Source organism: Lutimaribacter saemankumensis (assembly GCF_900100005.1).
Classification (GTDB): domain Bacteria; phylum Pseudomonadota; class Alphaproteobacteria; order Rhodobacterales; family Rhodobacteraceae; genus Lutimaribacter; species Lutimaribacter saemankumensis.
Genome location: NZ_FNEB01000008.1, coordinates 55,572 through 110,708, shown reverse-complemented (window position 1 = coordinate 110,708; position 55,137 = coordinate 55,572). Strand labels below are relative to the sequence as shown.

The 55,137-nt window shown below is 64.4% G+C and carries 59 protein-coding genes and 1 tRNA gene (2 of these 60 running past the window's edge); 30 read left to right on the top strand and 30 right to left on the bottom strand.

Annotated elements, in window-relative coordinates:
* The 4 genes from BLT50_RS14915 to BLT50_RS14900 all read left to right on the top strand — a co-directional run.
* A protein-coding gene (locus tag BLT50_RS14915; protein ID WP_090029503.1) for an SDR family NAD(P)-dependent oxidoreductase crosses the window boundary here: on the top strand, nt 1-162 show its 3' end. It extends 573 nt beyond the left edge of the window; only the last 162 of its 735 coding nucleotides appear in the window; its start codon lies off the left edge, out of view; its stop codon occupies nt 160-162.
* Between the two features lie 60 nt (nt 163-222).
* The gene (locus BLT50_RS14910) at nt 223-549 is read left to right on the top strand and encodes a DUF3775 domain-containing protein (protein WP_090029502.1); all 327 of its coding nucleotides are present in this window, start codon (nt 223-225) and stop codon (nt 547-549) included.
* Nucleotides 550-926: 377 nt separating this feature from the next.
* Entirely contained in the window at nt 927-1,232 is a 306-nt protein-coding gene (locus BLT50_RS14905) for a hypothetical protein (protein ID WP_139170536.1), read from the top strand.
* A gap of 70 nt (nt 1,233-1,302) precedes the next feature.
* Nucleotides 1,303-1,605: a hypothetical protein gene (locus BLT50_RS14900; RefSeq protein WP_090029500.1), complete on the top strand. Its 303-nt coding sequence runs from the start codon at nt 1,303-1,305 to the stop codon at nt 1,603-1,605.
* Nucleotides 1,606-1,681: 76 nt separating this feature from the next.
* Here BLT50_RS14900 and BLT50_RS14895 read toward each other — a convergent pair whose 3' ends face one another.
* Genes BLT50_RS14895 through BLT50_RS14885 form a run of 3 tightly spaced genes read right to left on the bottom strand, consistent with a single transcriptional unit; the run spans nt 1,682 to nt 4,609 of the window.
* A complete protein-coding gene (locus tag BLT50_RS14895) occupies nt 1,682-2,821 on the bottom strand; it encodes a saccharopine dehydrogenase family protein (protein ID WP_090029499.1) in 1,140 nt (379 codons plus the stop codon).
* 30 nt (nt 2,822-2,851) lie between these two features.
* Nucleotides 2,852-3,907 (bottom strand): saccharopine dehydrogenase, encoded by a 1,056-nt coding sequence (locus BLT50_RS14890; protein ID WP_090029498.1) that lies wholly within the window; start codon nt 3,905-3,907, stop codon nt 2,852-2,854.
* A gap of 48 nt (nt 3,908-3,955) precedes the next feature.
* Nucleotides 3,956-4,609 carry a histidine phosphatase family protein gene (locus BLT50_RS14885; protein WP_090029574.1) on the bottom strand — a complete coding sequence of 218 codons (654 nt, stop codon included), beginning with the start codon at nt 4,607-4,609 and terminating at the stop codon, nt 3,956-3,958.
* A 123-nt stretch (nt 4,610-4,732) separates the two neighbouring features.
* Here BLT50_RS14885 and BLT50_RS14880 point away from each other — a divergent pair, with 123 nt between their 5' ends.
* Nucleotides 4,733-5,929, top strand: a complete 1,197-nt coding sequence (locus BLT50_RS14880; protein WP_090029497.1) for a hydantoinase/carbamoylase family amidase — start codon at nt 4,733-4,735, stop codon at nt 5,927-5,929.
* A gap of 21 nt (nt 5,930-5,950) precedes the next feature.
* Here BLT50_RS14880 and BLT50_RS14875 read toward each other — a convergent pair whose 3' ends face one another.
* Complete coding sequence (locus BLT50_RS14875; RefSeq protein ID WP_090029496.1) at nt 5,951-7,741, bottom strand: ABC transporter transmembrane domain-containing protein; 1,791 nt, start codon at nt 7,739-7,741, stop codon at nt 5,951-5,953.
* Between the two features lie 140 nt (nt 7,742-7,881).
* Here BLT50_RS14875 and BLT50_RS14870 point away from each other — a divergent pair, with 140 nt between their 5' ends.
* Genes BLT50_RS14870 through BLT50_RS14860 form a run of 3 tightly spaced genes read left to right on the top strand, consistent with a single transcriptional unit; the run spans nt 7,882 to nt 10,492 of the window.
* Complete coding sequence (locus BLT50_RS14870; protein WP_090029495.1) at nt 7,882-8,895, top strand: ABC transporter substrate-binding protein; 1,014 nt, start codon at nt 7,882-7,884, stop codon at nt 8,893-8,895.
* Nucleotides 8,896-8,940: 45 nt separating this feature from the next.
* Nucleotides 8,941-9,708, top strand: coding sequence for an ABC transporter ATP-binding protein (locus BLT50_RS14865; RefSeq protein ID WP_090029494.1), 768 nt, complete (start codon nt 8,941-8,943; stop codon nt 9,706-9,708).
* On the top strand, nt 9,701-10,492 hold the full coding sequence (locus tag BLT50_RS14860; RefSeq protein WP_090029493.1) for an ABC transporter permease: 792 nt from the start codon (nt 9,701-9,703) through the stop codon (nt 10,490-10,492). Before BLT50_RS14865 ends, BLT50_RS14860 begins: the two co-directional genes overlap by 8 nt.
* Nucleotides 10,493-10,609: 117 nt before the next feature.
* Here the strand turns inward: BLT50_RS14860 and BLT50_RS14855 are convergent, their stop codons facing one another.
* The 7 genes from BLT50_RS14855 to BLT50_RS14830 all read right to left on the bottom strand — a co-directional run bounded on the left by BLT50_RS14855 (nt 10,610) and on the right by BLT50_RS14830 (nt 15,639).
* Nucleotides 10,610-11,512 carry a fumarylacetoacetate hydrolase family protein gene (locus BLT50_RS14855; RefSeq protein ID WP_090029492.1) on the bottom strand — a complete coding sequence of 301 codons (903 nt, stop codon included), beginning with the start codon at nt 11,510-11,512 and terminating at the stop codon, nt 10,610-10,612.
* Between the two features lie 4 nt (nt 11,513-11,516).
* The gene (locus BLT50_RS14850; RefSeq protein WP_090029491.1) at nt 11,517-12,293 is read right to left on the bottom strand and encodes a cyclase family protein; all 777 of its coding nucleotides are present in this window, start codon (nt 12,291-12,293) and stop codon (nt 11,517-11,519) included.
* Nucleotides 12,294-12,310: 17 nt separating this feature from the next.
* A complete protein-coding gene (locus BLT50_RS14845; RefSeq protein WP_090029490.1) occupies nt 12,311-13,624 on the bottom strand; it encodes a TRAP transporter large permease in 1,314 nt (437 codons plus the stop codon).
* On the bottom strand, nt 13,621-14,124 hold the full coding sequence (locus BLT50_RS14840) for a TRAP transporter small permease subunit (protein ID WP_090029489.1): 504 nt from the start codon (nt 14,122-14,124) through the stop codon (nt 13,621-13,623). Before BLT50_RS14840 ends, BLT50_RS14845 begins: the two co-directional genes overlap by 4 nt.
* Before the next feature lie 4 nt (nt 14,125-14,128).
* Complete coding sequence (locus BLT50_RS14835; RefSeq protein WP_090029488.1) at nt 14,129-15,184, bottom strand: C4-dicarboxylate TRAP transporter substrate-binding protein; 1,056 nt, start codon at nt 15,182-15,184, stop codon at nt 14,129-14,131.
* A gap of 153 nt (nt 15,185-15,337) precedes the next feature.
* Entirely contained in the window at nt 15,338-15,469 is a 132-nt protein-coding gene (locus BLT50_RS19705; protein WP_281241654.1) for a hypothetical protein, read from the bottom strand.
* A gap of 96 nt (nt 15,470-15,565) precedes the next feature.
* Nucleotides 15,566-15,639, bottom strand: a tRNA-Gly gene (locus BLT50_RS14830).
* A 121-nt stretch (nt 15,640-15,760) separates the two neighbouring features.
* Here BLT50_RS14830 and BLT50_RS14825 point away from each other — a divergent pair.
* Nucleotides 15,761-16,180, top strand: a complete 420-nt coding sequence (locus BLT50_RS14825) for a hypothetical protein (protein ID WP_090029487.1) — start codon at nt 15,761-15,763, stop codon at nt 16,178-16,180.
* Nucleotides 16,181-16,216: 36 nt separating this feature from the next.
* Here BLT50_RS14825 and BLT50_RS14820 read toward each other — a convergent pair whose 3' ends face one another.
* From BLT50_RS14820 to BLT50_RS14810, 3 genes are read right to left on the bottom strand one after another with little or no spacing between them, the layout of a single operon-like run.
* Complete coding sequence (locus tag BLT50_RS14820) at nt 16,217-17,746, bottom strand: malonate--CoA ligase (RefSeq protein ID WP_090029486.1); 1,530 nt, start codon at nt 17,744-17,746, stop codon at nt 16,217-16,219.
* A 13-nt stretch (nt 17,747-17,759) separates the two neighbouring features.
* Complete coding sequence (locus BLT50_RS14815; protein ID WP_090029485.1) at nt 17,760-19,022, bottom strand: malonyl-CoA decarboxylase; 1,263 nt, start codon at nt 19,020-19,022, stop codon at nt 17,760-17,762.
* Between the two features lie 2 nt (nt 19,023-19,024).
* The gene (locus BLT50_RS14810) at nt 19,025-20,488 is read right to left on the bottom strand and encodes an amidase (protein ID WP_090029484.1); all 1,464 of its coding nucleotides are present in this window, start codon (nt 20,486-20,488) and stop codon (nt 19,025-19,027) included.
* A gap of 136 nt (nt 20,489-20,624) precedes the next feature.
* Between BLT50_RS14810 and BLT50_RS14805 the strand changes: the two genes are divergently transcribed.
* A complete protein-coding gene (locus BLT50_RS14805) occupies nt 20,625-21,290 on the top strand; it encodes a GntR family transcriptional regulator (RefSeq protein ID WP_175491492.1) in 666 nt (221 codons plus the stop codon).
* Here the strand turns inward: BLT50_RS14805 and BLT50_RS14800 are convergent.
* A complete protein-coding gene (locus tag BLT50_RS14800) occupies nt 21,278-22,153 on the bottom strand; it encodes a LysR family transcriptional regulator (RefSeq protein WP_090029482.1) in 876 nt (291 codons plus the stop codon). The two genes, BLT50_RS14805 and BLT50_RS14800, sit on opposite strands and share 13 nt — an antisense overlap.
* Nucleotides 22,154-22,258: 105 nt before the next feature.
* Here BLT50_RS14800 and BLT50_RS14795 point away from each other — a divergent pair, with 105 nt between their 5' ends.
* Genes BLT50_RS14795 through BLT50_RS14780 form a run of 4 tightly spaced genes read left to right on the top strand, consistent with a single transcriptional unit; the run spans nt 22,259 to nt 29,720 of the window.
* Nucleotides 22,259-24,703: a GcvT family protein gene (locus BLT50_RS14795; protein WP_090029481.1), complete on the top strand. Its 2,445-nt coding sequence runs from the start codon at nt 22,259-22,261 to the stop codon at nt 24,701-24,703.
* Between the two features lie 3 nt (nt 24,704-24,706).
* A complete protein-coding gene (locus BLT50_RS14790; RefSeq protein WP_090029480.1) occupies nt 24,707-27,151 on the top strand; it encodes a GcvT family protein in 2,445 nt (814 codons plus the stop codon).
* The gene (locus BLT50_RS14785; protein WP_090029479.1) at nt 27,148-28,740 is read left to right on the top strand and encodes a trimethylamine methyltransferase family protein; all 1,593 of its coding nucleotides are present in this window, start codon (nt 27,148-27,150) and stop codon (nt 28,738-28,740) included. The genes BLT50_RS14790 and BLT50_RS14785 overlap by 4 nt, the downstream gene beginning before the upstream one ends.
* A gap of 32 nt (nt 28,741-28,772) precedes the next feature.
* A complete protein-coding gene (locus BLT50_RS14780) occupies nt 28,773-29,720 on the top strand; it encodes an NAD(P)-dependent oxidoreductase (RefSeq protein WP_090029478.1) in 948 nt (315 codons plus the stop codon).
* Between the two features lie 6 nt (nt 29,721-29,726).
* Here the strand turns inward: BLT50_RS14780 and BLT50_RS14775 are convergent, their stop codons facing one another.
* From BLT50_RS14775 to BLT50_RS14755, 5 genes are all read right to left on the bottom strand, one after another.
* Nucleotides 29,727-30,920 carry an alpha-D-ribose 1-methylphosphonate 5-triphosphate diphosphatase gene (locus BLT50_RS14775; RefSeq protein WP_090029477.1) on the bottom strand — a complete coding sequence of 398 codons (1,194 nt, stop codon included), beginning with the start codon at nt 30,918-30,920 and terminating at the stop codon, nt 29,727-29,729.
* Nucleotides 30,921-30,990: 70 nt separating this feature from the next.
* Complete coding sequence (gene phnN, locus BLT50_RS14770; RefSeq protein WP_090029476.1) at nt 30,991-31,536, bottom strand: phosphonate metabolism protein/1,5-bisphosphokinase (PRPP-forming) PhnN; 546 nt, start codon at nt 31,534-31,536, stop codon at nt 30,991-30,993.
* A complete protein-coding gene (phnL, locus tag BLT50_RS14765) occupies nt 31,533-32,216 on the bottom strand; it encodes a phosphonate C-P lyase system protein PhnL (protein ID WP_090029475.1) in 684 nt (227 codons plus the stop codon). The genes phnN and phnL overlap by 4 nt, the downstream gene beginning before the upstream one ends.
* Nucleotides 32,217-32,227: 11 nt before the next feature.
* Nucleotides 32,228-32,998: a phosphonate C-P lyase system protein PhnK gene (gene phnK / locus BLT50_RS14760; protein ID WP_090029474.1), complete on the bottom strand. Its 771-nt coding sequence runs from the start codon at nt 32,996-32,998 to the stop codon at nt 32,228-32,230.
* Complete coding sequence (locus BLT50_RS14755) at nt 32,995-33,852, bottom strand: alpha-D-ribose 1-methylphosphonate 5-phosphate C-P-lyase PhnJ (protein ID WP_090029473.1); 858 nt, start codon at nt 33,850-33,852, stop codon at nt 32,995-32,997. Before BLT50_RS14755 ends, phnK begins: the two co-directional genes overlap by 4 nt.
* Before the next feature lie 47 nt (nt 33,853-33,899).
* On the opposite strand from BLT50_RS14755, the gene BLT50_RS19325 reads away from it, so the two are divergent.
* Both BLT50_RS19325 and BLT50_RS19320 read left to right on the top strand, forming a co-directional pair.
* Nucleotides 33,900-34,076, top strand: a complete 177-nt coding sequence (locus tag BLT50_RS19325) for a hypothetical protein (protein WP_175491491.1) — start codon at nt 33,900-33,902, stop codon at nt 34,074-34,076.
* 9 nt (nt 34,077-34,085) lie between these two features.
* The gene (locus BLT50_RS19320; protein WP_175491490.1) at nt 34,086-34,241 is read left to right on the top strand and encodes a hypothetical protein; all 156 of its coding nucleotides are present in this window, start codon (nt 34,086-34,088) and stop codon (nt 34,239-34,241) included.
* Between the two features lie 23 nt (nt 34,242-34,264).
* Here BLT50_RS19320 and BLT50_RS14750 read toward each other — a convergent pair whose 3' ends face one another.
* From BLT50_RS14750 to phnG, 3 genes are read right to left on the bottom strand one after another with little or no spacing between them, the layout of a single operon-like run.
* Nucleotides 34,265-35,362, bottom strand: a complete 1,098-nt coding sequence (locus BLT50_RS14750; protein ID WP_090029472.1) for a carbon-phosphorus lyase complex subunit — start codon at nt 35,360-35,362, stop codon at nt 34,265-34,267.
* The gene (phnH, locus tag BLT50_RS14745; protein WP_090029471.1) at nt 35,362-35,952 is read right to left on the bottom strand and encodes a phosphonate C-P lyase system protein PhnH; all 591 of its coding nucleotides are present in this window, start codon (nt 35,950-35,952) and stop codon (nt 35,362-35,364) included. The genes BLT50_RS14750 and phnH overlap by 1 nt, the downstream gene beginning before the upstream one ends.
* A complete protein-coding gene (gene phnG, locus BLT50_RS14740; RefSeq protein WP_090029470.1) occupies nt 35,952-36,407 on the bottom strand; it encodes a phosphonate C-P lyase system protein PhnG in 456 nt (151 codons plus the stop codon). The genes phnH and phnG overlap by 1 nt, the downstream gene beginning before the upstream one ends.
* Before the next feature lie 81 nt (nt 36,408-36,488).
* Here phnG and phnF point away from each other — a divergent pair, with 81 nt between their 5' ends.
* The gene (gene phnF / locus BLT50_RS14735) at nt 36,489-37,220 is read left to right on the top strand and encodes a phosphonate metabolism transcriptional regulator PhnF (RefSeq protein ID WP_090029469.1); all 732 of its coding nucleotides are present in this window, start codon (nt 36,489-36,491) and stop codon (nt 37,218-37,220) included.
* Between the two features lie 9 nt (nt 37,221-37,229).
* Here the strand turns inward: phnF and BLT50_RS14730 are convergent, their stop codons facing one another.
* The 5 genes from BLT50_RS14730 to phnC all read right to left on the bottom strand — a co-directional run bounded on the left by BLT50_RS14730 (nt 37,230) and on the right by phnC (nt 41,883).
* Entirely contained in the window at nt 37,230-37,847 is a 618-nt protein-coding gene (locus tag BLT50_RS14730) for an LbetaH domain-containing protein (protein ID WP_090029468.1), read from the bottom strand.
* 1 nt (nt 37,848) lies between these two features.
* The gene (gene phnE, locus BLT50_RS14725) at nt 37,849-39,162 is read right to left on the bottom strand and encodes a phosphonate ABC transporter, permease protein PhnE (protein ID WP_090029467.1); all 1,314 of its coding nucleotides are present in this window, start codon (nt 39,160-39,162) and stop codon (nt 37,849-37,851) included.
* Nucleotides 39,159-40,040: a phosphonate ABC transporter, permease protein PhnE gene (phnE, locus tag BLT50_RS14720; protein WP_090029466.1), complete on the bottom strand. Its 882-nt coding sequence runs from the start codon at nt 40,038-40,040 to the stop codon at nt 39,159-39,161. The genes phnE (BLT50_RS14725) and phnE (BLT50_RS14720) overlap by 4 nt, the downstream gene beginning before the upstream one ends.
* 67 nt (nt 40,041-40,107) lie before the next feature.
* Complete coding sequence (gene phnD / locus BLT50_RS14715; protein ID WP_090029573.1) at nt 40,108-41,013, bottom strand: phosphonate ABC transporter substrate-binding protein; 906 nt, start codon at nt 41,011-41,013, stop codon at nt 40,108-40,110.
* Nucleotides 41,014-41,070: 57 nt separating this feature from the next.
* On the bottom strand, nt 41,071-41,883 hold the full coding sequence (gene phnC, locus BLT50_RS14710; protein WP_090029465.1) for a phosphonate ABC transporter ATP-binding protein: 813 nt from the start codon (nt 41,881-41,883) through the stop codon (nt 41,071-41,073).
* A 289-nt stretch (nt 41,884-42,172) separates the two neighbouring features.
* Between phnC and BLT50_RS14705 the strand changes: the two genes are divergently transcribed.
* Nucleotides 42,173-42,406 carry a hypothetical protein gene (locus BLT50_RS14705; protein WP_245723404.1) on the top strand — a complete coding sequence of 78 codons (234 nt, stop codon included), beginning with the start codon at nt 42,173-42,175 and terminating at the stop codon, nt 42,404-42,406.
* 114 nt (nt 42,407-42,520) lie between these two features.
* Nucleotides 42,521-42,928, top strand: a complete 408-nt coding sequence (locus BLT50_RS14700; protein WP_090029464.1) for a cupredoxin domain-containing protein — start codon at nt 42,521-42,523, stop codon at nt 42,926-42,928.
* Here the strand turns inward: BLT50_RS14700 and BLT50_RS14695 are convergent, their stop codons facing one another.
* Complete coding sequence (locus tag BLT50_RS14695) at nt 42,929-43,597, bottom strand: SOS response-associated peptidase (RefSeq protein WP_090029463.1); 669 nt, start codon at nt 43,595-43,597, stop codon at nt 42,929-42,931.
* 142 nt (nt 43,598-43,739) lie between these two features.
* Here BLT50_RS14695 and pobA point away from each other — a divergent pair, with 142 nt between their 5' ends.
* From pobA to BLT50_RS14650, 9 genes are all read left to right on the top strand, one after another.
* A complete protein-coding gene (gene pobA, locus BLT50_RS14690; protein WP_090029462.1) occupies nt 43,740-44,909 on the top strand; it encodes a 4-hydroxybenzoate 3-monooxygenase in 1,170 nt (389 codons plus the stop codon).
* Nucleotides 44,909-45,697: a 3-oxoadipate enol-lactonase gene (pcaD, locus tag BLT50_RS14685; RefSeq protein ID WP_090029461.1), complete on the top strand. Its 789-nt coding sequence runs from the start codon at nt 44,909-44,911 to the stop codon at nt 45,695-45,697. Before pobA ends, pcaD begins: the two co-directional genes overlap by 1 nt.
* Nucleotides 45,690-46,070 (top strand): 4-carboxymuconolactone decarboxylase, encoded by a 381-nt coding sequence (gene pcaC, locus BLT50_RS14680; protein ID WP_090029460.1) that lies wholly within the window; start codon nt 45,690-45,692, stop codon nt 46,068-46,070. The genes pcaD and pcaC overlap by 8 nt, the downstream gene beginning before the upstream one ends.
* Nucleotides 46,067-46,798 carry a protocatechuate 3,4-dioxygenase subunit beta gene (pcaH, locus tag BLT50_RS14675; RefSeq protein ID WP_090029459.1) on the top strand — a complete coding sequence of 244 codons (732 nt, stop codon included), beginning with the start codon at nt 46,067-46,069 and terminating at the stop codon, nt 46,796-46,798. The genes pcaC and pcaH overlap by 4 nt, the downstream gene beginning before the upstream one ends.
* A gap of 1 nt (nt 46,799) precedes the next feature.
* A complete protein-coding gene (gene pcaG / locus BLT50_RS14670; RefSeq protein WP_090029458.1) occupies nt 46,800-47,399 on the top strand; it encodes a protocatechuate 3,4-dioxygenase subunit alpha in 600 nt (199 codons plus the stop codon).
* Between the two features lie 49 nt (nt 47,400-47,448).
* Nucleotides 47,449-47,937, top strand: coding sequence for a HugZ family pyridoxamine 5'-phosphate oxidase (locus tag BLT50_RS14665; protein ID WP_090029457.1), 489 nt, complete (start codon nt 47,449-47,451; stop codon nt 47,935-47,937).
* 43 nt (nt 47,938-47,980) lie between these two features.
* Complete coding sequence (locus BLT50_RS14660) at nt 47,981-48,691, top strand: alpha/beta fold hydrolase (protein ID WP_090029456.1); 711 nt, start codon at nt 47,981-47,983, stop codon at nt 48,689-48,691.
* Nucleotides 48,692-48,694: 3 nt separating this feature from the next.
* Complete coding sequence (locus tag BLT50_RS14655; protein ID WP_090029455.1) at nt 48,695-50,026, top strand: lyase family protein; 1,332 nt, start codon at nt 48,695-48,697, stop codon at nt 50,024-50,026.
* Between the two features lie 247 nt (nt 50,027-50,273).
* Nucleotides 50,274-52,310 (top strand): NADH:flavin oxidoreductase, encoded by a 2,037-nt coding sequence (locus BLT50_RS14650; protein ID WP_090029571.1) that lies wholly within the window; start codon nt 50,274-50,276, stop codon nt 52,308-52,310.
* A 15-nt stretch (nt 52,311-52,325) separates the two neighbouring features.
* Here BLT50_RS14650 and BLT50_RS14645 read toward each other — a convergent pair whose 3' ends face one another.
* Nucleotides 52,326-53,033 (bottom strand): SGNH/GDSL hydrolase family protein, encoded by a 708-nt coding sequence (locus BLT50_RS14645; protein WP_090029454.1) that lies wholly within the window; start codon nt 53,031-53,033, stop codon nt 52,326-52,328.
* 155 nt (nt 53,034-53,188) lie between these two features.
* Here BLT50_RS14645 and BLT50_RS14640 point away from each other — a divergent pair, with 155 nt between their 5' ends.
* The gene (locus tag BLT50_RS14640; RefSeq protein WP_090029453.1) at nt 53,189-54,391 is read left to right on the top strand and encodes a TCR/Tet family MFS transporter; all 1,203 of its coding nucleotides are present in this window, start codon (nt 53,189-53,191) and stop codon (nt 54,389-54,391) included.
* A 91-nt stretch (nt 54,392-54,482) separates the two neighbouring features.
* A protein-coding gene (locus tag BLT50_RS14635) for a Zn-dependent alcohol dehydrogenase (protein WP_090029452.1) crosses the window boundary here: on the top strand, nt 54,483-55,137 show its 5' portion. It continues 431 nt past the right edge of the window; 655 of the gene's 1,086 nt are visible here — the first part of the coding sequence; its start codon is at nt 54,483-54,485; its stop codon lies off the right edge, out of view.

Sequence of the window (55,137 nt, the reverse complement as noted above, 5' to 3'; positions counted from 1 at the left end):
CGAATGCCTTTCCTGATGGAACCCGAAGACGCCGCGCGTGAAGTGTTCGAACTGATGTGCACCCCGGATCGGTTCAAGAAAAGCTTTCCACGGGTGTTCAGTTGGGTTTTTCGGCTGTCGCAGTTTCTGCCCGACTGGCTGTATTACCGACTATTTGCGTAAGATCAAAGACGCGGACTGTGCTATGAGGTGACTGTTCCAAAAGGAAACGCCGGAGGAGTCATGCTCGATATATCTGTACGTAAAGTCGCAAACGTCATTCTCATGGCGCGGGAAATCGGCCGCGCCGAAGGGGAACTGCGCGCTTTCATCGACCGCCTGAGCGAAGAGGAACAGATTTCGCTGGTTGCCCTGATGTGGATCGGGCGCGGAAGTTTCGACGCCGAAGAGCTGGACGAAGCCAAGGCCACCGCCGCCGCCGAAGCGACAACACCGACTGCGGACTACCTGCTCGGTTCGCCCCATCTGAGCGACCATCTCGAGAACGGACTGGATGCACTTGGCCTGTCTGCGACCGGCGACGAAGACGATTTGATGGGGCATCGCTAACGCGAAACACCTCCTTTGTGCGATGGCGCACGAACGACCTGCAGAAAGCGCAACACCGGGCCATTCTGGTCCGGTTTTCTTTTTGTGCCTTCGTTCACAAAACACGTTTTTTTCGATGCCGCCTGCGTGATTTGTGAGCGAACTACAAATCCAAGGCCGAAAAATTCCCTTTTAAGACGTTGTCTTTTATATATTTTTTTCCAGAAAACCAAAAGTGTGTGTTTGCGCACAAAACTGCTCTCAATCGAACACGGCAGGGTGAATTCTGGTGTTTTGAATTTTCGCACAGAAGGGGCCAAGTCTTGTCTCACAACGCAACGCAAGACGCGGAGCGACAGACAGAAAAGATGGAATACCCATCTGGAAGGAGAGTAACGATGAGACGCATGACTATGGCATTCGCCCTGATCGCAAGCGCAGCCGCAGCACCGGCTTTTGCAGAAAACGCCCTGACCGGCACGACCATTTCGACCATGGGTGACCAGGCAATCGTATCGCTGCACCCCAGCGAACGCGGCATCGGCATGGCAGGTATCGTCGAAGCCACCAAAGGCGACAGCGTGGCACTGCCCGCCGAACGCATCCTGACCCCGCGCGAAGAAGCACTGGCGAAAAACGGCACCGTGACGGGTAACTTGTTCCCGAGCAACGGTAACGCAGTCACCGTTTACGGCGCACGGTAACGAAACGGAGCAGGCGGGGAGCCCTCCCCGCCTACACCGAACAGCATTTGATGAAGAAAGGAGTTAAGCAATGAAACGCGCACTTACAGCAATTACCCTGATCGCGGCAACTGCAACGCCTGCCCTGGCCAATCCGGCACTGGACGGCACCGTGATTTCCACTCGCGGCGAGGACAACATCGTTGCGCTCCACCCCAAGGAAAGCGCAATCGGTGACAAGGGTCTGGTCGCGGCACAGGACGGCATGTCCATGCGCCTGTCCGCCGAGCGCATCCTGCAAGAGCGTGAACAGGCCCGCGTCGATGGGCAATATGTGACCGGCTACACCTTCCCGAGCGAGGAAACCGCCGTCACCCAATACGGCGCACGTTAACCTTTTCCTCCCCCGGACCGTATGGTCCGACACTCCCCGATGCCCCGTCCGGCCCTGCCGGACGGGGTTTTCTTCGTCAGGCGTGATCCACGATCTGCAGATGCTGCGCCAGCTTGCCGATTTCCCCCATGAAACGCTGCAGCAACTTGGGATCCGACGGCGCGGCGGTGACACCGGCGGGCACCTCGCGGTTCAGAACCGCTTCGACTGCCAGCGAAACCGGGATCGACACAAGGCGCGCCATGGCCGTCCCACGGGCATCGCCCCAGGCGTCCATGACATAGGTCTTGTGCCAGACCGGAACGCCGTCCTTTTCCGCCTTCAGGCCGACGCACAGAACCACGCGGTCGGGCTCTCCCTCGTCATAGGCATTGTCGCGCCAGAACTGGTCGGACATCTCTTTCAGGCGCGCCTCGCCGGCCTCGCCCTCAAGCGTTTCGATCTCGGCAAACACGCCGCTCCATGCGTCGGACCAGCCATTCAGGCGCAGCGTACCGCGCACGAACTCCTTCACCGGCCAGCTTTCCTCGAAATGGTACTGCGCCATGAACGGGATCGAGTCGCGGTTGGGATAAACCTCGAACGCCTCGGGCTGCGGCAGCGGGGCGGTGTAGCTGGAAATCGCGTCCCAGGGCCGGTTGACGCGCAGTTCGGTAAAGTCCCGGATCGAGCGCGACGGAGAGCGCAGCGCCTTGAGCACCCCCAGCGGCGACCAGCTGAACTTATAGCGGAACGCGTTGGGAATCTTGGGCACACCGCCGCAATAGGAAATGAAGGATACCGTGTTCTTCGGATCGTATGCTTTTGACGCCAGGTAATCGGCCACAAGCTGGTGCGCCATCAGGTGGTCGATGCCCGGATCGAGCCCGATTTCATTCACGAAACGCAGCCCCTTTTCGCGTGCCGCATCGTCCAGCGCGCGCATTTCCGGTGCGATGTAGGACGAGCTGACGAAATGAGCCCCTTTTTCAAGGCACAGCTCGGCCAGCGGAACGTGCCAGTCGCCGGGCAACATCGACACGACGACATCGCCGGATTGCAAGACGGCGGCCAGCGCATCGCGGTCGAAGGCACGGATGTCGTCCGTCAGATCGCCGACAGCTTCTTTTGCCTTGTCCACAGTGCGGTTCCAAACCGTCACTTCGTGTCCCTCCTGCAGCAGACGCCGCAGCCCGGGAATGGCCGACAGGCCGGTGCCGCACCAATGAATCGTCATCCTTCTCTCCCCTTTTTCTTGGGCGCGCATTCAGACACGCGCGATGTTTTCGTCGAACGTGGCCTTCGCCCGTCCCCACACTCCGCCGTCGAGATCGCCCAGCGTCAGCAAGGACGGCAGCAATTGCGCCGCATAGTCCTGAGAGCTTTCCTCCGGCAGCATCGACGGCAGGTTGTCGATCGCCATCACGTCCAATACCGGATCGTCATGCACGCGAAGGGCCGGCTTTTCCCAGGTCGTCGTGCGATCATAAACCTTGATCGGCGAGAAATCCGAGGTCGGATCGCAGGCGATATCCCCGATCGCGGTCAACCGGCGCGGCGCGGTTTTCGCGTCCGCCGGAACGAAGACCGGACAGCCCGGCTGCGCCAGGATGCAATTCAGGAAAACCTCATGCTCCAGAACTTCGGGGAACGGGCCGCCATGCGCGGTTTCGGCCATGTCCCACCGCGTGACAGTCACCCCCACCGCCTCGCACAGATCCGATGCCCCGGTGCCCACACGGCCCAGTGCCCCGATCACGATGGCGCGTGGCCGCGCGGCGCCGGTCGCGTCCATTTCCTGCGCCAGCGACGACACCAGAGCATCGCGCCCCGCATAAACGCCCACCGGCCCGCAGATACCGCCGCGCTGTTGTGCGGCCCAGGTCATCAGCGTGACGGCCGCGCCGGCGAAACCTGCCCAATAGCCGAATGCGGCAACGCGGCGACCCTCTTCGGTGACGAGGTATTCCAGGTCATAAAGCGCGCCGCCCCCCGCCCTGAACCGGCGCAGCAGGTCTTGCCCGGCGGGCTGCCCCTTGTAGGCATGGCCGAACATGATGTGGCGATGGTGCAGCGGCGTGCCATCTTCGGGCAGTTCCTTGAGGCCGAAGATGATCGCGTCCTCGGGCGCTTGCGGCCAGCTGTTTTCCGGCGCGATCTCGGCCCCCGCGTCGCGGTAACCATCTATGGGAATGGCGCGCACGCTGCTTTGCTCGACAGTAACGCGGATACCGGCCGCGATCAGTGCGGCGCAGCCTTCGGGCGTCAGACCGACCCGCTCTTCGTTCTCGCGCTGCTCGGCGCGCACCCACAGATGTGTCATGTGTCCCTCATGTGATTTGGCCGCAGCCTAGCGCCGCCTTCGCGCGGCTTAAAGATGGGTCTGGGCAAATTGCCTCTCGGGCCGGTCCAGATGCGGCACGGCGTTGAATTGCGTCAGAGCCAGTGCATCGCCAATCGGGTGCAGGCGATGGACGGAGGTGTTCATGATCGCGATCGCCGTCTGCGCATAGGCCGCAATGCCCAGCCCCATGACCTGCCGCACCGCCATGCCGATCAACCCGCCCGAGGTGACGATCAGCGCAGGCCCGTGCCCGCCCGCGATCTCGGCCAGCGCATCGCTGATCCGCTTTTCGAAACTGGCGAAACTCTCCGGCGCGCCTTCGATGCGGCCATCGGCCCAGGCCTGCATTAGGCGCGGCATGTAGCCCACGAAATCCTCGCGCGTGGCGGGAAGCGGCACACCATGTTCGGCCTGCAGCGCATGCGCCAGGGTAAAGAATTCCAACTCGTTCAGACGCGCATCCACCGCAGCATCTGCGTCGAACCCCATCGAGGCCGCCGTTTCGCGGTGCCGCGTCAAGCTACCGGTATAGACACGGCTGTAATGCTCGCGCGTGTGGCGCAGGTGATCGCCCAGCCATTCGGCCTGCCTGTGTCCAAGCGCACTGAGCCGGTCGTAATCGGCCTCGTCCCGCGCCGTCGTATTGGCCTGCCCGTGGCGCACAAGCGTGATGGTGGACATCTCGACCCCCTGTTTCACCTTCGGCACCGGATTAGGAGGCCAGGCACGGGGATGCAATGGCCAGCTTGCGCATGCGGCGCACATGGTGTTGGCTCCGTTGCGTCACCGAAAAGGAGCGCCGCCATGCAGATCAACCCCGACCGATTTCTGAACGACCTTCACACATTGCGCGGCTTTGGCGCATCCGGGGTCGGAAAGGGTGTCGTGCGTCCGGCCTTTTCACCGCCCGACATCGCCGCGCGTGACTGGCTGGCCGGACAGATGCAAGACGCCGGCCTGACGCCGCATTACGACCCGGTGGGCAGCCTGTTCGGCCTGTCGGACGCGGAAAAATCGCTGCTGGTCGGCTCTCATTCCGACAGCCAGCCCGAAGGCGGCTGGCTCGATGGGGCGCTTGGCGTGATCTGCGGCCTGGAACTGGCCCGCGCATCGGCCGAAGCGGGCGGCCCGCCCATATCGATCGCAAATTTCCAGGACGAAGAGGGGCGCTTCGGCGTGACCACGGGATCGACCATCTGGTCGGGCGCCCTGTCGCTGGACGCCGCCGACCGTCTTACCGACCGCGACGGCATCACCTTCGCCGAGGCGCGCAGCGCGATGTCCCACCTTGCCAGCGATTTCGTCGATCCCGGCCGGTTTTCGGGCTTTGTCGAGGTGCATATCGAACAGGGCCCGTGGCTCTACGAAGCCGGCGAGGCCGCGGGCGTCGTCACCGATATCGTCGGCATCCGCGACATGCGCATCACCTTTGACGGCGAACAGAACCATGCCGGCACGACGCCGATGCACCGCCGCAAGGACGCGGTGCAGGCGATGGTCGCCTTCATCACCGCGATCAACGAAAGGTTCCGCAACGTGGTGACGCCGCAAACCGTCTGGACCAATGGCCATATCGAGGTGCATCCCAACGCACATTCCATCGTTCCGGGGCGCTGCACCTTTTCGATGCAGTGGCGCGACGGCGATGGCGACCGCCTGCGCCGGATGGAAACGATCATCCGCGATACCGCCGCCGAGATTGCGGCCGACAGCGGGCTGGCGGTCGAATTCGGCACGATGCTGGGGCTGGAGCCGGTGGATATGGCGGCACCCTTGCAGAACGCGCTGGCCGACGCGGCCGAAACGGTTTGCCCCGGCCGGTGGCGGCGCATGCAATCGGGCGCGCTGCATGACGCGGCGAATGTCGCGAAACTCATGCCGGCGGCGATGCTGTTCGTGCCGTCGATCAACGGGATCAGCCACGATTTCGCCGAAGACACCGACGAGGCCGATCTTGTGACCGGGATGCAGATCCTGGCCCGCGCCGTCGCCAGCCTCTAGGACCATCACGGCCCACCCCCGTCAGGCGGCCCGACCGTCCGTGAACTGCAGCCGCGCGAGGCGTGCATAAAGGCCGCCCTGCGCCACCAGCTCGTCATGGGTGCCCTGGGCCACGACCCGGCCCGCCTCCATCACGATGATACGGTCGGCCTTTTTGACCGTGGCCAAACGGTGCGCGACGATGATCGTGGTCCGGCCCTCGGCCAGCATGTCGACGGCGCTTTGAACGGCGCGTTCGCTTTCGGCATCCAGCGCGCTTGTCGCCTCGTCCAGCAACAGTACCGGCGCATCCCGCAGAATCGCGCGGGCGATGGCGATGCGCTGTTTCTGCCCGCCCGACAGCATCACGCCGCGTTCGCCGACCTGGCTGTCATAGCCATCCGGCAGCGCCATGATGAAATCATGCGCCGCAGCGGCACGCGCGGCGGCCTCGACCTCGGCATCGCTGGCCTCGGGGCGGCCGAACCGGATGTTTTCGCGCGCGGTGGTGGCAAAGATCACGGGGTCCTGCGGAACGAGCGCAAGGTGGCGGCGGAAATCGTCGCGCGCCATGTCCGTCAGCGCGACACCATCCAGCGTTATCTTACCCTTTTGCGGATCGTAGAACCGCTGGATCAGCTGGATCACGGTCGTCTTGCCTGCACCCGAAGGTCCGACAAGGGCGACCGTTTCGCCCGGCTGGATCACAAGGTCCACGTCGTCCAGCGCGGGAATGTCGGGCCGTGCTGGGTACTGGAACGACACATGGTCGAACGCGATCTCGCCCCGCACCGGCGCCGACAGCGACACGGGCTTGGACGGGTCGTTCACCGCGTCTTCGGTTTCAAGCAATTCGACCAGCCGTTCGGTCGCACCTGCCGCACGCTGCAACTCGCCCCAGATCTCGGACAACGCGCCGACACCGCCCGCCACCATGACCGAATAGATCACGAACTGCACCAGCGCCCCCGGCGTCATGGTTCCGGCGCGCACGTCATTGGCGCCTATCCAAAGCACCCCGACGATGCCGGAAAACACCAGGAAGATCACGATCACCGTCATCACCGCACGGGTGGTAATGCGCCGCCGCGCTGCATCAAAGCTTTTCTCGGTCACGTCCGAAAAACTGCGCCGCGTATGGATTTCATGGGTAAAGGCCTGCACCGTCTGCACGCTCGACAGCGCCTCGGACGCGCTGCCGGAACTCTCCGCGATCCAGTCCTGGTTTTCACGGCTGAGCTTGCGCAGCTTGCGGCCCAGCGTCAGGATCGGGACGATCACGATGGGCACCAGCAACAGCACCAGCCCCGTCAGCTTGGCCGAGGTCAGCAGCATCAAGGTCAGCCCGCCGATGAAGATCAGGATGTTGCGCAGCGCGATCGAGATCGAAGACCCGATCACCGACAGGATCAGCGTCGTGTCGGTGGTGATCCGGCTGAGAACCTCACCCGTCATGATGCGCTCGTAAAAGGCGGGACTCATGGCCAGAACGCGGTCGAACACCGCCTTGCGGATATCGGCCACGACACGCTCGCCCAACCGGGTGACCAGCGCGTAACGCAGCCCCGTCCCGATCGCCAGCAATCCGGCCAGACCCATCGCAGCCGCGAAATAGCGGTCCAGCAGGGCGCCGTCCTCGGCGCCGAAATTGTCCACGACGCGCCGCACTGCCATCGGCAGGATCAACGACACGCATGCCGTCAGCACAAGCGCCATGACGGCCGCGGCCATCAGCTTGCGATAGGGCTTCATGAAGGGCCACAAGCGGCCCAACGCGCCCACGCGTTTCGATTTTTCGCGCTCCTGTTCGCCGGTTGGCGCCGCCTCAGCCATATGGGTGTCCTTCCTCGTTCGCGCGTGAGGGGTTTAAGCCTTCCGCGCGCCCCGGGCAAGCGTCGGGCTGTCGCGGGTTGATTTCCCCGGCCGTTCGGTCAAACCTTTGCCGGTAACGAGACATTCGGGGGGAGGAACAAATGACCCAATTCACACGCCGCAACACGCTGGGCCTGATGGCAGGGGCCGCCACGCTGCCGATGCTGGGCACGCCCGCTCTGGCCAATACGAAACTGGTCGTGGGCGCGCTGCCCTTCACCAGCCACGCCGCCAGCTTCGTCGCCTATGAACGCGGCTATTTCGCCGAAGCCGGGCTGGACGTGGAGTTCAAGTTCTTCCAGGCCGCGCAGCCCATGGCCGTGGCCATCGCGTCGGGCGATGCCGATTACGCCGTCACTGCGATTTCGGGGGGTCTGATCAGCCTTGCAGAAAAGGGCGCGACCAAAGTCATCGGCGGCGCGCTTTCCGAAGAAAAGGGCATCGACGGGCAGAAAATCCTGGCCTCGGACGCGGCATTCCAGGCCGGTCTGACCAGCCCCGCACAACTGGCCGGCAAGAAATGGGCCGTGACGCAGGCGGGATCGTCCTTCCACTACATGGGGTCCAAGATCGCGCAGGCCGAAGGGGTCGAAGTGGCCTTTACCCCGCTGCAAAAGGTCGGCGCCATCATCGGCGCGATGAAATCGGGCCAGGTCGATGCCTGGTCGATCGTGCCGCATATCGCCAAGCCGCTGGCCGGGTCGGGCGCGGTGCATATCATCGGCGACGTGGCCGTTTACATCCCCGACTACCAGGTCACCACTGTCTTCACCTCGGCCACGAACGCCGCCGACGAGCGCGCCAAGACCGAGGCATTCCTGGCGGCCTTCTCGAAAGGAGCGGATGACTTCAACGCCGCGCTGGTCGACAAGACCGCAGGCGAAGACGCGGCCGAGGACATGGTCAAGCTGATTCACAAATACGTCTACACCGACCGCGAATACGAAAAGGCCAAGCCCGGCATCGTAAACGGCGCGATGCGCATCAACGCGGGCGCGGCATTGAACACGACCTCGGTGCAGGACCAGCTCGACTGGTTCAAGGCCGAAGGCCTGGTCAAGGACAGCGTCACGATGGACATGCTGGTCGATACCTCCTACGTGTCGACGATGTGACCAACCCCGGTGCGGGCCCTTGCGGCCCGCACCACAGGAGCCCCCATGGACCTCACGATCGAGGGCCTGACCCATCGCTACGATGCGGTCGAGGTCTTGTCCGACATCTCGCTTTCCATCCCGTCCGGCCGCATCGTCTGCATCGTCGGCCCGTCGGGATGTGGCAAATCCACCCTGCTGCGGATGATCGGCGGGCTGGAACGGCCAAGCGCGGGCAGGATACTCCAACTGGGCGACCCGCCCGCCGATTGCCTCAACCCGCTGACCTTCGTGTTCCAGGATTTCGCGCTGCTGCCCTGGCGGTCGGTCGCGGGCAACATCTCGCTCGTGCTCGAAGACCGCGCGGTTTCGCGCAAGGACCGCGCGGATCGCATCGCGGACGTCCTGGCGCGCACGAACCTGTCGGATTTCGCGAATGCCCTGCCCCGGCAATTGTCCGGCGGCATGAAACAGCGTGTGGCGATCGCCCGCGCGCTTGCGGTCAACCCGGCCGTGATGCTGATGGATGAACCGCTTTCCGCACTCGACGCGCAAACGCGGGAGTTGCTGATGGACGATCTTGTCGGACTGTGGACGCGCACGCCCTTTACCGCCGTCTATGTCACCCACAACCTGTCCGAGGCCGTGCGCCTGGGCCACAAGATCGTGGTGTTGTCGCGCCGCCCCGGCCGCATCCGCGAGGTGGTCGAGATCGACACCCCTCTCGATCAGCGCGATGCGACCGACCCGGACCTGGCCCGCGCGCAGGATCACCTGTGGCAACTGATGCGCGAAGAGGCCAAGGCCGCCGACGCGGAGCTGGCCCATGGCTGAGGCGCGCCAGGTTCCCTTTCGCGGCGGCGGCTTCCGCCCGGTTCAGAAACGCGGCGTCGGGCTGGTGGTTTTCGTCCTGCTGATCGCCGTGGTCGAATGGGGCACGCGCGCGGGCTGGATTTCCAGCCTGACCCTGCCAAAGCCCTCGGACGTGGCCAGGACGCTGATCGGCCTTTGGCAATCGGGCCTCCTGATGCAACACGTCCTGCCCTCGCTCAGCCGGCTGGCGGTGGGCAGCGCCATGGGCGTCACCGCCGGGATCGGCATCGGCGTTCTGATCGGCCTGTTCAGCCTTGCCCGTGCGGGGCTGGTGCCACTGGTCGCGGCGCTGTTCCCGATCCCGAAAATCGCGCTTCTGCCGCTTTTCGTGATCTGGTTCGGGATCGACGAAGGATCGAAATACGCGCTGATCGCCCTGGGCACCTTCACGCCGACGGTGGTGGCCACCTTCGGCGCCGTCGACAATGTGGACCGCACGCTGATCCGAATGGGCCAGAGCTTTGGCCTGCCCTGGCTGTCCATCGTCACCAAGATCGTGCTGCCCGGCGCCCTGCCCGGAATCCTGTCGGGGCTGCGCATATCGCTGTCGATCGGGATCATCCTGCTGGTCGCCGCCGAAATGCTGGGCGCGCAATACGGCATCGGCGCCTATATCCTCGAGGCCGGATCGCTCTACGATCTCGAACGCCTGTTCGCCGGCGTGGTTATCCTGTCGGCGCTTGGCGTGACCGTCAGCTTTCTGATCGGCAGGGTCGAAACCCGCATGCTGCGCTGGCGCAGCTAGGCGCCGATCCACCTTCATCTTGCCTCAAATACTTCCGGGGGTGAATTGGGCCAAAGGCCCAAGAGGGGGCAGAGCCCCCTGCCCCCGCCGACGCGCGCGCAGCCGCGTCGGAACCCCTCAGCGGACGATCCGGTTGCGCAGCACGCCGATCTTTTCGACCTCCAGCTCGAACCTGTCGCCCGGCTCCAGCCGCTTGCCCAGCTCCAGCCCGCAGCCCGTGCCCACCGTTCCCGATCCGATCACCTCGCCCGGATAGAGCGTTTCAGAACGCGAGATATGCGCGATGATATCGGCAAAGCTGTGATGCATCTGCGCGGAATTGCCCCCGCCCCACCGGGTGCCGTTCACCCGCACTTCCATATCCAGTGCAGCCGGATGGCCGATCTCGTCCGCCGTCACGATCCACGGACCCAGGATATTGCCGGTGTCGAAATCCTTGCCCTTGGCCGGGCCAAGCTGGCCGGCCATCTCGACCATCTGCGCATCCCGCGCCGTCATGTCGTTGAGGATCGTATACCCCCAGATATACCCCGGCGCCTCGTTGGCCGGGATGTCGGTTCCACGCTTGCCGATGATGATCGCCAGCTCAAGTTCGAGGTCCAGAAACTCGGCGTAGTTCGGCCAGCGCACATCCTGCCCGTCACCGATGAAGCTCAGCCGGTTGCCCTTGTAATAGATCGGCTGATCATACCACACGGGTGGAATTTCGTGGCTGCGGCCCGTCACCTTTTCCATGGCGACGAAACAGTTCTTGAGATGCGTTTCGAACACCAGGCAATCGCGGTATTGCACCGGCCGGATCGGCACCCGCATCTCGACATCCGTCATGCCGAGCGTGGCCCCGAATTGCGGATTGGCCAGCGCGTCGCGCACCGCCTCCAACCCGGCCTCGCCCATTTCGACAAGCTGCACCATGTCGCGGATATCGAGCCCCGCAGCACGCAGATCCAGCAGCGTGTCGTCGTCGATGACCGCGACGGGTTTTTCCACGCCCTCATGGGCGACGGTTCCCAGTTTCATTTGTTCACTCCTCGAAAATCGCAACGGCGCGGGTGAACCCGGCCGACCCACCCTTCAGCTTCATCGGGAAACAGCTGATCGTAAACCCCGTGGGCGGCAGGCTGTCGAGATTGGCAAGTTTCTCCATGTGGCAATACCCGATATCGATCGACGCCCGGTGGCCTTCCCAGATGATGCCGGGATCGTGGGTTTCCATCCATTTCTTCGCCGTATGCAAAAACGGTGCGTCCCAGCTCCAGGCGTCGGTTCCGGTCACGCGCACGCCGCGCTCCAGCAGGTAGAGCGTGGCCTCGCGCCCCATGCCGCACCCGCTGTCGACGTAATCGGGCGCGCCGTATTTCGCACCGGCGGCCGTGTTGACGACGACGATGTCGAGCGGCTGCAAGTCATGTCCGATCCGTTTCAGCTCGTCCTCGACCTCCTGCGCGCCGACGAGATAGCCGTCGGGAAAGTGGCGGAAATCCAGTTTCACGCCGGGCGCAAAGCACCATTCCAGCGGCACCTCGTCGATCGTGATCGCCCGCTCACCGTTGTTCATCGTGGAATGGTGGTGATAGGGCGCGTCCAGATGTGTGCCGTTGTGGCTGGATATGCGCAGCATCTCGACCGCCCAGCCATCGCCGCCCGGCAGGTCGCTTTCCTTCAGACCCGGAAAGAACGACGCGATCTGACCCGCCGTCATCTTGTGATCGAGATAGTCGATTTCTGGCAGCATGATCGGCGGATCGCTGGCGATCCCGGCTTCGAGAGGGACGGAGATATCGACGAAACGGCGTGGCATGATGTGTCTCCTTCGTTCTAGCGGCCCGGCAACAGGCCGGTCGCGACAGATGGTATGGCGATGACGATCAGCAGGACCGCCAGCATCATCAGCGCAAAGGGCGCGGCCCCGCGAAAGATGTCGGCCAGCGTGATGCTGTCATCTTCGAGTGTGGCCTTGATGACATAGACGGAGATGCCGAATGGCGGTGTCAGCAGGCCGATTTCCACGGCCAGGACCGTGACGATGCCGAACCAGACAAGATCGAGCCCCATGGGAATGACCACGGGCAGCATCAGCGGCACGAGGATCAGCATGATGGACGAACTGTCGAGGATCATCCCCAGCGCGATCACGATCGCCACGTAAAGCAGCATGAGCCCCCAGAACCCCAGGTCGGCCCCTGCCGCCCAGGCGCCGATCCCCCCCGGCACGCCTGACAGCGCCAGCATCCGGCTGTACATCTGCGCAGCGATGATCAGAAAGCAGATCGTGGCCGTGACCATGCCGGTATCCACAAGAACGGTCCACAGCTTGGCCCAGGTCAGCCGCCGCATGGCAAAGCCCAGCACCAGCGCGCCGATGGCCCCCATGGCGCCCGCCTCGACCGGAGTGAAGACCCCGGCATAGATCCCGCCCAGCACCAGCACGATCAGTCCGGCGATGGGAAGCCCCTTGCGCAGCATGACGGCGGGCGGCAGCGCGCCATCGTCCACATCGTCGGGCCGGCCAACGAAGCGGGGCGCAAAGACCGCCATCAGCACGATCCCGGCAGCGAAGAAGATCGCCAGCAATATCCCCGGACCGATCCCCGCGATGAACAGGTCGCCGATGCTCTGCTCGGTCAGGATGCCATAGAGGATCAGCAGCAGCGAGGGTGGGATCAGCATTCCAAGCACGCTGGAGCCGGCAACCACCCCGACCGCGAAACGCGGGGCATAGCCGTGGCGGATCATCTGGGGCACCGCGATCTTGGTGAAGACGGCAGCCGAGGCGATGGAAATGCCGGTGATCGCGGCAAAGATCGCGTTTGCCCCCACCGTGCCGACGCCCAAGCCCCCCTTGAGCCGCCGGAACATGGCATTCGCCACGTCGAACGCATCGCGCCCCAAACCTGCCTCGGACACGATAAAACCCATCAGCACGAACAGGGGTACCACGCCGAAGAAATAGCTTGAAATCGCGTCATTCGCCGCAAGCGCCAGCAGCTTTGACGCCAAGATCGGCGAGCCCTTGATCGCCCAGACCCCCGCAAAGGAACACAGCATCAGTGCAATCGGAACGTAGAGCCCCAGAAGGACCGAGCCGAACATCGCCGCAAGCGCGACAAGGCCGATGTCGAATGGCGTCATGCCTGCCCTCCGAACCAGCGGCGCAGGATGCGCGCGGCGAATTGCAGGATCAGCAGCGCGCAGCCCAGAAGGATCGTGGCCTTCACCGGCCAGACCGGCGCGGTGAAATCACCCAGCGCGCCGATGAACTCGCCCCTGTCCCAGGCCCTGGTGAAAATCGGCCATGTGCTGCGCAGGATCACCCAGATCACGGCAATGGCCAGCAGGTCGAAAAGTGTCTCGAGCGCCTTGCCCGCCCAGGGTGCGCGCCCCGCCAGCCAGCCAAGCACCGCCTCGGACCGGGTCATGCGGCCTGCGCGCAGCGCCTGGGGGATTTGCAGGAACACTATGGCGACGATGGACAGCGTGACCATCTCGGGAACGCCCGGCACGGGCGCCCCGAAAAGGTTGCGTCCCGCCACGTCGAGCCCGACCAGCCCCATCAGCAACAGGATCAGCAGCGACCCGGCCACGTTTGCGGCCTGGGTCACGCCATCCAGGGCGCGCAGGATGCGCCGCATGGGATTATTCCTTGTCCCAGTCCCTCAGCGGTGTCGCGCCGGCCGCGCGCATCGCATCCATGTAAGCCGACAGGATCGACGAGGCCGGGCGGCCTTGCGCGTCCAGTTGCTCGGCCCAGGTCTTGGCGGCATTGTCCATGCCTTCTGCCCACTGCGCGCGCATCTCGGGCGTGGCCTCGGTGACGGTCGCGCCAGCCTCGGCCATCTTCGTCAGCGCAATGCCGACAAAGTTTTCCAGATCGTCGTGATACCAGGTCATCGCGGCATCGGCGCCGGCATCCAGCGCGGCCTTAACTTCGTCCGGCAGGCCGTCATACCAGGCCTCGTTCGCGCACAGCGATCCGGCATATTGCGCGCCAAGGCCGAATTTCGTGATGTAGGGCGCGACTTCGTACAGCTTGCCGGGCAGCGCGGCGCTCGCGAAGACAATGACCCCGTCGTAAACGCCGGTCTTGATCTCGTTGTAGTAGGTCGTCAGGTTGCCCGACACGCCGACGGCGCCGGTTCCCGACAACCAGTTGATCGCCGCACCGGGTGCCGCGATCTTGCGGCCGTCCAGGTCGTCCAGGCTGTCGACCGGGAAATTCGTCATCAGAAGGTAGTCATCGATGCCGATCGGCGCCCCGATATAGACCACGCCGTTTTCCGCGTAGGCGCGGGTCATGTCGGGATTGGTTTCGTGCATCTGGTTGATCGTGGTGGCGACCTGGCGCACATCGTCGCTGACGAAGGGCGTGTAATAGGTCACGTTCTGAACCGCCAATTTGGCAGGATCGAACAACGCCTGGCATGTGCCGATTTCCGCAAGCCCGGCTTCGACGGCTTCGAGTTCCTCGCCCACGCCCGCGATGGCGCCGCCGTATTGTTCAGAAAAATTGATGGTGTGGCCGCTGCCTTCGAGCTGCGCCTGAACGGTCGGGATGAACTGTTCCGAAATCATCCGCACCCAGCGGAACACCGGCGGATGACCCGCTGCCACGGTGACGTTGTAAGTTTCCGCGACACCGGCAACGGGCATCGTGCCCAAAAGCAGCGCCGCGCCTAACGTTTTCAGTTTCATGGTTGCAACTCCTCCCCGGATGGCCGCCGGCAATTGCCTGCCGGTTCGTGCCGATCCCGCCCACATGGCAGGATTTCCTCCCTGGGGCAGAGCGTATCCCCATTCCACGTTCAGTCAAGAAGCCCGGAGTCCGCATGGACTCCGGGCCATGAGTCAGAAAACCGGACTCATCATTTGCAGCCGATCCAGCCAATCGCTGCCATCCATCGCCAACATCATGGCGATCGGCGCACCAAGCATGAAAATATTGATGATCACCATTGCGCGGGTCAGTCCCGAAAACATTGCGTCCTCCTTGTTTTCCTGTTCGCGCACAAGGAGATGGGTGTTTTCCGAACCGCGAAAAGCGGCAGGATGTCGCGTTTGGTTCGTTTGGAAATCTGGAGCGGGTAGACGGAATCGAACCGACATAACCTGCTTGGAAGGCAGGGGCTTTACCATTAAGCTATACCCGCTCAAGGCAGGTGCTGATTAGTGGACCGGCAGGTCCGGGTCAAGACGGAACACGGCATTCGCGATCGCACGGGTGGGGCTGGGCATCGAACGAGCCATCGGGCTTGCACGAGAGGCAATGAGATGAAGCGCACGATCCTGACCGTTCTGGTGACGATGCTTGCAGCCCCCGCAGCTGCCGACCGCTGGACATGCGTGGTTCCCTACGACGAAATCAATGGCGGCGGCAGCCTGATCCTCGAAGAAGACCGCCTTGTGTTCTCGTCGAACTGGCCGCATCGCGACCCCGAAGAAGCCGTCTGCATTGCGGGTGCCGGGAAAAGCGAGTGCCTCTCTGCGCACCTGTCGCCCACGCGAAATGGTGGGGCCGCTGCGATGATGAAACTGTTTTCCGTCACCAGAACACATGACGGCCTGCCCGTATCCGTCACCGTGCGCGAACCGAACGCGATTTTCCGCGCCGAGGGCGATGGCTATCGCATGTACCGTGCGCTGCCCTCTGCCGGTTACAGTTTCGAGCTGACCGATTGCTTAGCGGGCTGAGCCTGGGCGCTCACCGCGAAACCGGAAGGCGGGACGTCACCCCGCCTTGAACAAATCCCGGTGGATTTCACGCAGTTCCTTTTTCTGCACCTTTCCCATCGTGTTGCGGGGCAGTTCGTCGCGAAAGATCAGTTTCTTGGGTTGCTTGAAGCGCGCCAGCGCAGGGGCGATCGCCGACATGATCGCATCCTCGGTCACCGCCGATCCCGGTTCGGGCACGACCACGGCTACCACGGCCTCGCCGAAATCCGGGTGCGGCACGCCGATCACGGCGCTTTCTGCAACACCGGACACGTCGTCGATCAACAGCTCGATTTCCTTGGGATAGACGTTGTAGCCACCGGTGATGATCATATCCTTTGCGCGGCCGACGATGGTGATATAGCCGTCATCGTCGATCCGGGCGAGATCGCCGGTGATGAAAAACCCATTCCCTCGCAGCTCTTCCGCGGTCTTTTCCGGCATCCGCCAGTAGCCCGAGAAAACGTTCGGGCCGCGAACCTCCAGAACGCCGACCTCGCCCTGCGGCAGTTCGGCGCCGGTATCGGGATCGGTCACGATGATCTCGACCCCGGGCAGCGCAAAGCCAACCGTTCCGGCGCGCCTTTCGCCGTCATAGGGGTTGGAACTGTTCATGTTGGTTTCGGTCATGCCATAGCGTTCAAGGATCGCGTGGCCGGTCACCGCGCGCCACCGGTCATGCGTTTCGGCAAGCAGCGGGGCCGACCCCGAAACGAAAAGCCGCATACCGCGCGCGGCATCGGCAAGCCCCTCGGTTTCCAGCAGTCGCACATAGAAGGTCGGCACCCCCATCAGCACGGTCGCCTCGCGCATGTAGTCGCGGATCCTCTCCGCGTCGAAAGCGGCCATGAAGATGCAGGACGACCCCGCCATGAGGGTCACGTTCGTGGCCACGAAAAGCCCATGCGTGTGAAAGATCGGCAAGGCATGGATCAGCACATCGTCGGACGTAAACTGCCAATACTCCTTCAACGTCTGCGCATTGGACGCCAAGGCCCGGTGGCTGAGCATCGCACCCTTGGACCGCCCTGTCGTTCCCGACGTGTAAAGAATGGCGGCAAGGTCGTCGCCACTGCGGACGACGGCCTCGAAACCCGGCGTCTGACGGTCGCGGGCCTCGATCAGGCTGCCGTTTTCCCGGGCATCGACCGTCAGGACGGCACCGACCCCCGCGGAACGTGCGAGGGAAGCAAGCGCGGCCTCCTTGGCCGGGTCGCAAACCAGCAGCGCCGGCTCCGCATCGCCCAGAAAGTAGTCGATCTCGGCCCCGGTATAGGCGGTGTTGAGCGGCAGGAAAACCGCGCCTGCCAGGACGCATCCCACATAAAGTTCCAGCATGGCCTGCGTCTTTGGGGCCTGCACCGCAACGCGATCGCCGGGTGCGACGCCGTGATCCGCCAGAACCTTGGCCATGCGTTCGGCATTGGCAAAGAAAGCGCCATAGGTGACGGTCTGGCCCGTCTGGTGGTTTTTCAGGAAAGGCGCATCGTCCCGTCCGATACTGGCGGCGCGAAGGCGCCCGGCAAGGTGGTTTTGTTCGTACATTCGAAAGCTCCGATCAGTCGGCAAGTTTCCTGACCTCTGCCGAGGCAGAGATCGAGTGATCCGTCGCATAGGCCTGATGGTTGGCTTCGATGCTGGACCCGTCGTACAGGTAATTGACCATCACGCCCCAACTGTTCGCACGGCCGTTCGGGCTGAGGTCGGCGGCGGCGTGAACGCGATGCAGCGTGGCCCCGTTGCCAAGGTGAAAATGCGCCACCGGATCATGTGCCGATCCATGCGGCCTGCGCGCACGCAGCAGATACCGCGCGGCGATCCGACGGGCATCGTCGAAGGACGGGCCATCTTCCTGATCTATGGCGGCCAGATCCTCGGGCGTCAGCATGTCGGGGCGCGATTCGGCCCACTTGCGCAGGCCCGGAACGGGCGACAGCGTGACAAAGGTCTTCAGGTTCGACAGCTCGGCCTGCAATTCGGCGACAACCTGCTTGATCAGGAAATTGCCAAAGGAAACCCCGCGCAGGCCCTTCTGGCAGTTCGAGATCGAATAGAACACCGCCGTCGTCGCCTCGGCCGGGGATATACGGTCACGGTCGCTGCGGATGATCGCGTCGATCGCTGCGGGAATGACCCGCGTCAGGGCCACTTCGACGAATATCAAAGGATCGGACGGCATCGCCGGATGGAAAAAGGCGAAAAGCCGCCGGTCGGGGTCCGCCACGCGCTGGCGCAGGTCGTCCCAGCCGTTGATTTCGTGCACCGCCTCATAGGTGATGATCTTTTCAAGGATATCGGCAGGCGTGTGCCAGTCGATCTTGCGGATTTCCAGGAACCCGCGGTTGAACCAGCTTGCGAAAAGGTGCTGGTAATCCATGTCCAACCCCTTGAGCGCGGGGGTATCGCGCAGCGCCGAAAGAAGATCGGCACGCATGTCCACCAACCGCGCAGTCGCGCCCGGCACCCGGTTGAGCCGCCGGATCAGTTCCAGGCTCCGGGGTTCGGCGACATAGTGGATGCGACGGGCCGCATCGGCATCACCCGGAGAATACTCGGCAATCGCCTTGGCAAGTGCGGCGTCATCGACGCTGCATTCCTCGGCGATCTTTACGAACAGGCGTTTCTTGTCTTCAGGCGAATGCGCCTCGAACTGGGCGAGCGCCTGCATCGCGGTGACCAACCCGGAGGCCTCGCCTTCGTCGCCCAGCAGCCGTTGGAACAGATCGAACGTATCACCGGTATCGCCGGCACGAGCGCGACGGCGCCAGCCGGATTGCGCCACCCGCGCCATCATGTCGGACAGGAAACTGGAATTCGCCATGGTCACACCCCCTTGTGGGTCACTCGAGGATCAATCGGCGGGAACGGACCACCGACCGCACGCTCTACCGCGCGGGCCACGGACAGCAGCCGCGACTCGCCCCGGTGCGGGCCAATCAACTGTATCGCAAGCGGCATGCCGGTGTCGTCGAAACCGATCGGCACGGAAATTGCCGGCAATCCGGTGGTCGTGGCAAGAAAGGCAAAGCGCAGCCAGTCCATGTATCCGTCAAAGCGTACGCCGTTCACCTCGTCGACCCATTCGACATCGACAGGGCGCGGCATGTTGCCGACCACCGGGCATGCCAGCACGTCGAAATCCCCAAGCAGCGCGGTCATGGTCTTGAAAAGCGTGGTTCGGTTCAGCTGTGCCTCGGTGATGTCGTCGATGGTCAGGGCCTGCCCGAAAGCGGTGTTTTCGGCCAGCGTCGGCTTGAAATGGCGCGTCAGGCTTTCGGGCGCGCGCTTGAAGGCGGACGCCCACAACAGGCCGCGCAGCGTGTGATAGGTGGGTTCGAGCGCGGTCAGATCCGGGGTGACCTCTTCGATAACGCCGCCGTTCTTTTCGACTGCGCGCAAGGCGTCGCGGATGGCCCCGTCGATCACCGGCTCGACCGGCGACAAGCCGCCCAGATCCGGGGAGAAAGCAATCCGGACGGCATCCGGCGCGGCGATGACCGCCTGTTCGTAGCTGCCTTCGCAGGGTGGCGGGAAACTTGACGGGATGGTCGGATCGAACCCAGCCATCGCATCCAGGAACAACGCGCAATCGCGCACGCTGCGGGCCATGGGGCCTTGCTGCCCTTCGGTGATGAAGCCGATCTCGCTGTCGCTGGCGCAAAGCCCCGGACTGGGCCGCAGCCCGACGATGCCGTTATAGGCCGCCGGCGTGCGCAACGACCCGCCATGGTCCGACCCGTGGCTGAGCCAGACCTCGCCGGTGGCAAGCGACACAGCGGCCCCGCCGGATGACCCCGCCGCGTTCATCGTCGTGTCGTAGGGGTTGCGCGTCTTGCCGAAGACCGCGTTGAACGTGTTGCCGCCCGCACCGAATTCGGGCGTGTTCGTCTTGCCGATGACGATTCCGCCCGTGGCTTCGATCCGCGCGACCAAGGGATCGCTTTTCTCGGCGACGTTATCCGCCATCGCCCGCGTGCCCCATGTGCAAAGAACGCCCGCGACCGGCGTCAGATCCTTGATCGCCACGGGCAGTCCGGCCAGCCAGCCCGGACCATCCGGCGCGCCCGACGGCAAGGCGTCGGCGGCGGCACCTGCCCGGTCAGGGCACAGGATCGGCATCGCGTTGACGGCAGGCTCGACACTGGCGATCCGGTCATAGGTCGCCTGCAACAGATCCTGCGGCGACACCTCGCCCGACTTCAACAGCGCGACGACCTCGTGCGCTTCTTTCGAACAAAGCTCGGGTCCGCTGAAGGTCGGGGCCTTGCTGCGCTGTGTGAGAGGCATCGGAGTTTCCTGACTATTTTTCGCTTTATAATTATAATTAATAACACCAAGTTTACAATTAATCCATTCTTTTCTACTCTACCCGCAACCGGGCAACCGCTTGGCCCGGACTCTCATGTTTCAAAGGGGTTACACCTTGGGCGCACAGGCTGATCAGGTCAGGGACGACATCATCGCCCGCATCCACGCGCGCGGATTAAGGCCCGGACAGCGCATCGACGAAGACGAAATCCGCAGCCGCCTCGGGCTATCCGGCACCCCGATTCGAGAAGCGATCATCGCGCTCGAGGCGCTTGGCCTTGTCGAACGGCGCCCAAGGGCCGGCGTCTATGTAAAGGCGCTGGACCTTGCCGGGGTCGTGCAACTGCTCGAAGCACATGCCGAGGCGGAAGGCGCGCTGGCCTATCGCGCGGCTCGACGGGCCAATCCCGCGCAGATCGCGCGCCTTGAAGCCGCGCTTGCCGCCTGCGAGCGTTTTCCCGCCTCAGCGGAAAACGGTGCAGACTATTACGATCTGAACCTTGCCTTTCACGAGGCGCTGTTCGCCTGCGCGGGGAACGCCTATCTGGCCCAGACCGCGCTGCGGTCCGGCACGATCCTTCTGGGCTATCTTCACGCGCGGCACTGCCTGCCGGGCGAACCTGAACGGTCCGCGACCGAGCACCGCCGCATCTTTCAAGCTGTCGTTGCCGGAAACGCGGCGGACGCGCGGCGCCTGATGATCGACCATGTGATGATGAAAGACGAACAGATCCTCGACGTGATGAACCACGTCCAGGGCGGCAGCGGTCAGGCGGGTTGACCGGGCACGGTATCGCGCGCGCCCAGATGCGCCTTGAGCGCCCTGAGAAGCCGCCGATGCGCGCTGCGATGTCGATTGCGCAGATGCACCGCGACATAAACCGGCTGGGCAATGCGCGGCGCACCGGCCACGCGATATGCCTGGCCGTTTCTTTCCAGTTCGGTCGCGGTTTGCCACAGGACATAGCCGCTGCCGCCCAGCGCCGTCAAAAGCGCGCGGATCACCGCGTTTTGCCCGCTCGACACCGCACCGCCCGATAGTGACGGCAGCAGCGCGGCGTGGGTGGTGGAAAATGCCGGGGCGAAATTGGCCAGGATGTAGGTGTCCGGGCTGACATCCGTCAGCATCCGCGCCTCTGTCGACACCATGTGATACCCGACCTCACCCAGCGTTTCGAAATAGAGGTCAGGATGCGCCTTGGGGGTAAAATGGATTGCCAGGTCAAGCTGACCGTTCATGACGTCGGAACACATCTGGGTCGAATAATCCGCTTCGACATAAAGCGCCGCCTCGGGCACCGCGTTTTGAAGTGCGCTGACCCAACCTGCGGCCTGATCGCCCAGCAGATCGTGCTGGATGCCGATCCGCATCGTCAATGCCGCACGCCCCGCGCCCCGCACATCCTGCCGCGCGGTCGTCCAGTTCAGGCGCAGTGACCTTGCATAAGGCTCGAACCGCAAACCTTCGGTCGTAAGCTCGGTCCCCGACCGGCTGCGCGCAAGCAGACGGCAACCCAAGGCGCGCTCCAGCGCGGACACGCGCCCCGATACGGTCGATTGCGTGACACCCAGGCGGCTGGCCGTCTGATGGAAACTGCGCGTTTCGCACAGGTCGAGAAAGGTTTCGATCATCTCGATATTCATGCAGCACCCCCTGATCGGATTTTCCGATCAATATACACCTGCTTTCGGAATTGAACCATCAACTGTCGCCGGGAATACTGATTTCAAAAGACAGGGAGGAAGATAGTGGCGGATTTGCCGAGGCATGCGCGCGTGGTCATCATTGGCGGGGGCGTCGTCGGCGCGTCGGCACTCTATCACCTTGCCAGGGCGGGCTGGACCGACTGCGTTCTTCTGGAAAAGAACGAACTGACCGCAGGGTCCACCTGGCACGCCGCGGGCAATGTGCCGACCTTTTCGACCTCGTGGTCGATCATGAACATGCAACGCTATTCGACCGAGCTTTATCGCGGGTTGGGCGATGCTGTGGATTATCCGCTGAACTATCACGTCACCGGTTCGATCCGGCTGGGTCACTCCGCAGAACGGATGCAGGAATTCGCCCGCGCGCGGGGCATGGGCCTGCACCAGGGTATGAACCTTGAAATCCTGTCCCCCGATGACATCCGCGACAAATATCCGTTCATCGAAACCCACGACCTGAAGGGGGCGCTTTACGATCCGGCCGACGGCGATATCGACCCCGCGCAGGTCACCCAGGCCCTGGCCAAGGGCGCGCGCGACATGGGCGCCAGGATCATCCGCTTTTGTCCCGCCACAGGTGTCAGCCGCGAAAACGGCGAATGGATCGTGCATACCGATCAAGGCGACATCCGCTGCGAAATCGTGGTGAACGCCGCCGGCTATTACGCCCAGCGCGTCGGGGAATGGTTCAAACCCTTCGGCGGCCGCACAGTGCCGATGATGGTAATGAGCCATCAATACCTGATCTTCGACGAGGTGCCCGCCGTGCGTGACTGGGCCGCGCAGGCCGGACACAAGCTGCCGCTGCTGCGCGATGTCGATACGTCCTATTACCTTCGGCAGGAAAAGGCGGGCTTCAACCTGGGGCCTTACGAACGTCCCTGCCGCGCGCATTGGGCCACGCCGGACGATCCCCTGCCCGAGGATTTCAGCTTTCAGCTCTACCCCGATGACCTTGACCGCCTGTCCTTTCAGATCGAGGACGCGATGGCGCGCGTGCCGGTCCTGGCCGAGGCCGGGCTGACCAAGGTGATCAACGGGCCCATACCCTATGCGCCCGATGGGAACCCTTTGCTTGGCCCAATGCCCGGCGTTCCCAACGCGTTCGAAGCCTGCGTTTTCACCTTCGGCATCGCGCAGGGCGGCGGCGCGGGCAAGGTGCTGGCCGAGTGGATCACCGAAGGCCAGACCGAATGGGACATGTGGTCCTGCGATCCGCGCCGCTTTACCGATTACACCGACCACGATTACTGCGTCGCCAGGGGGATGGAGGTTTACGGGCACGAATACGCCATGCATTTCCCCTGGCACCGCTGGCCCGCCGGAGCGGACCGGCGCAAATCGGCGCTGCACGACAGGTTGAAAGCGGCAGGCGCGCAGTTTGGCGCCTACAACGGATGGGAACGCGCGAACTGGTTCGCCAAGGACGGTGACGACGCAAGCGAGGCCGCGACCCAGACCTGGAACCGCGCCGGCCCATGGGCGCCGCGCATCGCCGAGGAATGCGCCGCCGTCCGCGACGGCTGCGGCGTGATCGCGATCAGCGGCTTTACCAGGCTTTCCGTCGAAGGCCCGGGCGCGCGCGCGCATGTCGACGGATTGACGGCCTCCCGCCTGCCCGCGCCAGGCAAGCTGGGGCTAGCTTATTTCCCCGATGACCGGGGCCGTGTGCTGACCGAGATGTCGGTGATCCCCCGCGATGACGACACGATCTGGCTGATAACCGCCGCGGTCGCGCAATGGCATGACCGCGACGTGTTGCTGCGCGGCCTGCCGGATAATGTTGCGGTGCACGACCGGTCGGACAAATACGATTGCCTGCTCGTTACGGGCCCGAAGGCGCGCGAAGTTCTGGGCCCGCTGACCGACGCCGATCTGTCGCTGCCGTGGCTGACCGTGCAGGAGGCGACGGTTTGCGGATACGACTGCGTGCTGCTGCGCGTGTCCTTTGCCGGCGAACTGGGCTGGGAGGTTCATTGCGCCGCCGGGGATGCCCCGGCGATCTGGGATGCGGTCACGGGCGCGGGGGCGAAACCGTTCGGGATGTGGGCGCTTAACAGCCTGCGGATCGAAAAGGGATATCGCGCCTGGAAGGGCGATCTTTCGACCGACTATTCGCTGTTTGAGGCAGGACTGGACCGTTTCGTGCGCCTGGACAAACCGCAGGACTTCCCCGGCAAATCGGCGCTTGCCGCCGAGCGGCAATCCGGCGTGAAAAAACGCTTTGTCACCCTGATCGTCGAGGCAGGACCGGCCGATGCGCCTTATATGTCGACGCTCTGGCATGACGGAAAGGTGGTTGGGGAAACCACCTCGGGGGCCTGGGGGTACCGCGTCGGCGCGTCCATCGCGTTGGGGATGCTGCGGGCCGATCTGGCAGTTCCCGGCACGGAACTGGAGATCGACATCTATGGCACGCGTTGCCGCGCCATGGTGCAGGAGGACCGCCCCCTGTGGGATCCCGAAAACACCAGATTGAAAGCCTGACACATGACGCCGCTTCCTTCACATGCACGCGCGGTCATAATCGGCGGTGGCGTGTCCGGTTGCTCGGTCGCCTATCACTTGGCCAAGCTGGGCTGGACGGACATTGTCCTGCTTGAACGCCAGCAGCTGACCTGCGGCACGACATGGCACGCCGCGGGTCTTGTGGGGCAATTGCGCGCCTCGCAGAACATGACCCGGCTGGCAAAATATTCCGCCGATCTCTACCTTCGGCTCGAAGAGGAAACCGGCGTCGCCACGGGTATGCGGCAGGTCGGCTCGATCTCGCTGGGCCTGACCGCGGCACGCCGCGAAGAGCTGTTGCGGCAGGCCACGCTGGCGCGCGCCTTCGGCGTCGAGGTCGGGGAAATCAGCGCCGCCGAAGTCAAGGCGATGTATCCGCATGTCGAACTGGGCGACATGACCTGCGCGGTGCACCTGCCCGGCGACGGGCAGTGCGACCCGGCCAATATCGCGATGGCCCTGGCCAGGGGCGCGCGCATGAACGGCGCCGCGATCCACGAAGGCGTCAAGGTCACCGCAGTCACCGACGACGGCCGCCGCGTGACGGGCGTGAACTGGCAGCGCGGCACCGACAGCGGCCATATCGCCGCCGATATCGTGATCAACTGCGGCGGCATGTGGGGCCGCGATCTGGCCGCGCAATCCGGGGTCGCCCTGCCCCTGCATGCCTGTGAGCATTTCTACCTGATCACCGAACCGATCGAGGGGCTCGGCCACCTTCCGGTGCTGCGCGTGCCCGATGAATGCGCCTATTACAAATCCGATGCCGGCAAGATGATGCTGGGGGCCTTCGAACCGCGGGCCAAACCCTGGGGCATGGCCGGCATTCCCGAAGATTTCTGTTTCGACAGCCTGCCCGAGGATTTCGAGCATTTCGAACCGATCCTCGACATGGCCACACGGCGGATGCCGCTGTTCGAGACGGCGGGGATTCACACGTTCTTCAACGGGCCCGAAAGCTTCACCCCCGATGACCGCTATTACCTGGGCGAGGCACCGGAACTGGCGGGGTACTGGGTTGCCGCCGGCTACAACTCGATCGGGATCGTGTCGTCGGGCGGGGCGGGCATGGCGCTGGCGCAATGGCTGGAGGACGGCGAGCCGCCCTTTGACCTGTGGGAAGTCGACATCCGCCGCGCGCAACCCTTCCAGCGCAATCGCCGCTACCTTAAGGAACGCGTGACCGAAACGCTGGGGCTGCTTTATGCCGATCACTGGCCCTACCGGCAGGTCGAAACCGCGCGCGGCGTGCGCCGCAGCCCGGTCCACGAACACCTGAAAACCGCAGGAGCCGTTTTCGGCGAGGTCGCGGGTTGGGAACGCGCAAACTGGTTCGCACAACCAGGGCAGGACCAGGCGTATCGCTACGACTGGCACCGGCAGAACTGGTTCGAAAACCAGCGCGCCGAACACATGGCCGTGCGCGAGGGCGTGGGCCTGTTCGACATGACCTCCTTCGGCAAGATCCGGGTCGAAGGCCGCGATGCCTGCGCTTTCCTCAACCATCTGTGCGCCAACCAGATCGACGTGGCGCCCGGGCGTATCGTCTACACGCAAATGCTGAACCGGCGCGGCGGCATCGAAAGCGACCTGACTGTCACGCGCCTGTCCGAAACCGCGTTCCTGCTGGTGGTGCCGGGTGCAACGCTGCAACGCGACCTGTCCTGGCTGAAGCGCCATGCCGGCGACAGGTTCGTCACCGTGACCGATGTGACCGCGGGCGAGGCCGTATTCTGCGTCATGGGCCCCAAATCGCGCACCCTGCTTGAGGCGGTCAGCCCCGATGACCTGTCGAACGGCGGCTTCGCCTTCGGCACCGCCCGCGAGATCGAGATCGGCCTGGGCGTCGCGCGCGCGCACCGCATTTCCTATGTCGGGGAACTGGGTTGGGAAATCTATGTTTCGACCGACCAGGCCGCGCATGTATTCGAAACGCTGGCCGAGGCCGGGGCCGATCACGGGTTGAAGCTTTGCGGGCTTCACGCGCTTGACAGTTGCCGGATCGAAAAGGCATTCCGCCATTTCGGCCATGACATCACCGACGAGGATCACGTTCTCGAAGCCGGGCTTGGATTTGCGGTCAGGACCGACAAACCCGATTTCATCGGGCGCGACGCCGTGCTGGCAAAACGTGACGCGGGTCTGGCGCGCCGCCTGCTCCAGTTCCGGCTGGAGAACCCGGACCCGATGCTTTTCCACAACGAGGCCGTCGTCCGCGATGACCGGATCGTGTCGATCCTCACCTCGGGCAATTACGGGCATGCGCTGGGTGGCGCTGTGGGCCTGGGATATGTCCCCTGCCCCGGCGAAAGCGCGGCCGGGGTTCTGGCCTCGGATTACGAAATCGAAGTGGCCGGCCAGCGCTACAAGGCAAAGGCCAGCCTTGCCCCGATGTATGATCCTAAATCCGAAAGGGTACGTGCATGACAGCCAATACCGGCCTGCCCGAAAAGAAACGACGCGGCGGCGGGCGCGCGGCGCGCGTCGCCTTGCGCGCGGCCCCTCTGCCCGAAGACAGCCGCCCCGTGCGGCCCGGGTTGCGCGGCGGGCAATACAGCCCGCTGACCGACGCCGAGGTGCAGCGCATCCACGCCGCGGCACTGGACGCGCTGGAACAGATCGGGCTGTCGCAGGCGCCGCCCTCGGGCATCGCGGCCATGACGGATGCCGGGGCGGTTCTGGGCGAAGACGGCCGCCTGCGCTTTCCCCGCGCCCTGGTCGAGGACATGCTGGCAAAGGCCGCAAGGGCGTTTCCCCTCTACGGACGCGATGGGCGCCATGACCTCGATCTTTCGGCGGATCGGGTGCATTACGGAACAGCGGGTGCCGCCGTGAACGTGGTGGATTTGGCGACGGGCAGCTATCGCCCCTCGACCGCGCAGGATCTGTATGAATCCGCGCTGCTGGCGCATCACCTGGACAACATCCATTTCTTCCAGCGCACGATGGTTTGCTGCGATATCGCCGACCTGATCGAGCTGGATCTCAACACGCTTTACGCGGCGGCGTCCGGCACGACCAAGCATATCGGCACGTCGATGTCCGACATCGCGAGCGTCGCCCCCTGCATCGAAATGCTGCACATGATCGCCGGGTCCGAAGGCGCATGGCGCGACCGTCCTTTCGTGTCGCTGTCGAACTGCTTTGTCGTGCCGCCGATGAAATTCGCGACCGAAAGCTGCCTGACGATGGAGGCCTGCATCCGCGCGGGAATGCCGATCCTGTTGCTGTCGGCCGGTCAGGCCGGGGCCACGGCACCCGCGCCCATCGCGGCGGCGATCGTGCAGGCCGTGGCCGAAGTGCTGGCGGGTGTCGTCTATGTCAACGCCGTCAGCCCCGGCCACCCGGCGGTTTTCGGCACCTGGCCCTTCGTGTCCGACCTGCGCACGGGCGCAATGTCGGGCGGGTCGGCGGAACAGGCGCTGCTGACGGCGGGATGCGCCCAGATGCACCGGTTCTACGGCATTCCGGGCGGGGCTGCCGCGGGAATGACGGATTCGAAACTGCCCGACATGCAGGCCGGCTGGGAACAGGGCATCACCAATGTCCTGGCCGGGCTGTCGGGGCTGAACATGGTCTACGAGTCGGTCGGAATGTATGCCTCGCTGCTGGGGTTCTCGCCCGAAGGCATGGTTCTGGGGAACGACGTTCTGGGCCAGGCCCAGCGATGCGTGCGCGGTATCGACGTCACCGAGGACAGCGTATCGCTTGACGTGATGAAGGCAGTCTGCCTCGACGGTGGGCCGGGACATTACCTGGGCAGCGACCAGACGCTGAAACTGATGCAGACCGAATACCTCTATCCCGACATCGGAAACCGCATGACGCCCAAGGACTGGGTGGAATCCGGGCGGCCCGATCTGCTGGCGACCGCCACCGCCCGGCGGCAGCAGATTCTCACCCATGCCCGGCCCCAGGTGGCAGCCGATGCCGACCTGGCGATCCGCGCAAGGTTTCCGATCCGGTTCGGCCACGCGCCCAGCAGCCTGCCCACCCCGACAAAGCGGCCCGCCTGAGCGCGGCGCCCGAAGCGAAAAGGAGAAATTCAATGAAAACCGGCTTCATCGGTCTGGGCAGCGTGGGCGGCAAGCTCGCCGGCAGCCTGTTGCGCAACGGGATCGACCTGACGGTTCTGGATCTCGACGAAGGCCGGGTGGCCGAGTTCGCCGCCCGTGGCGCGCAGCCGGGCCAAAGCCCCGCCGCCATGATGCGGGATTGCGATGTGGTGATCACCTGCCTGCCGTCGCCCGCCGCATCCGACGCGGTCGTCACGCAATTGCTGCCCGAGATGGGACCGGGCAAGATATGGATGGAGATGTCGACCACGGACGCGGACGAGGTTCTGCGCCTGGGCGCGCTGGTGGCGGAAACCGGCGGGCAGGCCGTCGAATGCCCAGTCTCGGGCGGGTGCCACCGGGCGGATACCGGCAACATCTCGATCTTCGCGGGCGGCGACCGCGACTCCGTGGAACGCGTCTTTCCCCTGCTCAAGCATCTGGGCCGGCGCATCCTGCATACCGGCCCACTGGGAACGGCGTCCAAGCTGAAGGTGATGACCAACTATCTTGCCACGGTGAACCTGCTGTCGCTCTGCGAGGCGCTGACCACGATGAAGGCCGCGGGGCTGGACCTTGCCGTCACCTACGAGGCGATCCGCGCCAGTTCCGGCAACTCGTTTGTGCATGAAACCGAAAGCCAGCTGATCCTGTCGGGGTCGCGCGACGTGAATTTCACGATGGACCTTGTGCAAAAGGACATCGGCCTGTTTCAGAAACTGGCCGACACCCATGGTGTGCCGCTCGAGATATCGCCGCTGATCATCGACATCATGTCGGACGGTCAGGCCCGGTTCGGCACCCGCGCGCAATCCGACCGCATCATCGAGCGGCTCGAAGAGGCGACCGGCCTTTCGATCCTGGCCGACGGGTTCCCGACCGAGCTGATCGACGATGAACCCGAAGAGGAAGGATACGAGATCACGCGCGGCCGTGCCTGATCCCGATCAGGCGACGCGCCGCCCGCAGCTCCAGACGCCGCGGAGGATCGGGGTCTGCCCCGCTTGCCCAACGCGCAGCACATCTCCGCGCAGTCCGGTTTCCAGCCTGCCGCGATCGGTCAGCCCTGCAGCCCTTGCCGGGTTTTCGGTCACGCAGGCCACCGCGCGGGGCAGATCGCCCCAGATCTCGGACAGGCGGAAGGCCGACAGCAACAGCGCCGAAGGCACGTAATCGGATGACACGATATCCAGAAAACCGGCCTGCGCCAATTCGATCGCAGCCACGTTGCCCGAATGCGACCCGCCACGGATCAGGTTCGGCGCCCCCATCATCACCGCGATGCCATGGGAATTGCAGGCCTCGGCCGCCTCGATCGTCGTGGGGAATTCGGCAAAGCCCACGCCATTGGAATGCGATTGCGCAACCTGTTCGGACGTTGTGTCGTCGTGGCTGGCCAACACCGCCCCATAGCGGCGCGCTTCGACCACGGCGCCGGCTTCGTGGCGCGCGCCGTAAAGCCGCTGCAGTTCCTTCAGATTCGCGACATGCTCGGCGAACTCGCCATCGCTCATGCCGCGCTTTTTCGAAACATAGGTGCGCAGCGCGCCCAGATCGCGGAACTGCCGCTGGCCCGGTGTGTGATCCATAAGGCTGACGATCCCGATCCGGTCCTCGGGACCGAACTGGGCCATTTCCTCGAGCAGGGTTTCAGAACAGATTTCGGCCCGCAGGTGCAGAAAATGGCTGATTTTCAGGTGCCCGGCCGCACGGATTGCCAACAGCTCGTCCGCCAGCTTGCGGGCATAGGCGCCATAGCGCGCCTTGCTGTCATGAATGGAGCCCACCCGCAGCGCGTCGAACACGGTCGTGATCCCGGTCGATGCCAACTCGCCGTCATGCGCAAGGATCGCCGGAAGGTGCGGCCAATCTACCGCCGGGCGCGGTTCGATGTGACGTTCAAGGTTGTCGGTATGCAACTCGACCAGGCCAGGCAACACGAGATCGCCCGCACAATCCACTGCACCCTGCGGCACCTGATCGCCCTCGGCGATTTCAGCGATCTTCCCGTCTTCGATAAGGACGCTGCCGGTTATCACCATATCGTGCAGGACAAGTCGGGCATTTGCGAGGCGCAGGCTCTCGCCGCTGGACGCATGATCCGCGCCATCACGCGCGGTTTTCGTGAACAACGAGTTCATGACTGCCCCCTTTCAAGGGTTACCCTGACCCGGCCGGACACCGGGATGTTTCGTTTCGTCTGGCCCATGGTCAGGCCCTTTCCTTTTGCAAGGCGGCAAGCGCCTGCGCGACCGCGTGTTCCAGCGGGCCGTCATTGACGACTGTCACGACATCCAGCCCCGAAGGCAAAGGTTTGGACGCCTGCGCCAGCCTCCCGGCGATCTCTTCGGCGGTTTCGCGCCCGCGGCCTGCCAGGCGGCGGGCCAGAACCTCGGGCGCGGCGATCACGTTCATGACGACGAGGCGGGGAAACACTTCGGCTGCGCGCGGCAACGCGCTGCGCGACAGGTTGGCCACGCGATCCGCGCCGCCGCGGACGGTCTGCAACACGCCGGCCGGCAAGCCGTACTGCATCCCGTGGGCCGCCCAGTGCAGGCAAAAGGCGCCCCGTTGGACCGCCTCGGCAAACGCCTCGGGTGTCGCCGGGTCGAAGTCTTCGCCGCCCAGCGCGGCATCGCGCGTGATCACACGGCGAACGCGGCGCAATGCCGGCGCCGCCGCAAGCAGGCCATCGATCAGGCTGTCCTTGCCGACGCCCGACGGCCCGACGACCGCGATCAGCCGCCCCCCGTTCATGCTGCGCAGGCCGGGCTGAACCGGCTGACATCGATTTCCCGGTCGCAGACGCGGGCGCGGGCGGCCTCGTCGTGGAAAATCCCGACAATCGCTGCACCGCGGGCCTTGGCCTCCTCGATCAGGGACAGCACGACCTCGCGGTTGGCGGCATCGAGGCTCGCCGTCGGTTCGTCCAGCAGCATCGCGGGATAGGCATGGGCAAACCCGCGCGCGATGTTCACGCGCTGTTGCTCGCCCCCGGAAAACGTGGTCGGCGACAGCGACCAGAGCCGCTCGGGTATGTTCAGACGGGACAGCAACTCGCGTGCCCGCGCCTGCGCGGCGTCCTGCGCGACCCCGACCGCGCGCAGCGGCTCGGCCACCACGTCGATCGTCGGCACGCGCGGCACCACGCGCAGGAACTGGCTGACATAGCCCAGAACATCGCGGCGGATGCGGATCACGTCACGCGGCTCGGCCTGCACAAGGTCGACGCCGCCCACATTGATGACACCGGCCTGCGCCCTGTAATTGCCATAGATCATGCGCATGAGGGTGGATTTACCTGCCCCGGAAGCACCGGTCAGCGCGACGCATTCGCCCGGTGCAACGGACAGCGTCACCCCGGTCAGAACCTCGATCACGGCGCTGCCCTGGTTGTGCAGGGTAAAAGTCTTCGAAACATCCTGAAGGTCGATCATCCTGTTTCCCCTCACACCTGAAGAACCGAGCTGACCAGAAGCTGCGTATAGGCATGCTGCGGGTCGTCCAGCACCTGGTCCGTCAGACCGGCTTCGACCACATGGCCGGATTTCATCACCATCAGCCGGTCGGCCAACAGCCGGACAACCGCCAGGTCATGCGTCACGATAATGGCGGAAAGGCCCATGTCGCGCACAAGCCCGCGCAACAGATCGAGAAGCCGCGCCTGAACGCTGACATCCAGCCCCCCGGTAGGTTCATCCATGAACACCAGCCGCGGTCCCGTCACCAGGTTCCGCGCGATCTGCAAACGCTGTTGCATACCGCCGGAGAACGTGGTCGGACGGTCGTCGATCCGGCCCGGCGCGATCTCGACGCGTTCCAGCCAGTCGATGGCCTTGTCGCGGATGTTGCCGTAATGGCGGTCACCCACCGCCATCAGCCGTTCGCCGACATTGCCGCCGGCGCTCACACCCATGCGCAACCCGTCGCGCGCGTGCTGGTGCACGAAGGCCCAGTCCGTGCGGCCCAGCATCCGGCGCTCGGGCTCGGACATGGTCACGGTGTCGCGCGGGCCATCGGCGCGGGTGTCGAAGATAACCCGCCCCGCATCCGGCGCCAGATGCCCGGCCAGGCAATTGAGCAGCGTGGACTTGCCCGATCCGCTTTCGCCGACGATCCCCATCACCTCGCCGGGATAGAGATCGAACGATACATCCGCGCATCCGATATGCGCACCATAGCGCTTGGTGACGCCTTGAACCGACAGCAACGGGGTCATGCCGCATCCTTTCCGCGATGGCCCTGCGCCTGCCGCGTTTCACAATAATCAGTGTCGGAACAGACGAACATCCGCCCGCCCGCATCATCGGTGATCACTTCGTCGAGATAGCTGTCCACCGACCCGCACAATCCGCAAGGGTGATCGGCCTTGGACGCCTCGAACGGGTGATCCTCGAAATCGAGGCTCACAACCTTGGAATAGGGCGGCAGCGCATAGATACGCTGTTCGCGCCCGGCCCCGAACAACTGGATCGCCGCGCAATCACCCAACTTGGGATTGTCGAATTTCGGGATCGGCGACGGGTCCATCACATAGCGCCCCTCGACCTTCACAGGATAAGCATAGGAGGTCGCGATATGGCCGTGGCGGCTGATATCCTCGTAAAGCTTCACATGCATCAGCCCGTATTCTTCCAGGCTGTGCATCTTGCGTGTCTCGCTTTCGCGCGGCTCGAGAAAGCGCAGCGGCTCGGGGATCGGCACCTGGTAGACCAGGATCTGCCCTTCGGACAGCGGCACCTCGGGGATGCGGTGGCGGGTCTGGATGACGGTGGCCTCTGCGGTCGCGGTGGTCGTGGCAACGCCTGCGGTGCGCTCGAAAAAGCTGCGGATGGAAACGGCGTTGGTCGTGTCGTCCGCGCCCTGGTCGATCACCTTGAACCGGTCATCGGGCGTCAGCACGGCCGCGCTGACCTGAACGCCGCCCGTGCCCCAGCCATAGGGCATCGGCATTTCGCGGCTGGCAAAAGGCACCTGGTATCCGGGGATCGCGAGCCCCTTCAGGATCGCGTGGCGGATCATCCGCTTGGTCTGTTCGTCGAGATAGGCGAAATTGTAGGCTTGATCTGTCACGATATGGCCACTTTCGTTTTGCAGGTTGCGCGCGAGGGAGAGGTACGATGACGCAGGACGATCGCGGCTGGGGCAAGCTGCTCAAGTTCATGTTTTCCGGGGCGCCCGGTTCTTTCGTCCTCTGGGGCATCCTGGTCTATGGCGTCTGGGCGACATTCTACACCAATTGGCGGGACCATGACGGCGGCGCGCCCTGGCATTTTCGCAGCAGGCGCGACAAGTGAGACACGCCAGTGATTGATCTCCTCAAGGATCATCCGGGCGCCATCGTCGTGATCGGCCTGGCATCCTATGTGCTGGGTCATGTCATCTTTGGCCGGTATGACCCCGCCGCGCCGCGGAAATGGTATGACCTGCGCCGCATCGACCCGAGGAAAGAGCGCAAGTAACGGCGCGTTGTGCCGGTCCGGGATCATTCCGCCGCCTCCTGCAGGCTGTCCACACCGGCCTCGCGGCGCAGTTTGCGCACCAATTCCAACTCGGACTGGAAATCGACGTAGTGGGGCAGCTTGATATGCTCCAGAAAGCCCGTCGCCTGAATGTTGTCGGAGTGATAGAGGACAAATTCCGCGTCCTGCGCCGGGGCACCCTGGTAATCTTCGCCCAGCTCTTCCCAACGCAGCGCCCGGTCGACCAGTGCCATCGAAATCGCCTTGCGCTCGGTCTGGCCAAAGACAAGGCCGTAGCCGCGCGTGAATTGCGGCGGTTCGGTTTTGGAACCGGTGAACTGGTTGACGGTTTCGCATTCGGTCAGGGTGATTTCCCCGATCTCGATCGAGAAACCCAGTCCGGGTATCTCCATTTCCACCGGAACCGTGCCGATACGCAACTCCCCCACGAAGGCGTGGTTGCGGGCATAGCCACGCTGCGTCGAATAGGCGAGCGACAGGGTAAATCCCTCGTCCGCGCGGGTCAGCGCCTGAAGGCGAAGGGCGCGGTCCGCGGGCATCTCCAACGGCTCGCGCGTCAGGTCGGGCGGCAGGCTGTCTTCGCGGGGGGCCTCTTCGATCAGGCCCTCACGGTTCAGAAAGCCGGTGACATGCGGCACCGCCGCCGGTGCCACCCCTTCGACCGCGGGTGCCGGGTGGGCGTCTTCGCCCCCTTCGGCGGCAAGTTTGAAATCCAGCAGGCGGTGCGTGTAGTCGAATGTCGGCCCCAGGATCTGCCCGCCTGGCAAGTCCTTGAACGTGGCCGATATCCGCCGGTCGCAGGCCATCTCGGCGGTCTCGACCGGCAGGGTCGATCCGAAACGCGGCAGCGTCGTGCGGTAGGCGCGGATCAGGAACACCGCCTCGATCAGGTCACCGCGCGCCTGCTTGATCGCAAGCGCGGCCAGATCGGGATCGTAGAGCGAGCCCTCGGCCATCACCCGGTTTACCGCCAGGCTAAGCTGTTCGCGGATCTGCGCGACAGACAATTCCGCCACGGCCGTGTCGCCGCGGCGTTCCTCGGCCAGCCAGGCATGGGCATTTCGAATGGCAGCCTCGCCGCCTTTGACCGCGACATACATCAGGCCACCTCTTTCGTTTCGGTCGGCGCGTGAACGCGGGTCGAACGCGGCAAGCCCGCGATGCGCGCATCGCAGGTGAACAGGAAATCCAGCCCCAGCGGAAAATGCGCGCCGTTGCTTTGGAAGGCGTCTGTTTCAGGCAGGGACAGGCGCGCGGTATCCCGTATGCCGGGACCAGTCAGCACCGGGCCTTCATTGGCAAGAACAGGGGTTTCCACGATCAGCGTCGCAGATCTGTCCGGGTAGTCCGCCGATCCGTGGGAATAGGCAGAAAGCGGTGTCAGCGCCGCCCAATCGCCCAATGCGAACATGCATTCGCCCGGCCCGACCAGCGGCGCGCAGGTGTGAAACGCGACCCAGGACCGCACCGCTTCGCAATCGGCGCCCCCCGCAAGATAAAGCGGCGTGGTGCCGTCGCACAGCGTCAGCAAAACCGCACCTGCCGCCGGCGACAGCGGCGCAGGCGGTCGCGCACCTTCGATGGCATGAATCGTGCCCGGGCGCGCCAAGGCCTCCATCACGCTGCGAAAGGCATGGGCCGCGTCTGCGGCAGGGTTGCCAAATCCACCCTCCAGATACTGTGGATGCATCAATCCTCTCCCCGGACCATCGTGAAAAATTCGACCTTCGTCGCCGCGGCCCTGGCCGCCCGCGCCTGCGCGGCACCCGCCAGTTCGGCCTTGAGCGGGGCAATCACGGCCTCGCGCAGGTCATCCGCGCGTTCCGTCTGCATCAGGGCGTCGATCAGCGCCGCCGCTTCGGCATCGTCCTTGCGACGACCCTGCAGATAGGCATGCCCCACCTCACCGCCAGCAAGCTTCAGAGCGCAGCGCGTGACCGTCATTTCGCCCAGGTTGAAAGGCGCGCCCGTGCCCCCGGCACGGCCCTGGACCATCACGCTGCCGATTTCCGGCGGTCGCAGCCAGGTAAAGTCCGGCCGCGCCTGGACTGCATCCAGCAGTGCCGCAACGCGCCCGGCCGGCGCCTTGGCGAACAGGCCCATCCAGGCCTTGCGCTCGGCATTTGTATCTACGGTGTCTTTCATCTCGACAACTTCGGCCTTATCTATACAACTAGACATATCATAGCAGATTCCCCCACCGGGCACAGCGGAGAATTGTGAATTTTGAATGACACGGCCAAAGAACCGCGCCATCGCACGCCGATCTGGCAAGCCATTGCGAACACGTTGCGCAACGACATTTCCGAGGGCCGGTATCAGACCGGGGACAAGCTCCCGACCGAGGCATCGCTCGCGGCCCGTTTCAGTGTGAACAGGCACACCGTTCGCCACGCCCTGGCGCATCTCGTGGACGAAGGTCTGGTGCGCACCCGGCGGGGCGCCGGTGCCTTTGTCGCGGCGCGGCCCACCGATTATCCCATCGGGGCGCGCGTCCGGTTTCACGAAAACCTGCTGGCGGCCGGGCGCCGCCCCGCCAAGCGCATTCTGGACATCGAAACCCGCGCCGCCACCGCGGGCGAGGCGCGCGCGCTTGGCATCGCCGTCGGCGACAAGGTATGCGCCTATCACGGTCTGTCGCTTGCCGACGAAACGCCCATCGCCGTTTTCGAAAGCATCTTTCCCATCGAAAGGCTGCCCGGCATCGACCAGGCCCTGACCGAAGTCAGCAGCGTGACCGAGGCGCTGATCCGTGTCGGTGTAAACGATTTCACGCGCGCCTCCACCCGCCTCACCGCCGTGCGCGCCGATGCGGCGCAAGCCATCGTGCTGCACCTGCGCGAGGGCGATCCGATCCTCCGCTCGACCGGGGTCAACGTGGACGAACACGGCATTCCCGTCGAATACGGCCGAACCTTCTTTGCCGGCGACCGTGTGACCCTGACGCTCGACGCCTGAACGGCGCGCCTAGCCGCCGTGTTTTTCAAGGAACGCTTCGGCCTTCAACGCGCGGAAATCCTCCAGCGCCGCGCGCAGGGCGTCGTGCGGCCAATCCCACCAGGCCAGTGCGATCAGCCTGTCCGCGATTGCGCGCGGCTGTCTTTTACGCAGCGGACGGGCCGGAGTGCCCGCAACGATGGTGTAGGGCGCGACATCGCGTGTCACCACCGCCCCAGCCGCCACAACCGCGCCATGCCCCAGCGTCACCTCGGGCATGACCAGGGCGTGCGCGCCGATCCAGGTATCGTGCCCGATATGGGCCAGCCGCGACTTGCGGTGTGCAAAGAACGCTTCGTCGCGCGCGGCATCGTCCCAATAGTCGTCCGACCGGTAGAGGAAATGATGGCAGGCCGCGGTGTCCAGGGGATGATCCGTGGCGCCGATCCGCGAAAACGCGGCGATGTTGGCGAATTTGCCGATCCGGGCGTTGGCGATATCGGCGTATCGGTCGCAATAGGAATAGTCGCCGAATGCGCTGTGCGCGACACGCGACCCCGCGCCGATTTCAACGTAAGCCCCGAAGGTGCTGTCGGTTATCGTGCAGCCGTCGTGGATAACGGCCGCATCTGGTTTCAGTCGCGCCATGTCAGTCCTTTCTGCCGATCAAACGGCCCCGGAGCCAGCCCGAGAACCAATCCATCAGCATGACCATCGCGATGACAAGGATGATGTAATACGCGACCTCTTCCCAATCCTTCTGGGTCTGGATCGCCTGTGTCAGCATAAGGCCGATCCCGCCGCCCGTGATCGCGCCGATGATCGTGGCCGAACGCGTGTTGGATTCAAGGAAATACAGAACCTGCGCCAGCAAAACGGGAACCACCTGTGGGATCACGCCGAAACGATAGCGCTGCAGAGGCTTCGCCCCGGTCGAGGACACGCCCTCGATCTGTTTCTGGTCGACGTTTTCCAGCGCCTCCGAGAAGATCTTGCCAAAGGTGCCCATGTCGGTGATCAGGATCGCCAACGACCCGGTAAGGGGCCCAGGGCCGAAGGCGCGCGCCAGAACGACAGTCCAGATCAACGCATCCACACCGCGCACGAAATCGAAAATCCGTCGCGTCAGGCTGCGCAGGGCCACGAACGGGGTGAAACGGCGCGCCGCCAGAAAGGCGAGCGGCAAGGCAATCAGCGCGGCCCCCATCGTTCCGAGAAACGCCATCAGGATCGTTTCCCCGATGGCCCAGGCAACATCCTTGTGCCGCCACATCGGGTTGTTCCACCAATCCGACAAAGCGCCCGAGATATTGGCCCGTTCGGGATCGATCCGATCCCCGAACAGGATGCGCGTCAGGGACTGACCGTGATAGGGGCTCTCGAAGGTGAACCAGAACAGCTCCCACCCAGGGAAATAGTTGAAAACCTCGGTCTTCGATCCCGTCATCGTGATCCGCCCCTCGGGCGTCGTGACCGCCACCCGCCGGTCCGAGGCGTTGATCCAGTCGGGCACGTCCTCCCCAAGGTTGGTGGTGACGCGCCGCCCCTCGGCCTGCGCTTCGATCAGGCCAAAGCCGGGAATCTCGATCTCGGTCCGGTTCGCCGGCAAAAGCCGCACGGCATACCCCTTGCCCAGATCGACGGTCACGACGTCATCACCCGTCACCCAGTCGGGGCGCGCACCTTCGGGATAAGCGCCCTTGCGTTCGCCTTCCACGGCATAATCTATCGCGCCGGTGGCGTTCGACCGCGTGACATGCACCTTGTAGGACCAGCTGTCCGATGCCAGCGTCACAGCGTTGTCCCAGTTGGCCCGCTTGACCAGCCCCGGAATGTCGAACGCCACGAACACATAGGCAAAGTAGACGGCGATAAGAACGGGCACCGCCAGCGCGACAAGGCGCTTGCGCCGGATCAGGCCCTCGGCGCCGGACTTCACGAAATCCAGATCGGCGGTCGTCATGCGTGGCCCCCTTCGGTCAGACGGTTGCGATAGCGGCTGGACAGCTGATCGAAGAACACGATCGTGCCGAACAGAAGGATGAAGATGGCCGCGGCCTCGTCGAAACGGCCTGGCCCCCAGGCCATCGCGTTGCGCAGCTCGTAGCCAAGCCCGCCCGCGCCGACAAAACCCAGGATGGCCGAGGCGCGAATGTTGATCTCGAACCGCAGCAGCGCATAGCTGAGGTAATTCGGCGCGACCTGCGGCAGGATCCCAAGCCACATGCGCTGCGACCACGTTGCCCCCGTCGAGGCCAGCCCTTCGACAGGTTTGAGATCGGCGTTTTCCGCGACTTCGGAAAACATCTTGCCCAGCGCCCCGGCTGTGTGAATGGCGATGGCGATCATCGCAGGGACAGGCCCACCGCCCAGCACGAAGATAAGCACAAGCGCGATAACGATCTCGGGCACCGCGCGCATGACGTCCATCAGGCGGCGGAAAACCGGGATCAGCCGCGGCCACCGCGCCAGACCGCGCGTCGACAACAGCGACAGCACCAGCCCCGCGCAGGCGCCGATAAGCGTGGACACGGCGGCGATATTGATTGTCTCGATCAGCGCGGGAAAAAAGCGCTGCATCAGCGCGGGCAGATCCGCGCGCTTGGCCCAGGCCTCGCTTAACACGGCGGCGGGATAGTCTCCGATCTGGTGCAGCCCGTCCCAGAACCCGCCGGCGTTGCGGTCATCCGCCACGACAAAGCCTGACACCATCAACAGCACGAAGATCATCAGCGTCAGCCCGCCATAAAGGCGGCGGCGCTGCACCTGAACCATGTAGGAAGATTGGATCGCGTCGAGCGTGGCGGGGCTGTCGGCCTTGCCCAGGGCGGCGTCGGTCATAGGGTACCTCGGATCGGAAAAAACCGGCGGCCACCATGGGCCGCCGGGTCTGTGTCATCAGGACGGATCAGCCGCCGATCTTGGCCTTACGCGCCTCGATCACCGACAGATAGGTTTCGTGATCGACCGGCTGGAAGCCCAGCGTTTCACCGGCTGCAACGCCATAGGCGCATTCCTGGTCACGCTCATGCAGACCGTCGACCAGCGCGGTCATCTTGGCCTTAACCTCGGCAGGCAGCGCCTTGCGCAGAACGACGGGGCCTTCGGGGATGACCTTGGATTTCCAGATCTGCACCAGCTCGTTCATGTCGACGAGGCCCGCATCCACGGCCTTGCGCAGCGCGCCCGAGTTATAGCCGTCTTCCCAGTTGCCCTGCGCATCCGCCCAGGTCACGCCGCCGTCGATGTCACCGTTGTAGACCGCGACGATCGTCTGTTCGTGCCCACCGGTGAACTTCACCTCACCGAAGTAATCGCCCGATTTCATCGAGGCGCCGGTCTGCGCCGGAATCTCGATCGACGGGATCAGGTAGCCGCTGGTCGAGTTCGGATCGCCGAAACCGAACACCTTGCCCTTCATGTCTTCCAGCGAGGTGATGCCGGAATCCTTGCGGGCGAAACCGATCGAGTGGTAGCCGATGGAGCCGTCCATGTTGACCTTGACCAGCACCGGTTCGACCGCTTCGGGATCCTGCAGGTAGGTTGCAGCATACCCCGACGCACCCAGCCAGGCCATGTCGATGGTGCCGCCCAGCAGGCCCTGGATGACGCCGTTGTAGTCGGCGGGCGCGAACAGCTTGACTTCGACGCCCAGCTCTTCCGCGGCATAGTCCTGCAGGCACGAATAGCTGTTCATCCGGTCCTGCGCGTTTTCGCCACCCAGGATGCCGATACGGAATTCGGTGATGTCCTGCGCGTGTGCCGCGCCGGTCAGCACGGTGGTGGCCAGGATAAGGGCGAGGGTCTTTTTCATCATCATCTCCATTGCGTGATGGGGTTTTGCCCGCGCGTCTGCGGGCGGGCGACTGGCTCAGGCAGGGACCGCGCTGCGCGGTTTCGTCCTGTCCAGCGTTTCGATTTCGGTGGAAGTCGCGGCTTCGGAAAAGCCGGCGCCGGCGCCGTAGATGTCGCGCGCGACGCCCGTCGTAAGCTGTTGGGGCGTGCCGTCGAACACGATGCGCCCGTCACGCATTCCGATCACCCGGTCGCAATACCGCCGCGCGGTGTCCAGCGTGTGCAGGTTCGCGATCACCATGCGCCCGTCCTCTTCATGGATACGGCGAAGCGCCTCCATGACGATCTGTGCGTTCATCGGATCGAGCGAGGCGATGGGTTCGTCCGCAAGGATCACGGCCGGATCCTGCATCAGCGCGCGGGCAATCGCGACGCGCTGCTGCTGACCGCCGGAAAGCGCCTCGGCACGTTTCGGTGCCTGTTCCGCAATACCAAGACGGTCCAGGATTTCTATCGCCCGGTGAATGTCGGCCTGCGGATACAGGTTGAACATCGTCGCAAGGGTCGAGCGGCGGTTCAGCGTCCCGTGCAGCACGTTCGACACGACATCCATGCGCGGAACAAGGTTGAACTGCTGAAAGATCATCGCACAGCGCGACTGCCATTCACGCCGATCTGCGCCCCGCAAGGTGGTGATGTCGCGCCCTTCGAAAAGGATCGCACCCGTCGTGGCATCGCTCAGGCGGTTCAGCATGCGCAGGAGCGTGGATTTCCCCGCCCCGGAACGGCCGATGACGCCGATCATCATCGGGCGGTCGACCGTGAAACTCGCCGAGTCCACCGCAGTCTTTTCGCCAAAGGCCTTTGTCAGGCATCGTACTTCAAGCATCGCATCCCCCGGTTTCTGCAGGGCGGATACCGGGCGCGCGACAAAGTTTCTTGACGGTTTTGACTCAGGCTTTTGAAGCTTTTGAAACAAAGCTGTGACAGATGCCTGCCCCGCAATGGCGGCACGCCATACGAAGCGATTGGCATTCATGGGCTTTTTCGAACTGTCCACAGGATGTCATTAAACCGTTACAAATCGCCCGCCCCGGTGCTAGGCTCCTCGCATGCGCATGAAACTCGCAATTCTCGCCGCCAGTCTTTCGCTCGCTCCGCTTTGCGCCAGCGCCCAATTGGCTGATGTCATCTGCGATGACACCGCGCGGCTGGAACAACGGCTGACGCAGACTCATGGCGCCGAAAAGCATGGACAGGGCCTGCGCGGCCCGGATGCCATTCTGCAAGTCTGGATTTCTCCGCGCAGCGGCGACTGGACGCTTGTGCAAAGCTACGCCAACGGCACATCCTGTATCGTGGCCATGGGGGAGCATTGGGAAACCCTGCTGCCGCCCGCAGATCCGGCCTGATCAGGGCTGGCGGCGGCCTCGGGGCGGGGCTGCCCTATTCTTGCCGCATTTCGCGCATATCCCTTCAATCATGATTCTGTGACGGGTGGGGCGCTTGTTGACAGGAGATACAACATGCTACGCAAAACTGCTGCCGCGGCGCTTGCATTGGGTCTGATTTCCGGTAGCGCATATGCGACCGAGCATGAAGTCGCCATTGTTGCCGGTGCATTTTACCCCGAAATTACCTACGTCCAGCCAGGTGACACGGTCGTGATCTACAACGCCGACGACGTGCCGCGTAAGGTGTTCGGCGACACGTTCCACTTCGTGACACCAAACCTGCACACCGGTGAGGAATACACCCTGACCGTCACCGAAGGCATGCCGAACGAATATTTCGGCAAGTCTTTCGCCGACGATGACAGCGGCGAAAGCTTCGGCGAAGGCGTGACCGACGCCGAGCAGATTGCCGACAGCGACGAAGACGGCAAGAAGATGCGCGGCGTCCTTAGCTTCGCCCCGCCGCCGCTCGACGAGTGATCAAACCGATGCCAGCGGCCGGATCAGATCCGGCCCCTCGGCGCGGTTCGAATTGACGCGTGGATCGACACGCCATGCAGTCAGGCTGCCTTCAGGGGCGGCCTGAAGGCATTTTGCGGCCCCTGTGCCCTCCTCGCCCAGCCACAGTCCCCATTGATCCGGCTCGAGGATCACCGGCTGCCTGTGATGGATTGCGGAAATATCCGCGCTCGCCTCGGTCGTGACGATGGCACAGGTCGGCATCCTGGCTTCCTCCGGGCCCCACATCTGCCAGACGGCGGCGAAAATCATCGGCTGCCCGTCACTTCGCGTGACGTACCAGGGCAGGCGCTGACCATCACCGTTCTTTTCCCATTCGTAGAACCCGTCTGCCGGGATCAGGCAGCGCCGCTTGCGTACCGCGCTTCGGAAAGCAGGTTTGTCGGCAATCGTTTCAGCCCGCGCATTGATCAATAGCGGCCCGTCCGTGGGGCTTTTGTACCAATGCGGCAGGAACCCCCAGCGCATTGCCCCGATCCGCCGCCCGCCCTCGCCGGACACAACGGAAAAGACCCGCGTGGTCGGGCAGATGTTGTAATCGGGCACATCCGGCAAGTCGTTGGCCAGCGTTGCGTTGAACAACTGCGCCATCGCGTCGGGGGGCAAGGTCAGGGCGAAACGTCCACACATGATCGCGATGCTATCCGATAATCACACGGTTCCAAAGACGGCACAGCGCGGGGATATCGCCCCCCGCACCCCTCGCTGCCAGAATTTAATTGACATAGTAAACTACTTTTGGAATCCTGCCATCAGCGAATAGGGAGGAGACATGCGTACACAGGTCGCAATCATCGGCGGCGGACCTTCGGGTCTATTGCTGTCGCAGCTGCTTTACACCAAGGGTATCGACAGCGTCGTGCTCGAACGCCGCTCGCGCGACTACGTATTGTCGCGCATCCGTGCCGGGGTTCTGGAAACCGGTTTCGTCGATCTCATGAAACAGGCGGGCGTCGCCGACCGGATGGAGCGCGAAGGCTTCGTTCATGACGGCACGCAGATCGCCTTTGACGGCGAGATGTTCCGCATCGACTTCAAGAAGCTGATCGGCAAGACGGTGATGGTCTATGGCCAGACCGAGGTGACGCGCGACCTTTACGACGCGCGCGATGCCGCGGGCGGCACGGTGCTGCACGAATGCTCGGCCGTGAACCCGCGCGATCTCGATACCGATGCGCCCTATGTCACGTTCCTGAAAGATGGGCAGGTCCATCGCCTCGATTGCGATTTCGTGGCCGGTTGCGACGGGTTCCACGGCCCCAGCCGGCAGGCGATACCGACCGATATCCGCCGAGAATACGAACGCACCTACCCGTTTGGCTGGCTGGGCATCCTGTCCGAAACGCCGCCGGTAGACGATGAGCTGATCTATGCCAATTCCGAACGCGGCTTTGCGCTGTGCTCGATGCGCAACGACAACCTCAGCCGCTATTACATCCAGTGCGATCTCAGCGACACGCCCGACGACTGGACGGACGACGCGTTCTGGGACGAGCTGAAACGCCGCATCCCCGACGAGGCCGCCGACAAGCTTGTCACCGGCCCGTCCATCGAAAAATCCATCGCCCCGCTGCGCAGCTTCGTGTGTGAACCGATGCGCTGGGGCCGTCTGTTCCTGGCCGGTGACGCCGCGCATATCGTGCCGCCCACCGGCGCCAAGGGCCTGAACACCGCCGCAAGCGACATCCACTATCTGTTCGAAGGGTTCGACCGCCACTACAATGATGGCGACAGCGACGCGCTTGACCGTTATTCGGAAAAGGCGCTGGCGCGGATCTGGAAAACCCAGCGCTTCAGCTGGTGGATGACGACGCAATTGCATCGTTTCCCCGACCAGACTGAATTCGACCTCAAGGTGCAGCAGGCCGAACTCGCCTTCCTGCGCGACAACGAGGCCGCGCAAAAGGCGCTGGCCGAAAGCTATACGGGGATGCCCTACTGATGCGCATTGCAGATTTGAATGGTTTCAAGGTCCACTACACCGACGAAGGCGACCCGAACGGCGCGCCCATCGTTTTCGCCAACTCTCTGGGTACCGACCTGCGCCTTTGGGACAAGATCGTGCCGATGCAGCCCGCCGGGCTGCGCATCATCCGCTACGACAAGCGCGGTCACGGCCTGACCCAGGCGACCCCCGCCCCCTACAAGATGGGCACGCTGGTCGGCGACCTCGAACAGTTGCTCGATCACCTCGGCGTGCGCGATTGCTTGCTGGTGGGCCTGTCGATCGGCGGAATGATCGCGCAGGGCCTTGCGGTCAAACGCATGGACATGGTGCGCGCCGTGGTGCTGTCGAACACCGGCGCCAAGATCGGCACCACCGAGATGTGGGATGACCGCATCGCCGCCGTGAACAAGGGCGGGATCGAAGCGCTGGCAGACGCGATCATGGAACGCTGGTTTTCGGCCCCTTTCCGCAAGACCGACGAATTTCACGCCTGGCGCAACATGCTGGTGCGGCAGACGCTCGATGGCTACGCCGGCTGCTCGGCTGCGATTTCCGGCACCGATTTCTACACGCCGACCAGCGGCCTGCGCCTGCCCGCACTGGGTATAGCCGGGTCCGAGGACGGCTCGACACCGCCCGATCTCGTGCGGGAAACGGTCGACCTGATCCCCGGATCGAAATTCGAACTGATCCGCGGTGCTGGCCACCTGCCATGCGTCGAAAAACCCGACGAATACGCCCGCATCCTCAATGACTTCATCCGGGACACCGGCCATGTCTGATCGCTACGACAGGGGCATGGAGATGCGCCGCACCGTTCTGGGCGACGCCCATGTGGACCGCGCCGAAGCCGCCAAGACCCCGTTCGACGAACCGTTCCAGACCCTGATCACCGAAGGCGCCTGGGGCACCGTCTGGGCATCCGACGGCATCAGCCCGCGCGAACGCTCGATGCTGACGCTTGCGCTGCTGGCGGCCACCGGAAATTTCGAGGAAATCCCGATGCACATCCGCGCCACCGCACGCACCGGCGCCAGCAAGACCGATGTGCTCGAAGCGTTCCAGCACGTCGCGATCTACGCCGGCGTGCCCCGCGCGAACCACGCGCTGAAACTGGCAAAACAGACCTATGCCGAGATGGAGGAAAACGAATGACCGATCTGGGCCCCCTGGTCCCTCGGCAAAGGGACATGCACCCCGTCCCTTACGACCCGGACTACAAGACCTCCGTCCCGCGCAGCCCGAAATGGCCGCTGCTGTCCATGGAATCCACCCCGAGCGAGGAAACCGGCCCGCGTTTCGGCCATTCGATGCTGGGCCCGCTGGACAACAACCTGATCCTGAACTTCAGCGGCGACCCCGGCAAACCGGCGGTGGGGGAACGCATCCTGATGCATGGCCGCGTCATGGACGAATACGGCCGCCCCGTGCCAAACACCCTGATCGAGATCTGGCAGGCCAATGCCGGCGGGCGGTATCGCCATATCAAGGATACGTATTTCGCCCCGCTCGATCCCAATTTCGGCGGCTGCGGGCGCACCATCACCGACGATCAGGGCCGCTACCAGTTCCTGACCATCCGCCCCGGCGCCTATCCCTGGCCCAACCGCGCGAACGATTGGCGGCCCATGCACATCCACATCTCGGTCTTCGGTCACAGCTTCGGCCAGCGCCTGATCACCCAGATGTATTTCGAAGGCGACCCGCTGATCGACCGCTGCCCCATCGCCGCGACGATCAAGAAACGCAGTCAGCTCGACCGGCTGGTCGCGCCGCTCGACATGACGATGGCCCGGCCGCTCGATTTCCTGGCCTACAAGTTCGACATCGTCCTGCGCGGCCGCCGTCAGACCATGTTCGAAAACAAGCTTGAGGGGATGTAGGATGACCCAGCCACTCGACACGCTGATCGAAACGCCCTCGCAAACCGGGGGGCCCTACGTCCATATCGGCTGCATCCCCACTTTCGCGGGCATCGACGGCGTCTATCCCGAAGATCTCGGGTTTTCGCCCATCGAAGACGGCGCCAAGGGGGAAATCGTCACCATCACCGGCCAGGTGATCGACGGCACCGGCTGGGCGCTGCGAGATGCGCTGCTGGAAAGCTGGCAGGCCGATGCGGCGGGCAAATACCCCGGGCAGGACGGTGCCGATCCCAAGGTCGGCGGGTTCTGCCGCTTCGCCGCCGACAAGGACAGCGGCGAATTCACCCTGCGCACCGTGAAACCGGGACCGACCCCGACACGCGGCGGGGCGGCCCAGGCGCCGCATATCTCGGTCTGGATCGCCGCACGCGGGATCAATATCGGCCTGCACACCCGCATCTATTTCGAGGATGAGGACAACGAAAACGATCCTCTCCTGTCACGGATCGAACAGCGCAATCGCGTGCCGACGCTGATCGCCAAAAAGACGGGTCCGGGCGCCTACCGGTTCGACATCCGCCTTCAGGGCGAAGGTGAAACCGTGTTCCTCGACATCTGACAAGAAGCGGGGCGGTGCCTGAACCGCCCCGACACCCGCGCCGCGCACAATGCCCGACAATGACCCCTTCCAACCTGCCGATGACACGGCCCGCCAAACCGCGCGCGACCTGATCGCGTCGGCCACCCATGCCGCATTGGCGGTGATACGCCCGGGAACCACCCTGCCGTCCGTCAGCCGCATCGCTATGGCAACCGACAGCGACGGCGCTCCGGTCAGCCTGATCTCATCGCTTGCGCCGCACACCCGGGCGCTGGAGGTCACGCCCGATTGCGCCCTGCTGGTTGGCGAGCCGGGCGACAAGGGTGACCCGCTCACCCATCCCCGCCTGACGCTGCATGCCCGCGCGATCATGATCGGGCACGACGATCCCGCCCACGCGGCCATGCGTGCCCGCTATCTGCAACTGCGGCCGAAATCCAAACTCTATATCGACTTCGCCGATTTCCGCCTTGTGCGCTTTGATATCACCGATGCGCTGCTGAACGGCGGATTCGGCAAGGCATACCGCCTGACGGCCCAGGACATCGCGCGATGAAGCCCTGTTCCCGTTCCCCGCAATCCGTGCGAAAAGACCGGGCATGAGCAATTTTCTTCTGATCCACGGCGCGGCCCATGGCGCCTGGTGCTGGCGCGACGTGATCCCCGAACTCACCGCGCTGGGGCACACCGCACATGCCATCGACCTGCCCGGCCACGGGCAGGACAAAACCCCGTATTCCGAGGTCACGCTGGACGGTTATGCCGATGCCGTCGTGGACGCGCTCGACGCACCCGCGATCGTGGTCGGTCATTCCATGGGCGGCTACCCGATCACGCTCGCCGCCGAACGCGCACCGGAAAAGGTGCAGATGCTGATCTATCTCTGCGCCTATGTGCCCAAACCGGGCCTCAGCCTGTCGCAGATGCGCATGGAAGCGCCCTATCAGCCGCTACTGCCGCATATCCGCATGACCGAAGACAAAAAGGGCTGGACGGTGCCCCGCGCGGACCTGCACGATCTGTTCTATCACGATTGCCCGCCCGGCACAGTCGACTACGCCGCCGAAAACCTCTGCGTCCAGGCCACGCAGCCGACCTCGGTTCCGGTCGAGATCACGGATCGCTCGGCCCATGTCCCGCGCCGCTACATCCGCTGCGCCGACGACCGCACGATCCCGCCGGAATACCAGGTGACGATGACGCAGGACTGGCCCGCCGATCACGTCGTCACGATGGATTGCGCACATTCGCCGTTTTTCGCGAAACCGCGCGATCTGGCCGCAATACTGCACGATTTCGCAAAGGGGTAAGCCATGGCCGGATCGGTTTTCGACAGCCCGCTCTATCACAAGCTCTTTCCCGCAGGCGAGGCGTCGCGGCTGTTCACCGACACCGCCGAAATCCGCGCCATGCTGCTGGTCCAGGGGGCGCTGGCCCGCGTCCAGGGCGATCTGGGCGTGATCCCCGAAACCGCCGCCGCCTTCATCCACCGCGCGGCGATGGAGGTACAGATCGACCCCGCCGCCCTGTCCGACGCAACCGGGCAGAACGGCGTCACCGTCCCGGGCCTGGTCGCCGCCTTCCGCAAGGCGATGGAGGCCCCCGAACACGCACAGTACCTGCACTGGGGCGCCACCAGCCAGGACATCATGGACACCGGGCTGATGCTGCGCCTGCGCCAGTTTCTGACGATCCTCGAACAGGACATCCGCACCACGCTGCACGCACTTGCCGCGCTGGCGGAAACCCATGCCGAAACGCCGATGGCCGCGCGCACCTATGGCCAGCACGCGACCCCCAGCAGCTTCGGCGCACAGGTGGCCGGCTGGGGCCAGCCCCTTCTGGCGCTGCTGGGCGAGCTGCCCGCATTGCGCAGCCATCTTTGCGTGTCCCTGTCGGGCGCGGCGGGAACCGCGGCCGCGCTTGGCACGCAAGCCCCGGAAATCCGCGCCCGCCTGGCCGAGGCCCTCGGCCTGAACGATCCCGGCATCAGCTGGCACGCGAACCGCACCGGTCTGCAGGCGATCTGCGCCTGGGCGACACGGCTTGCCACAGCCTGCGGCAAGATGGGCGAAGACCTTGTGCTGCTGACACAATCCGGCATTGGCGAGGTAGTTCTGGACGGCGCGGGAGGTTCCTCCACGATGCCCCAGAAACAAAACCCCGTCGGGCCATCGGCAATGGCGGCTCTGGCCCGCCAGATCGTCGCGCTCAATGGTGTGATGCAGGGCGCCGGCCTGCACCGCGAAGCGCGCGACGGCACCGCATGGTTCAGTGAATGGCTCACGTTTCCCCAACTCTGCCTGGGCACAGCCGCGGCGCTGACCCATGCCGGACGCCTGGCCGGAACCATCCGGCCCGACACGGCCGCGATGCTGGGCGCGCTCGATCAGGGTCAGGGCCTCATCCACGCCGAGGCGCTGTCTTTCCGCCTGGCCGAAACCCTGCCCCGCCCAAAGGCCCAGGCCGAGGTCAAGGCCCTATGCAAGCGCGCGATCTCCGAAGGCACCGATCTCGCCGCACTGGCGCGCACCACCTTTCCCGACCTCGCTCTCGATGACATTTTCGATCCGGCACGGCAGATGGGCCAGGCCCCGGCAATCGCCCGACACTTCGCGCAAACGGTTGCGGCCCTGCGCGACTGATCCCTTCATCTTGCCGAAAATACTCATGCTCGACCGTCCGCACGGGGCGCGCGCGCAATGGGCTGACGCGCACCGGTCCCACCGGAACCCGCCCGAGCGCCGCAGCCGCAGGCGAGGACGCGAGACATGCCTTGCGGCGCAGCCGCGCCTTGGGATCGCGTTCGCGACACGCGATGTCGCAAGGCTTGCTTGACACGGCATGGCACAGGCGAAACCCTGCAGGCGGACGCAGCAAAAGGCCAACGGCATGTCGAACGATCCGCTTCTCCAGCCCTATAAGCTCAAACACCTGACACTCAAGAACCGGATCATGACCACCTCGCATGAACCGGCCTATCCCGAGGATGGTTTGCCCAAGGATCGCTACCGCGCCTACCACGTCGAACGTGCAAAGGGCGGCGTTGCGATGACCATGACCGCGGGCTCAGCCATCGTCAGCCGCGACAGCCCGCCCGCCTTCAACAACGTGCTGGCCTATCGCGACGAGGTGGTCCCCTGGCTGAAAAAGCTCGCCGACGAATGCCACGATCACGGCTGCGCGGTGATGATCCAGCTCACGCATCTGGGCTGGCGCACCGGCTGGAACAAAGGCGACTGGCTGCCCTCGCTTGCCCCCTCTGGCCTGCGCGAACCGGCCCACCGCGCCTTTCCCAAGGTGATGGAGGATTGGGATATCGCACGCATCATCGCCGATTACGCCGACGCCGCGGAAAGGATGCAGGCGGCGGGGCTCGACGGGATCGAACTCGAAGCTTACGGCCACCTGATGGATGCCTTCTGGTCGCGCCGCCAGAACGCGCTGGATGGCCCCTATAACGGTGATCTCGACGCGCGGATGAAATTCTCGCTCGATGTGCTGGACGCGATCCGCGACCGCGTGGGCCCCGATTTCATCGTCGGACTGCGCTACACCGCCGACGATCTTGCCCCCGACGGCATCACCACCGAGGAAGGAATCGAAATCGGCAAACGCCTGCGCGACAGCGGGCAGGTGGATTTCCTGAACGTGATCCGGGGCCGTGTCGAAACCGACGCCGACCTGACCGACGTGATCCCTGTGCAGGGCATGGCCTACGCACCCCATCTCGATTTCGCGGGCCGTATCCGTGCCGAGGTGGGCCTGCCGACATTCCATGCCGCGCGCATCCCCGATGTCGCGACCGCACGTCATGCCGTGGCCACCGGGCAGCTGGACATGGTCGGCATGACACGCGCACATATCGCCGATCCGCATATCGTCCAGAAAATCATGGCCGGGCGCGAGGACGACATCCGCCCCTGCGTCGGCGCCACCTATTGCCTCGACCGCATATACCAGGGCGGCGAGGCGCTGTGCATCCACAACGCTGCCACCGGGCGCGAGCTTGAGCTGCCGCAGATCATCCCGGCTGCCGACAGTTCGAAACGGGTCGTCATCGTCGGTGCCGGCCCCGGCGGGCTCGAAGCCGCGCGCGTCGCCGCCGAGCGCGGCCACAAGGTGACCGTCTTCGAAGCCGCCGACCGGCCCGGCGGCCAGGTGCGCCTGACCGCACAGGACAAGCGCCGCGCCGAGATGATCGGCATCATCGACTGGCGCATGGCGCAATGCGCCGCGCGCGACGTGGAATTCCGTTTCAACACCTGGGCCGAGGCTGCGGATGTGACGGCGCTTGACCCCGACATCGTGATCGTCGCCACCGGCGGACTGCCGAACACCGAGATACTCGAAGCCGGCAACGATCTTGTCGTCAGCACCTGGGATATCCTGTCGGGCGATGCAAAGCCCGGGCAGGATGTGCTGATCTTCGACGATGCGGGCGACCACCCTGCCCTGATGGCCGCGGAAATCATCGCCAATGCCGGCGCGCAGGTCGAGATCATGACCCCCGACCGCAGCTTCGCACCCGAAGTGATGGGCATGAACCTCGTGCCCTACATGCGCAGCCTGCAGGACAAGAAGGCCCGTTTCACCGTGACCTGGCGGCTGAAATCCGTGGCACGCGACGGCAACCGCCTGGCCGCCACGATCGGCACCGATTACAGCGCCCACACGGAAACACGCCATTTCGACCAGGTGGTGGTGAATCACGGGACGGTGCCGCTGGACGATCTCTATTTCGATCTCAAGCCGCTGTCGCGCAATCTCGGCGAACTCGACCACGCCGCGTTCATAGCACGCCAGCCGCAGGCGCTGGACAGGAACGCCGATGGCGGTTTCCGCCTGTTTCGCATCGGCGACGCGGTCAGCGCCCGAAACACCCACGCGGCGATCTATGACGCGCTGCGGCTGATGGCGGCGAATTGACGGGACGAACGCGGGCTAGGCCAACAGCCGCCTGAGCCCGCGCCAGATTTGATCGGCCATGAACTCCGCCCCTGCGGCGTTCGCATGATGTCCGTCATCGGCATAGAGCCGTTGCCCCACATCCGTGGCATCGAGCCAGCGATGCGGCAAGTCGACCACCGGATGCCCCAACGCGCCATAATGCGCCATCGTCCGGTCGGCGAAATCGCGCGGGTTCGACGGCACCTGCGCCAGAAGCCCGGCATCGCTGTAAACCCGGTTGCCCTGCGCGGCGGGGAATGGCGGGCACAGCAACAGGGGGGCTGGTGCCGCAAAGCGCGCGATCCGTCCGATTGCCAGCGCCGATCCCAACCGATCCACCGCGCGCAGCGGCGTCCCGGTGAAATCCTGCACGACGACCGCATCCCAACCTTGCCGCAAAACAGCGGGAACTCCCGGGATGCGGATCGTTTCCACAAGCCGGGCGCCTGTCGCCGCAAGTGTGGCAGCGCTCAACGCGATACCATCCTGCCCCGCCAGGACCGACACGCGGCCCGGCACGTCGTGCCGCAGGAGCATCGAATTGCCGATGAACAGCACGCGCGGCCTGGGCAGGTCGCCACCCTGCACCCCCGCCAGATGGTCGTCCGTCAATTTGGGCGTCCTGCGCGGGGCATTGTGCAGGCGCAACACCGCGCCCGCCCCGGCGACGCCCGCGGCCACCAGCGCACCGCCTGCAAGCATCAAAACCCTGCGCCTGTCCATATGCCCCTTTCAGTGCCTTGCCCACACCCCGGACACTACAGCCCAAGCCGCACCCGGTTTCAACGCCCCGACGTCAAAGCTTTCCCTTTTGCGTGGTCCGGCCTATCGTCCCCCGGTCCGTTCGAAGGTTGCCCATGCGTCTGCCCGTTTTCTTCATCCTGCTGACTGTCATCCTCAACGCGATGGGGATCGGCCTGATCCTGCCCGTCATGCCCGATCTCATCCGCGAGGTGAATGGCGGCGACATATCGGGCGCCGCGATCTGGGGCGGAATCCTGTCAGCCAGTTTCGCGGTGATGCAGTTCCTGTTCGCACCGCTCGTCGGTAACCTGTCCGACGCGTTCGGACGCCGCCCGGTGATGCTGGCATCGCTTCTGGCGATGGCGCTGGATTACGTGGTCATGGCACTTGCCGGGTCGATCTGGCTGTTGCTGGCCGGGCGCATCTTCGGCGGTATCACCGCGGCGACCAACGCCACCGCCACCGCCTATATGGCCGACATCTCGACCCCGCAGGAAAAGGCCCGCAATTTCGGGCTGATCGGTGCCGGGTTCGGCGTGGGCTTTGTGTTCGGGCCAATGCTGGGCGGGCTTCTGGCCGAGTATGGCACGCGCGCGCCGTTTTATGGCGCGGCTGCGCTGTCGCTGGCCAACACCGCCCTCGGCTGGGCCGTTCTGCGCGAAACCGTGACCGACGCCACCCGCCGCACATTCGACATCAAGCGCGCCAACCCGTTCGGCGCCTTCCGCGCCGTCGCGCGCCTGCCGGACCTGACGGCCCTGTTGTGGGTGTTCTTCTTTTTCCAGGTCGCCACGATGGTCTACCCGGCTGTCTGGGCCTATTTCACCGCCGAAAGGTTCCAGTGGTCGCCCGGCCTGATCGGGGTAAGCCTTGCGGTTTACGGCGTGTCCATCGCGGTCGTGCAGGGCGCCCTTGTGCGCCCGGCCATCCGCATGATGGGCGAACGCAAGACGGTGATTTTCGGGCTTGCGGTCGAAGTCGTCAGCCTGGTGATCCTTGGCGTCATCACCAGCGGAACCGCGGTGCTTTTCCTGATTCCCATAACAGCCATAGGCGCGATCGGCGCCCCGGCCCTGCAGGGGATCATGTCACGCCTGACACCCGACAACGCGCAGGGCGAATTGCAGGGCGTGCTGACCAGCGTCACGTCCATCGCGATGATCCTGGCGCCGGTGGTCATGACCCAGACCTTCGCCGCCTTCACCGGGGACAACGCCCCGGTCTACCTGCCGGGGGCGCCCTTCCTGCTGGCCGCGGTTCTGATGGCGGTCAGCCTTGTCCTTTTCCGCCGCCGCGTCACCCCGCAGATCGCCTGATATTCCGCATCGCGCAAAAGACTTTCACCTTGCGCAGCCTGCCCGCAAGAGGCAGGCTCCGCCCGAGGATAAGACCCAGGGAGTTACCGGAATGCCCACGATCAAGGCCGCAGTCTGCCACGAATTCAATGCCCCCCTCGTGATCGAGGAGGTCAACCTGCGCGCGCCCAAGATGGGCGAGGTCGAGGTGTCGCTCGATGCCGTCGCCATTTGCCATTCGGACATCTCGTTCTGGCAAGGCGGCTTCGGCGGCGCGCTGCCTGCCGTCTACGGCCACGAGGCCGCCGGCACCGTCACCGCCGTGGGGGATGGCGTGCAAGGGATCGCGGTCGGCGACAGCGTCTGCGCGACGCTCATCCGTGCCTGCGGGCACTGCCGGTCCTGCGGTTCGGGCAAACCGACGATCTGCGAAACACCCTATGACCGCAGCAAGGGCCCGCTGTCGTCGCTCGATGGCAAACCCATCGACCACGGCCTCGCCATCGCCGCCTTCGCCGAAAAGGTGGTCGTCGATCAAAGCCAGGTCGCCGTCATTCCGGGCGACATGCCCAAGGACGCGGCCTCGCTGATCTCGTGCGGGGTCATTACCGGGCTGGGTGCCGCCGTCATCGCGGCAGATGTGCGCCCCGGCCAGGATGTCGTGGTGATCGGCGCGGGCGGCGTCGGCCTGAACTCGATCCAGGGGGCACGGCTGGCAGGTGCGCGCCGCATCGTCGCCGTCGACATGAGCGAAGAGAAACTGGCAA

Excerpts from the sequence above, each read along its gene's own strand:
- BLT50_RS14855 (WP_090029492.1), bottom strand. The coding sequence starts at position 11,512 with ATGAAACTGGGAACCGTCGCCCATGAGGGCGTGGAAAAACCCGTCGCG.
- phnE (WP_090029466.1), bottom strand. The coding sequence starts at position 40,040 with ATGACCGACGCCGCCCTGGGCAAGGCCGACAGCCCCGCCACGCTCGAC.
- BLT50_RS14695 (WP_090029463.1), bottom strand. The coding sequence starts at position 43,597 with ATGTGTGGACGTTTCGCCCTGACCTTGCCCCCCGACGCGATGGCGCAG.
- phnH (WP_090029471.1), bottom strand. The coding sequence starts at position 35,952 with ATGCATCCACAGTATCTGGAGGGTGGATTTGGCAACCCTGCCGCAGAC.
- phnK (WP_090029474.1), bottom strand. The coding sequence starts at position 32,998 with ATGACCCCGTTGCTGTCGGTTCAAGGCGTCACCAAGCGCTATGGTGCG.
- BLT50_RS19325 (WP_175491491.1), top strand. The coding sequence starts at position 33,900 with ATGACGCAGGACGATCGCGGCTGGGGCAAGCTGCTCAAGTTCATGTTT.
- BLT50_RS14820 (WP_090029486.1), bottom strand. The coding sequence starts at position 17,746 with ATGTACGAACAAAACCACCTTGCCGGGCGCCTTCGCGCCGCCAGTATC.
- BLT50_RS14885 (WP_090029574.1), bottom strand. The coding sequence starts at position 4,609 with ATGTCCACCATCACGCTTGTGCGCCACGGGCAGGCCAATACGACGGCG.
- phnN (WP_090029476.1), bottom strand. The coding sequence starts at position 31,536 with ATGAACGGGGGGCGGCTGATCGCGGTCGTCGGGCCGTCGGGCGTCGGC.
- BLT50_RS14840 (WP_090029489.1), bottom strand. The coding sequence starts at position 14,124 with ATGCGGCGCATCCTGCGCGCCCTGGATGGCGTGACCCAGGCCGCAAAC.
- BLT50_RS19705 (WP_281241654.1), bottom strand. The coding sequence starts at position 15,469 with ATGTTTTCGGGACTGACCCGCGCAATGGTGATCATCAATATTTTCATG.
- BLT50_RS14800 (WP_090029482.1), bottom strand. The coding sequence starts at position 22,153 with ATGAATATCGAGATGATCGAAACCTTTCTCGACCTGTGCGAAACGCGC.
- BLT50_RS14665 (WP_090029457.1), top strand. The coding sequence starts at position 47,449 with ATGCCCGACAATGACCCCTTCCAACCTGCCGATGACACGGCCCGCCAA.
- BLT50_RS14730 (WP_090029468.1), bottom strand. The coding sequence starts at position 37,847 with ATGGCGCGACTGAAACCAGATGCGGCCGTTATCCACGACGGCTGCACG.
- phnL (WP_090029475.1), bottom strand. The coding sequence starts at position 32,216 with ATGATCGACCTTCAGGATGTTTCGAAGACTTTTACCCTGCACAACCAG.
- BLT50_RS14900 (WP_090029500.1), top strand. The coding sequence starts at position 1,303 with ATGAAACGCGCACTTACAGCAATTACCCTGATCGCGGCAACTGCAACG.
- BLT50_RS14655 (WP_090029455.1), top strand. The coding sequence starts at position 48,695 with ATGGCCGGATCGGTTTTCGACAGCCCGCTCTATCACAAGCTCTTTCCC.
- BLT50_RS14785 (WP_090029479.1), top strand. The coding sequence starts at position 27,148 with ATGACAGCCAATACCGGCCTGCCCGAAAAGAAACGACGCGGCGGCGGG.
- pcaH (WP_090029459.1), top strand. The coding sequence starts at position 46,067 with ATGACCGATCTGGGCCCCCTGGTCCCTCGGCAAAGGGACATGCACCCC.
- BLT50_RS14825 (WP_090029487.1), top strand. The coding sequence starts at position 15,761 with ATGAAGCGCACGATCCTGACCGTTCTGGTGACGATGCTTGCAGCCCCC.
- BLT50_RS14650 (WP_090029571.1), top strand. The coding sequence starts at position 50,274 with ATGTCGAACGATCCGCTTCTCCAGCCCTATAAGCTCAAACACCTGACA.
- BLT50_RS14865 (WP_090029494.1), top strand. The coding sequence starts at position 8,941 with ATGGACCTCACGATCGAGGGCCTGACCCATCGCTACGATGCGGTCGAG.
- BLT50_RS14660 (WP_090029456.1), top strand. The coding sequence starts at position 47,981 with ATGAGCAATTTTCTTCTGATCCACGGCGCGGCCCATGGCGCCTGGTGC.
- BLT50_RS14835 (WP_090029488.1), bottom strand. The coding sequence starts at position 15,184 with ATGAAACTGAAAACGTTAGGCGCGGCGCTGCTTTTGGGCACGATGCCC.
- BLT50_RS14870 (WP_090029495.1), top strand. The coding sequence starts at position 7,882 with ATGACCCAATTCACACGCCGCAACACGCTGGGCCTGATGGCAGGGGCC.
- BLT50_RS14860 (WP_090029493.1), top strand. The coding sequence starts at position 9,701 with ATGGCTGAGGCGCGCCAGGTTCCCTTTCGCGGCGGCGGCTTCCGCCCG.
- pobA (WP_090029462.1), top strand. The coding sequence starts at position 43,740 with ATGCGTACACAGGTCGCAATCATCGGCGGCGGACCTTCGGGTCTATTG.
- pcaC (WP_090029460.1), top strand. The coding sequence starts at position 45,690 with ATGTCTGATCGCTACGACAGGGGCATGGAGATGCGCCGCACCGTTCTG.
- BLT50_RS14815 (WP_090029485.1), bottom strand. The coding sequence starts at position 19,022 with ATGGCGAATTCCAGTTTCCTGTCCGACATGATGGCGCGGGTGGCGCAA.
- pcaD (WP_090029461.1), top strand. The coding sequence starts at position 44,909 with ATGCGCATTGCAGATTTGAATGGTTTCAAGGTCCACTACACCGACGAA.
- BLT50_RS14790 (WP_090029480.1), top strand. The coding sequence starts at position 24,707 with ATGACGCCGCTTCCTTCACATGCACGCGCGGTCATAATCGGCGGTGGC.
- phnC (WP_090029465.1), bottom strand. The coding sequence starts at position 41,883 with ATGCTTGAAGTACGATGCCTGACAAAGGCCTTTGGCGAAAAGACTGCG.
- BLT50_RS14875 (WP_090029496.1), bottom strand. The coding sequence starts at position 7,741 with ATGGCTGAGGCGGCGCCAACCGGCGAACAGGAGCGCGAAAAATCGAAA.
- phnE (WP_090029467.1), bottom strand. The coding sequence starts at position 39,162 with ATGACGACCGCCGATCTGGATTTCGTGAAGTCCGGCGCCGAGGGCCTG.
- BLT50_RS14810 (WP_090029484.1), bottom strand. The coding sequence starts at position 20,488 with ATGCCTCTCACACAGCGCAGCAAGGCCCCGACCTTCAGCGGACCCGAG.
- BLT50_RS14775 (WP_090029477.1), bottom strand. The coding sequence starts at position 30,920 with ATGAACTCGTTGTTCACGAAAACCGCGCGTGATGGCGCGGATCATGCG.
- BLT50_RS14880 (WP_090029497.1), top strand. The coding sequence starts at position 4,733 with ATGCAGATCAACCCCGACCGATTTCTGAACGACCTTCACACATTGCGC.
- phnG (WP_090029470.1), bottom strand. The coding sequence starts at position 36,407 with ATGAAAGACACCGTAGATACAAATGCCGAGCGCAAGGCCTGGATGGGC.
- BLT50_RS14910 (WP_090029502.1), top strand. The coding sequence starts at position 223 with ATGCTCGATATATCTGTACGTAAAGTCGCAAACGTCATTCTCATGGCG.
- BLT50_RS14845 (WP_090029490.1), bottom strand. The coding sequence starts at position 13,624 with ATGACGCCATTCGACATCGGCCTTGTCGCGCTTGCGGCGATGTTCGGC.
- BLT50_RS14895 (WP_090029499.1), bottom strand. The coding sequence starts at position 2,821 with ATGACGATTCATTGGTGCGGCACCGGCCTGTCGGCCATTCCCGGGCTG.
- BLT50_RS14700 (WP_090029464.1), top strand. The coding sequence starts at position 42,521 with ATGCTACGCAAAACTGCTGCCGCGGCGCTTGCATTGGGTCTGATTTCC.
- BLT50_RS14750 (WP_090029472.1), bottom strand. The coding sequence starts at position 35,362 with ATGTATGTCGCGGTCAAAGGCGGCGAGGCTGCCATTCGAAATGCCCAT.
- BLT50_RS14890 (WP_090029498.1), bottom strand. The coding sequence starts at position 3,907 with ATGACACATCTGTGGGTGCGCGCCGAGCAGCGCGAGAACGAAGAGCGG.
- phnD (WP_090029573.1), bottom strand. The coding sequence starts at position 41,013 with ATGAAAAAGACCCTCGCCCTTATCCTGGCCACCACCGTGCTGACCGGC.
- BLT50_RS14905 (WP_139170536.1), top strand. The coding sequence starts at position 927 with ATGAGACGCATGACTATGGCATTCGCCCTGATCGCAAGCGCAGCCGCA.
- BLT50_RS14640 (WP_090029453.1), top strand. The coding sequence starts at position 53,189 with ATGCGTCTGCCCGTTTTCTTCATCCTGCTGACTGTCATCCTCAACGCG.
- BLT50_RS14780 (WP_090029478.1), top strand. The coding sequence starts at position 28,773 with ATGAAAACCGGCTTCATCGGTCTGGGCAGCGTGGGCGGCAAGCTCGCC.
- BLT50_RS14645 (WP_090029454.1), bottom strand. The coding sequence starts at position 53,033 with ATGCTTGCAGGCGGTGCGCTGGTGGCCGCGGGCGTCGCCGGGGCGGGC.
- pcaG (WP_090029458.1), top strand. The coding sequence starts at position 46,800 with ATGACCCAGCCACTCGACACGCTGATCGAAACGCCCTCGCAAACCGGG.
- BLT50_RS14850 (WP_090029491.1), bottom strand. The coding sequence starts at position 12,293 with ATGCCACGCCGTTTCGTCGATATCTCCGTCCCTCTCGAAGCCGGGATC.